At 69.2% G+C, this 57185-nt stretch carries 51 protein-coding genes (2 of these 51 cut by a window edge); 26 read left to right on the top strand and 25 right to left on the bottom strand.

Going from position 1 to position 57185, the window contains the following annotated elements; translation table 11 throughout:
- Positions 1–358 carry the 5' portion of a hypothetical protein gene (locus tag ACFV2O_RS11880; protein WP_379251795.1) on the bottom strand. It extends 38 nt beyond the left edge of the window, so only the first 358 of its 396 coding nucleotides appear in the window; it begins with the start codon at positions 356–358; its stop codon lies off the left edge, out of view.
- A 58-nt stretch (positions 359–416) separates the two neighbouring features.
- Between ACFV2O_RS11880 and ACFV2O_RS11885 the strand changes: the two genes are divergently transcribed.
- Together ACFV2O_RS11885 and ACFV2O_RS11890 are read left to right on the top strand one after the other, a co-directional pair.
- Positions 417–863: a MarR family transcriptional regulator gene (locus tag ACFV2O_RS11885; RefSeq protein ID WP_355077420.1), complete on the top strand. Its 447-nt coding sequence runs from the start codon at positions 417–419 to the stop codon at positions 861–863.
- A gap of 164 nt (positions 864–1027) precedes the next feature.
- Entirely contained in the window at positions 1028–1366 is a 339-nt protein-coding gene (locus ACFV2O_RS11890) for an STAS domain-containing protein (protein WP_355077676.1), read from the top strand.
- Between the two features lie 48 nt (positions 1367–1414).
- Here the strand turns inward: ACFV2O_RS11890 and ACFV2O_RS11895 are convergent, their stop codons facing one another.
- Positions 1415–2452 carry an LLM class F420-dependent oxidoreductase gene (locus ACFV2O_RS11895; RefSeq protein WP_379251796.1) on the bottom strand — a complete coding sequence of 346 codons (1038 nt, stop codon included), beginning with the start codon at positions 2450–2452 and terminating at the stop codon, positions 1415–1417.
- Positions 2453–2600: 148 nt separating this feature from the next.
- On the opposite strand from ACFV2O_RS11895, the gene ACFV2O_RS11900 reads away from it, so the two are divergent.
- Entirely contained in the window at positions 2601–3260 is a 660-nt protein-coding gene (locus ACFV2O_RS11900) for a cyclodeaminase/cyclohydrolase family protein (protein WP_355077416.1), read from the top strand.
- Between the two features lie 30 nt (positions 3261–3290).
- Here the strand turns inward: ACFV2O_RS11900 and ACFV2O_RS11905 are convergent, their stop codons facing one another.
- Positions 3291–4193: an NADP-dependent oxidoreductase gene (locus ACFV2O_RS11905; RefSeq protein WP_379251797.1), complete on the bottom strand. Its 903-nt coding sequence runs from the start codon at positions 4191–4193 to the stop codon at positions 3291–3293.
- Between the two features lie 66 nt (positions 4194–4259).
- Here ACFV2O_RS11905 and ACFV2O_RS11910 point away from each other — a divergent pair, with 66 nt between their 5' ends.
- From ACFV2O_RS11910 to ACFV2O_RS11925, 4 genes are all read left to right on the top strand, one after another.
- The gene (locus ACFV2O_RS11910; protein WP_379251798.1) at positions 4260–4694 is read left to right on the top strand and encodes a winged helix-turn-helix transcriptional regulator; all 435 of its coding nucleotides are present in this window, start codon (positions 4260–4262) and stop codon (positions 4692–4694) included.
- A gap of 186 nt (positions 4695–4880) precedes the next feature.
- The gene (locus ACFV2O_RS11915) at positions 4881–5633 is read left to right on the top strand and encodes a L,D-transpeptidase (RefSeq protein ID WP_355077411.1); all 753 of its coding nucleotides are present in this window, start codon (positions 4881–4883) and stop codon (positions 5631–5633) included.
- Between the two features lie 54 nt (positions 5634–5687).
- Positions 5688–6335 (top strand): nucleotidyltransferase domain-containing protein, encoded by a 648-nt coding sequence (locus ACFV2O_RS11920; RefSeq protein ID WP_379251799.1) that lies wholly within the window; start codon positions 5688–5690, stop codon positions 6333–6335.
- A 266-nt stretch (positions 6336–6601) separates the two neighbouring features.
- Positions 6602–7336 (top strand): hypothetical protein, encoded by a 735-nt coding sequence (locus tag ACFV2O_RS11925; RefSeq protein ID WP_379251800.1) that lies wholly within the window; start codon positions 6602–6604, stop codon positions 7334–7336.
- Positions 7337–7468: 132 nt separating this feature from the next.
- Here the strand turns inward: ACFV2O_RS11925 and ACFV2O_RS11930 are convergent, their stop codons facing one another.
- A complete protein-coding gene (locus ACFV2O_RS11930) occupies positions 7469–8314 on the bottom strand; it encodes a bifunctional 5,10-methylenetetrahydrofolate dehydrogenase/5,10-methenyltetrahydrofolate cyclohydrolase (RefSeq protein WP_379251801.1) in 846 nt (281 codons plus the stop codon).
- A 460-nt stretch (positions 8315–8774) separates the two neighbouring features.
- Here ACFV2O_RS11930 and ACFV2O_RS11935 point away from each other — a divergent pair, with 460 nt between their 5' ends.
- Both ACFV2O_RS11935 and ACFV2O_RS11940 read left to right on the top strand, forming a co-directional pair.
- Positions 8775–9644, top strand: coding sequence for a YdcF family protein (locus tag ACFV2O_RS11935; protein ID WP_379251802.1), 870 nt, complete (start codon positions 8775–8777; stop codon positions 9642–9644).
- 96 nt (positions 9645–9740) lie between these two features.
- Entirely contained in the window at positions 9741–10544 is an 804-nt protein-coding gene (locus ACFV2O_RS11940; RefSeq protein ID WP_379251803.1) for a putative protein N(5)-glutamine methyltransferase, read from the top strand.
- Between the two features lie 37 nt (positions 10545–10581).
- On the opposite strand, the gene ACFV2O_RS11945 is transcribed toward ACFV2O_RS11940, so the two are convergent.
- On the bottom strand, positions 10582–11412 hold the full coding sequence (locus ACFV2O_RS11945) for an SDR family NAD(P)-dependent oxidoreductase (RefSeq protein ID WP_379251804.1): 831 nt from the start codon (positions 11410–11412) through the stop codon (positions 10582–10584).
- A 33-nt stretch (positions 11413–11445) separates the two neighbouring features.
- Positions 11446–13017: a succinic semialdehyde dehydrogenase gene (locus ACFV2O_RS11950; protein WP_379251805.1), complete on the bottom strand. Its 1572-nt coding sequence runs from the start codon at positions 13015–13017 to the stop codon at positions 11446–11448.
- Positions 13018–13161: 144 nt separating this feature from the next.
- Here ACFV2O_RS11950 and ACFV2O_RS11955 point away from each other — a divergent pair, with 144 nt between their 5' ends.
- Entirely contained in the window at positions 13162–13845 is a 684-nt protein-coding gene (locus ACFV2O_RS11955) for a TetR/AcrR family transcriptional regulator (RefSeq protein ID WP_379251806.1), read from the top strand.
- Between the two features lie 13 nt (positions 13846–13858).
- Here ACFV2O_RS11955 and ACFV2O_RS11960 read toward each other — a convergent pair whose 3' ends face one another.
- Genes ACFV2O_RS11960 through ACFV2O_RS11975 form a run of 4 tightly spaced genes read right to left on the bottom strand, consistent with a single transcriptional unit; the run spans position 13859 to position 18223 of the window.
- On the bottom strand, positions 13859–14767 hold the full coding sequence (locus tag ACFV2O_RS11960; protein WP_364431037.1) for a short-chain dehydrogenase/reductase: 909 nt from the start codon (positions 14765–14767) through the stop codon (positions 13859–13861).
- A 5-nt stretch (positions 14768–14772) separates the two neighbouring features.
- Positions 14773–16245, bottom strand: a complete 1473-nt coding sequence (locus tag ACFV2O_RS11965; RefSeq protein ID WP_379251807.1) for a flavin-containing monooxygenase — start codon at positions 16243–16245, stop codon at positions 14773–14775.
- A 38-nt stretch (positions 16246–16283) separates the two neighbouring features.
- A complete protein-coding gene (locus ACFV2O_RS11970; RefSeq protein WP_379251808.1) occupies positions 16284–17351 on the bottom strand; it encodes a PDR/VanB family oxidoreductase in 1068 nt (355 codons plus the stop codon).
- Positions 17348–18223, bottom strand: a complete 876-nt coding sequence (locus ACFV2O_RS11975; RefSeq protein ID WP_379251809.1) for a metal-dependent hydrolase — start codon at positions 18221–18223, stop codon at positions 17348–17350. Before ACFV2O_RS11975 ends, ACFV2O_RS11970 begins: the two co-directional genes overlap by 4 nt.
- A 106-nt stretch (positions 18224–18329) precedes the next feature.
- On the opposite strand from ACFV2O_RS11975, the gene ACFV2O_RS11980 reads away from it, so the two are divergent.
- Entirely contained in the window at positions 18330–18992 is a 663-nt protein-coding gene (locus ACFV2O_RS11980; RefSeq protein ID WP_364431047.1) for a TetR/AcrR family transcriptional regulator, read from the top strand.
- Positions 18993–19080: 88 nt separating this feature from the next.
- On the opposite strand, the gene ACFV2O_RS11985 is transcribed toward ACFV2O_RS11980, so the two are convergent.
- Positions 19081–19782, bottom strand: coding sequence for a helix-turn-helix transcriptional regulator (locus ACFV2O_RS11985; protein ID WP_379251810.1), 702 nt, complete (start codon positions 19780–19782; stop codon positions 19081–19083).
- Positions 19783–19957: 175 nt separating this feature from the next.
- Here ACFV2O_RS11985 and folE point away from each other — a divergent pair, with 175 nt between their 5' ends.
- The 8 genes from folE (at position 19958) to ACFV2O_RS12025 (ending at position 29407) form a co-directional block, all read left to right on the top strand.
- Positions 19958–20554: a GTP cyclohydrolase I FolE gene (gene folE, locus ACFV2O_RS11990; protein WP_379251811.1), complete on the top strand. Its 597-nt coding sequence runs from the start codon at positions 19958–19960 to the stop codon at positions 20552–20554.
- 549 nt (positions 20555–21103) lie between these two features.
- Positions 21104–22156, top strand: a complete 1053-nt coding sequence (locus tag ACFV2O_RS11995) for a 3-oxoacyl-ACP synthase III family protein (protein WP_379251919.1) — start codon at positions 21104–21106, stop codon at positions 22154–22156.
- A gap of 8 nt (positions 22157–22164) precedes the next feature.
- The gene (locus ACFV2O_RS12000; RefSeq protein WP_379251812.1) at positions 22165–23079 is read left to right on the top strand and encodes a hypothetical protein; all 915 of its coding nucleotides are present in this window, start codon (positions 22165–22167) and stop codon (positions 23077–23079) included.
- Positions 23076–24749, top strand: a complete 1674-nt coding sequence (locus tag ACFV2O_RS12005; RefSeq protein ID WP_379251813.1) for a fatty acid CoA ligase family protein — start codon at positions 23076–23078, stop codon at positions 24747–24749. The genes ACFV2O_RS12000 and ACFV2O_RS12005 overlap by 4 nt, the downstream gene beginning before the upstream one ends.
- A 2-nt stretch (positions 24750–24751) precedes the next feature.
- Entirely contained in the window at positions 24752–25033 is a 282-nt protein-coding gene (locus ACFV2O_RS12010) for a hypothetical protein (RefSeq protein ID WP_355070962.1), read from the top strand.
- On the top strand, positions 25030–26076 hold the full coding sequence (locus ACFV2O_RS12015; RefSeq protein ID WP_356961925.1) for an NAD-dependent epimerase/dehydratase family protein: 1047 nt from the start codon (positions 25030–25032) through the stop codon (positions 26074–26076). Before ACFV2O_RS12010 ends, ACFV2O_RS12015 begins: the two co-directional genes overlap by 4 nt.
- A gap of 26 nt (positions 26077–26102) precedes the next feature.
- Positions 26103–27302 (top strand): peptide synthetase, encoded by a 1200-nt coding sequence (locus ACFV2O_RS12020; RefSeq protein ID WP_379251814.1) that lies wholly within the window; start codon positions 26103–26105, stop codon positions 27300–27302.
- Positions 27299–29407 carry an MMPL family transporter gene (locus ACFV2O_RS12025; protein ID WP_379251815.1) on the top strand — a complete coding sequence of 703 codons (2109 nt, stop codon included), beginning with the start codon at positions 27299–27301 and terminating at the stop codon, positions 29405–29407. Before ACFV2O_RS12020 ends, ACFV2O_RS12025 begins: the two co-directional genes overlap by 4 nt.
- Before the next feature lie 15 nt (positions 29408–29422).
- Here the strand turns inward: ACFV2O_RS12025 and ACFV2O_RS12030 are convergent, their stop codons facing one another.
- The 3 genes from ACFV2O_RS12030 to ACFV2O_RS12040 are packed head-to-tail and all read right to left on the bottom strand — an operon-like array spanning position 29423 to position 37958.
- Entirely contained in the window at positions 29423–30106 is a 684-nt protein-coding gene (locus ACFV2O_RS12030) for a hypothetical protein (protein ID WP_355070955.1), read from the bottom strand.
- A gap of 9 nt (positions 30107–30115) precedes the next feature.
- A complete protein-coding gene (locus ACFV2O_RS12035) occupies positions 30116–31513 on the bottom strand; it encodes a condensation domain-containing protein (RefSeq protein ID WP_379251816.1) in 1398 nt (465 codons plus the stop codon).
- Between the two features lie 28 nt (positions 31514–31541).
- Positions 31542–37958 (bottom strand): type I polyketide synthase, encoded by a 6417-nt coding sequence (locus ACFV2O_RS12040; protein WP_379251817.1) that lies wholly within the window; start codon positions 37956–37958, stop codon positions 31542–31544.
- A 265-nt stretch (positions 37959–38223) separates the two neighbouring features.
- On the opposite strand from ACFV2O_RS12040, the gene ACFV2O_RS12045 reads away from it, so the two are divergent.
- Positions 38224–40413 carry an MMPL family transporter gene (locus ACFV2O_RS12045; protein ID WP_379251818.1) on the top strand — a complete coding sequence of 730 codons (2190 nt, stop codon included), beginning with the start codon at positions 38224–38226 and terminating at the stop codon, positions 40411–40413.
- Between the two features lie 75 nt (positions 40414–40488).
- Here ACFV2O_RS12045 and ACFV2O_RS12050 read toward each other — a convergent pair whose 3' ends face one another.
- Positions 40489–41934 carry an MFS transporter gene (locus ACFV2O_RS12050; protein ID WP_379251819.1) on the bottom strand — a complete coding sequence of 482 codons (1446 nt, stop codon included), beginning with the start codon at positions 41932–41934 and terminating at the stop codon, positions 40489–40491.
- Entirely contained in the window at positions 41904–42914 is a 1011-nt protein-coding gene (locus ACFV2O_RS12055) for an alpha/beta hydrolase (RefSeq protein WP_379251820.1), read from the bottom strand. Before ACFV2O_RS12055 ends, ACFV2O_RS12050 begins: the two co-directional genes overlap by 31 nt.
- 236 nt (positions 42915–43150) lie before the next feature.
- Here ACFV2O_RS12055 and ACFV2O_RS12060 point away from each other — a divergent pair, with 236 nt between their 5' ends.
- Complete coding sequence (locus ACFV2O_RS12060; RefSeq protein ID WP_379251821.1) at positions 43151–44095, top strand: alpha/beta hydrolase; 945 nt, start codon at positions 43151–43153, stop codon at positions 44093–44095.
- Between the two features lie 30 nt (positions 44096–44125).
- Here the strand turns inward: ACFV2O_RS12060 and ACFV2O_RS12065 are convergent, their stop codons facing one another.
- The gene (locus tag ACFV2O_RS12065) at positions 44126–45229 is read right to left on the bottom strand and encodes a glutamate--cysteine ligase (RefSeq protein WP_379251920.1); all 1104 of its coding nucleotides are present in this window, start codon (positions 45227–45229) and stop codon (positions 44126–44128) included.
- A gap of 292 nt (positions 45230–45521) precedes the next feature.
- On the opposite strand from ACFV2O_RS12065, the gene ACFV2O_RS12070 reads away from it, so the two are divergent.
- From ACFV2O_RS12070 to ACFV2O_RS12080, 3 genes are all read left to right on the top strand, one after another.
- On the top strand, positions 45522–46148 hold the full coding sequence (locus ACFV2O_RS12070) for a hypothetical protein (protein WP_379251822.1): 627 nt from the start codon (positions 45522–45524) through the stop codon (positions 46146–46148).
- A 379-nt stretch (positions 46149–46527) separates the two neighbouring features.
- Positions 46528–46935, top strand: coding sequence for an Hsp20/alpha crystallin family protein (locus tag ACFV2O_RS12075; RefSeq protein WP_379251823.1), 408 nt, complete (start codon positions 46528–46530; stop codon positions 46933–46935).
- Positions 46936–47587: 652 nt separating this feature from the next.
- On the top strand, positions 47588–48082 hold the full coding sequence (locus ACFV2O_RS12080; protein ID WP_379251824.1) for a DUF1360 domain-containing protein: 495 nt from the start codon (positions 47588–47590) through the stop codon (positions 48080–48082).
- 124 nt (positions 48083–48206) lie between these two features.
- Here the strand turns inward: ACFV2O_RS12080 and ACFV2O_RS12085 are convergent, their stop codons facing one another.
- Together ACFV2O_RS12085 and ACFV2O_RS12090 are read right to left on the bottom strand one after the other, a co-directional pair.
- On the bottom strand, positions 48207–48578 hold the full coding sequence (locus tag ACFV2O_RS12085) for a cold-shock protein (RefSeq protein ID WP_379251825.1): 372 nt from the start codon (positions 48576–48578) through the stop codon (positions 48207–48209).
- Positions 48550–48765: a hypothetical protein gene (locus ACFV2O_RS12090; protein ID WP_379251826.1), complete on the bottom strand. Its 216-nt coding sequence runs from the start codon at positions 48763–48765 to the stop codon at positions 48550–48552. The genes ACFV2O_RS12085 and ACFV2O_RS12090 overlap by 29 nt, the downstream gene beginning before the upstream one ends.
- 463 nt (positions 48766–49228) lie before the next feature.
- Between ACFV2O_RS12090 and ACFV2O_RS12095 the strand changes: the two genes are divergently transcribed.
- The gene (locus ACFV2O_RS12095; RefSeq protein ID WP_379251827.1) at positions 49229–50647 is read left to right on the top strand and encodes a cytochrome ubiquinol oxidase subunit I; all 1419 of its coding nucleotides are present in this window, start codon (positions 49229–49231) and stop codon (positions 50645–50647) included.
- Positions 50648–50650: 3 nt separating this feature from the next.
- Positions 50651–51685, top strand: coding sequence for a cytochrome d ubiquinol oxidase subunit II (locus ACFV2O_RS12100; protein ID WP_379251828.1), 1035 nt, complete (start codon positions 50651–50653; stop codon positions 51683–51685).
- Between the two features lie 106 nt (positions 51686–51791).
- On the opposite strand, the gene ACFV2O_RS12105 is transcribed toward ACFV2O_RS12100, so the two are convergent.
- The 6 genes in view from ACFV2O_RS12105 to ACFV2O_RS12130 are tightly spaced (at most 46 nt apart) and all read right to left on the bottom strand, a layout consistent with a single transcriptional unit that may run on beyond the window.
- Positions 51792–52040 carry an Ada metal-binding domain-containing protein gene (locus tag ACFV2O_RS12105; protein WP_355070936.1) on the bottom strand — a complete coding sequence of 83 codons (249 nt, stop codon included), beginning with the start codon at positions 52038–52040 and terminating at the stop codon, positions 51792–51794.
- Between the two features lie 5 nt (positions 52041–52045).
- On the bottom strand, positions 52046–52843 hold the full coding sequence (locus ACFV2O_RS12110; RefSeq protein WP_379251829.1) for a 2OG-Fe(II) oxygenase: 798 nt from the start codon (positions 52841–52843) through the stop codon (positions 52046–52048).
- The gene (locus ACFV2O_RS12115; RefSeq protein WP_379251921.1) at positions 52840–53451 is read right to left on the bottom strand and encodes a methylated-DNA--[protein]-cysteine S-methyltransferase; all 612 of its coding nucleotides are present in this window, start codon (positions 53449–53451) and stop codon (positions 52840–52842) included. Before ACFV2O_RS12115 ends, ACFV2O_RS12110 begins: the two co-directional genes overlap by 4 nt.
- Positions 53451–53924 carry an RNA polymerase sigma factor gene (locus tag ACFV2O_RS12120; protein WP_379251922.1) on the bottom strand — a complete coding sequence of 158 codons (474 nt, stop codon included), beginning with the start codon at positions 53922–53924 and terminating at the stop codon, positions 53451–53453. The genes ACFV2O_RS12115 and ACFV2O_RS12120 overlap by 1 nt, the downstream gene beginning before the upstream one ends.
- A 46-nt stretch (positions 53925–53970) precedes the next feature.
- A complete protein-coding gene (recD, locus tag ACFV2O_RS12125) occupies positions 53971–55860 on the bottom strand; it encodes an exodeoxyribonuclease V subunit alpha (RefSeq protein WP_379251830.1) in 1890 nt (629 codons plus the stop codon).
- A protein-coding gene (locus ACFV2O_RS12130; RefSeq protein WP_379251831.1) for a UvrD-helicase domain-containing protein crosses the window boundary here: on the bottom strand, positions 55857–57185 show its 3' end. Its footprint extends 2061 nt past the window's final position; the window shows 1329 of its 3390 coding nt (coding positions 2062–3390); the start codon falls outside the window, past its right edge; its stop codon occupies positions 55857–55859. Before ACFV2O_RS12130 ends, recD begins: the two co-directional genes overlap by 4 nt.

The raw sequence follows: 57185 nt of genomic DNA on the forward strand, positions 1-57185 counted from the left end.
CCAAAAGCCCCGCGGTGGCGAGGTGAACGAGCGCGAGCGCGCTTCCGCCTGCCATCATGCCCGGAATTCCCTGCGCGGCGCCGATGGCGACGTCACCGAGCTGTACCGCGCCGGACACGATGAGCAGCGGTAGGAGTGCCCTCTTGCGGCGGCCGGCCAGGCTGAACAGCAGCGCGGCACCCAGCGGGATCACCCGGGCCGCGTACGCCTGGGCATACAGATCGATCCCGGGCGAGTCCGCGCCGATCGAGATCGCGGCGGTCGGATCGACCAGTGCCGCGACGCTGAAGGCCACGGCGGTGGCCGCGCCGATCGCATTGACAACGACCGCGGTTCGACTGAGCTTCTCGTCCTGCATTTTTCACTCCAAAAATCATTCAGACCGTGACTGATTTAGGTTCAGTATTATGCTCGCCATGAAGAACGTCAAGGCGGAAAAGCTGCCGGAGACCCTCAGCTTCCGGCTCGGACTGCTGGGCGCGTTCCTGACCGACCGCTTCAGCGCCGATGTGTCGGGTCTCGAGCTCAAGCCGAAGCACGCCGGGATGTTGAATGTGTTGGCGGCCAACGGACCGACATCGCAGATGGAGATGGCACAGCTACTGCGCGTCGCGCCGAGTCTGGTCGTCGCGCTGGCCGACCACCTCGAGTCCCTCGGGGCCATCGAACGGTTGCGAGACCCGAAGGATCGCCGCCGTCAGAATCTGAACCTGACCCCGCACGGCCGCGCGCTACTGCGCAAATGCCTCGACGCCGCGCGGGCGATCGACGCCGAGACCACCACGGATCTCACCGCCGCCGAGCGTGCCGACCTGCATCGCATCCTCGGCACGATCGCCGATCGGCTGGGGCTGCCCAGCTGATGGCGTGCGAGCGCTGCCACCGTAGCCGTCGCCTCGGCAGGCCGATCGGCGAAACGGGGTATGGTTAGCTCTATGAACACCCAAAGGTTGCGAATCCGCCGCGATTTGTGTGTTGTGAAGTTGTGACCAACACTTCCGGAGACGCGTACCCCCTCGCGGACACGATGACCACCACGGTCGCGGCCCACGACGGCGCCACGGTGCTGACGGTGGCCGGCGAGGTCGATCTCGCGACGGCGCCCGCACTGGAGAATGCGATCGATGCCATTCTCAGCGGCAAGCCCGCGGCCCTGATCATCGACCTCACCGCGGTCAGCTTCCTCGCCTCGGCGGGCATGGCGACGCTCGTCGCGGCCCACCAGCGCGCCGGCTCGACCACCGCGATCGCCGTCGTCGCCGAGGGCCCGGCGACCAGTCGGCAACTGAAGATGACCAGCCTGGATCAGGTCTTCGCGCTGCATTCGACGTTGGACGCCGCGCTGGCGGCGCTCCGGCAGAGATGACGCGTGCCGCTGCCGCCGTCGCACCCGTCGACGGCGGCAGCGCCTTGCTCAGACCAGTTCGCGCAGCTGTTCGATCAGCTTGACGCGCTCGGCGGCGGTGGCCGCCATCGGAACGACGTTCAGGACCGTCACGCCGGCTTCCTTGAAGGCCGCGACCCGCTCCTTGACGTATCCGGCCGAGCCGACCAGGGAGATGTCCCGGACCAGCTGGTCCGGGACCGCCTTCGTCGCGGCCTCCTTCTCCCCCGCCAGGTACAGCTCCTGGATGCGGTCGGCCTCGGCGCCGTAGCCGTACTTGGTGGCCAGGGTGTGGTAGAAGTTCTTGCCCTTGGCGCCCATGCCGCCGATGTAGAGCGCCAGATGCGGCTTCACGAACTGCAGCAGCGGTTCGACGTTGTCCCCGATGGCCAGGGCCGGACCCGCGTACACGTCCAGGTCGCCCAAGGCGGAGTCGCGCTTGGCCAGACCCGCGGTGAGCGAGTCCGCCCACACATCCTTCGCCTTCTCCGGCAGGAAGAAGATCGGCTGCCAGCCCTCGGCGATCTCGGCGGCCAGTTCCACGTTCTTCGGCCCGAGCGCGGCCAGCAGCACCGGAATGCGCTCACGCACCGGGTGGTTGATCAGCTTGAGCGGCTTGCCGAGACCGGTGCCCCGTTCGGCGGGCAGCGGGATCTGGTAGTACTTGCCCTGGTATTCCAGGCGCTCGCGCCGCCAGACCTTCCGGCAGATCTCGACCAGTTCCCTGGTCCGGCCGATCGGCGCGTCATAGGGCACGCCGTGGAAGCCCTCGATCACCTGCGGACCCGACGCGCCCAGCCCGAGCACGTACCGTCCGTCGGAGACGAAGTCCAGGCCCGCCGCGGTCATGGCGGTCAGGCTAGGGGTACGCGTGTAGAGCTGCAGGATGCCGGAGGCCAACTGCAGGCGCGTGGTCTTCGCGGCCAGGTAACCGAGCGCGCTCACCGCGTCGAACGAGTACGCCTCGGGCACGAACACGATGTCCAGGCCCGCCCGCTCGAGGTCGGCGACTTCGGCCGCCGCCTCTTTGAAGCCCCCCGAGTAGTTGATGCTCAATCCGATGCGCATGGCACTCAACATAACGGCGGGTACGCTCGGGCCGCGCACCGGCCACAGGGGAAGGCCCGGCAAGGCGTGGTCACGACCGTACGACCGGCGGCACGGGGTAGCGTCTACTCGTAGACCATCCTCGCCGTAAACGAAAGGCAACACCCTCGTGTCGCAGACCAGCTCGTCGTCCACGGAAACTGCGCCGTCCTTCGGCGGGGCCGCCCTGGCGCAGTACCTGAGCGATCTGGCCGCCAAGATTCCCGCACCGGGCGGCGGCGCGGTGGCCGCGCTGCACGCCGCGCAGGCCGCCGCGCTCGTCGCGATGGTCGCGCGATACACCACCCGCGCCAAGGACGCCGAGAACCGGCCGGTGGTCGATCGGATCATCGAGGCCGCCGACGCGGCCCGCGAGCGCGCTCTCGCGCTGGCCGACGCCGACGCCGCCGCGTTCACGGCTGTCGGCGCCGCCTACAAGCTGCCCAAGGACACCCCGGAGGATCTCGCCGCCCGCACCGCGGCGATCAACGACGCCCTGATCGAGGCCGCCCGCGTGCCCGCCGCCGTCGTCGACGAGGCGGACGAGGTGCTGTCGCTGGCGGCGGAGCTGTTCCCGATCGGGAATCCGAACGTCGTCACCGACATCGGCGCGGCCGCCGACGCCTGCCGCGCCGCCGCGACCTCCTCGCAGCTCAACATCGAGATCAACGTGGCGTCGCTGCCCGCCGCCGAGGGCGACCGGTTCGCCGCGGTCCTGGTGCGGATCGACGAGCTGACCGCGCGGGCGGACGCCCTGCACGCCGACGTCGTGCACGCCGTTCGCCGCTGACTCGCTCGCGCGGGCCACGGCCCGGCCCCGTCAGGCGGGCGGGTTCCAAGCGACCAGCACGATCTTGCCGCGCACCCGTCCGGACTCGCTGAGTTCGTGCGCCTTCGCGGCATCCGCGAGCGGTAGCACTTGGTCGATGGTCGCGCGCAGATGACCGCGCTCGACCATCGTGGTGATCTCGCGCAGCGATACCCCGGACGGTTCGACATAGAACCGCTCGTAACGCGGATCGGCTTCCGCATCCGAACCCTGCGTGTCGATCAATCTGCCGTCGGGCCGGAGCACCGGGACCGAGCGAGAACCGTACGCTCCACCGACCAGGTCGAGCACGACGTCGACGTCGCGCACCGCGGCGCCGAAATCGACCGCGGTGTAGTCGATCACCTCGTCGGCGCCGAGTCCGCGCAGGTATTCGTGGTTGACCGCGCGTGCGGTGCCGATCACGTAGGCGCCCCGGTGCCGGGCTATCTGCACCGCCAGATGCCCGACGCCTCCCGCGGCGGCGTGCACCAGCAGGCGTTGCCCCGCTCCGAGCGCGGCCAGCGCCTGCCACGCGGTCAGCGCCGCCGTCGGCAGTGCCGCGGCGTGCACCAGGTCGAGGTTCCTCGGCTTCGGCGCCAGGGCGTGCGCTTGCGCCACAACGTATTCCGCGTTCGCGCCGCCGAAAACCATGCCGTATACCGGATCACCGACCGCGAACCGGTCCGCACCGGGTCCGAGTTCGGCCACGACACCCGACACGTCGAGCCCCAGCGTCAGCGGTGGATCGCCGAGCCTCCCGACCAGTCCGGCGCGCACCTTCCAGTCGGCGGCGTTGACGCTGGTCGCGGCGACCCGCACCAGCACCTCCCCCGGACCTGGCCGCGGCCGATCCACCTCGACCACTTGGAGCACTTCCGGGCCACCGAACGCGTATTGCGTGATTGCGAGCATGCACCGATTCTGGCCACCCGTGGTACCTTTCGGAAAGAAGGCACCTTCTTGATACCGAGGTACCCAATGGATACTGCCCGTGACCGGCCCGGGGCCGGCAGCCTGGTCGACAACTACTTGCACCACTGCCCCGCACGAGAAGTGCTGACCGTGCTCGCCGACAAATGGGTGATGCTCGTGCTCGGCGTGCTGCGCGGCCACGGCGGGCCGATCCGCTTCAACGAGCTGCGCCGCCGCCTGGACGGCATCACCCAGAAGATGCTCACCCGCACGCTGCGCGCCCTGGAGCGCGAGGGGCTGGTGCACCGCGCGGTCTACCCCACGGTGCCGCCCCGCGTGGAGTACTCGCTCACCGAACTCGGCGCGAGCATCGGCGCGATCACGCATGCCATGGGCATCTGGGCCGTCGAGCACCAGGACCGGATCCTCTCCGCCCGAGCGGATTTCGACGCGCGAGCGGCGGCCGCGCCGGAACCGCTGCCCGTCGGCGGCGCGCGCTGACCCTAGCCGGAGCCCTGGTACCGGTACGTGTGCCCGTTTCGACGCGACCGCGCGGGGTAAGCGCTCAGTGGTGGGCGTGTCCCCGATCACAACTGGACCACAGACCAAGTTCTATCCGTGGCCGAGTTGATCATGGGGGCTTAGACTGTCTCTTGCCTACCACACCAGCTCGAAGGGGTGGACGCCATGAGGAGCGCCATTCGGTACCTGTTCCTCGCGACCGTGATCGTGGCACTTGCCGCGTTCGGGTCGGGCGCGGCGACAGCGACGATGATCGGAAAGCCGTCGACGCCCGCGGTGGCGGCGATCGGACCCTCGAACGGCCAGGTGGTGGGCGTGGCCCAGCCCGTGACCGTTCGTTTCGCCGCACCTGTCGCGAATCGCGCGCAGACGGAACAATCCATCGACATCAGAACGACCCGGCCACTGCCGGGCACATTCGCGTGGACCGACGATCGCGAAGTGACGTGGACGCCCACCGGGTTCCTGCCCGCCGGTTCGAACATCCTCGTCTCGGTCGGCGGCGTGCGCACGGAATTCACCACCAACGCAGGCGTTTTCGGTGAAGCGAACATGTCGGCGCACACGTTCACGCTCACCGTCGGCGGCACCGTCGTCCGGACGATGCCCGCCTCGATGGGCAAGCCCGGATACGAAACGCCTACCGGCACATGGCCGGTTCTGGAGAAATTCCGGTCCGTCGTGTTCGACTCCCGCACCATCGGCATTCCGCTGAGTTCGCCGGAGGGCTACATCATCAACGGCGAGTTCGCCGAACGGCTCACGTGGGGCGGTGTTTTCATCCACTCGGCTCCGTGGTCGGTGGACCAACAAGGTTACTCGAACGTCAGCCACGGCTGCATCAACCTCGCTCCCGACGACGCCGAATGGGTCTATCACACGATCGGCGTCGGCGACCCGGTCGTCACGCACTGGTGAACGGCGCCCTCCTCCGAGTAGCGTTCGGAAGACGTACCCGAGGGAGGGTCACCGTTGCGCGAGTTTCCGATCCCGCCGCCTCGTGACACGAAAGAAGCTGATTTCCAAGATCTTTGGGGCCCGTGGGCATTCGTCACGCCGGGCGACGTCGGCGAGATACTCGGCGACATCGACGCTTCCTGGTGGATCGCGGGAGGCTGGGCGATCGACGCCTGCACCGGCACCCGGCGGCGGCACAGCGACGTGGACGTGGCGATGTTCCGCGCTGATCTGCCCGCCCTGCGCACCGCCGCGCGCGGCCGCCTGCACATCTGGTCGGCGGGCCCGGACGGCATCCGCCCCGTCGACGAACGCTGCCCCGACGTAGCCGAGAGCGCCGATCAGGTGTGGCTGCGCGCGAACGCGCGATCCCCATGGCTGATCGATCTTCTGCTGAATCCGGGACAGGACGGGGCATGGGTCAACCGGCGCGATCGCTCCATGGTCGCACCGCTCGACGAGGTGACCTGGATCGCCGACGACGGCATCCGATACCTCAACCCGGAGCTGGTGCTGATCTTCAAGGCCAAGCAGGCCAGACCGAAGGACCGCGTCGATCTCGAGCGAACCTGGCCGAGGTTGACCACCGCCCAACGAGCAGCCGTGCGGACGTACGTGACCGACCACTACCCCGAGCACGAATGGCTGAACCTCCTGCGGTGATGCCGCTTCCCGAAACGCTTCTCCGGCAGCGGCGCTCGCGCTCTCGGCGCCGCGGAACGGCGTTGTGCGCCTCGGTCGCGGTCGGCGCGAATCAGCGAGCCGGGCGGGGACGGCGCGGCACACGTGCGCCGGATCGACGTACCGGGCGGTACCCTCCGAGGGGCGGGACGGCTCAATTGTGAACGCGGCAGGGCGTTCCCGGCTCGGGACGATGCGGTTAATCTGACGGGGACCTGATGAAGGGTGGGGCGATGGATCGACCGGAGATGAGCGCACGACCCGGATACGACCGGGGGCATCCCTACGGCGCCGAGCGGCCGGTACAGGCGCCGTCCGGCGAGGACTACCGCGGCGAGTGGGCCGCGTGGGTGGATCGGCCGCCGGTGCCGCCGTCCGAGCCCGCGCAGCCGCCGGAACCCGAGCCGGAGCTGTACGAGGATCAATTCGCGGGGCTGATCGACCGCTCGCCCGCGCCGCGTTCACGGCGATGGGCGGTGCCACTGCTCGGCATACTCGGTATCGCCGCGCTGGCCCTCGTGGCCTATGTGCTGGTCGGGACCGGCGGCCCCGATCGGCAGGCCGCCGCACCGGTTCCGACCGCGCAGGCCACCACGCCCGCCGCACCGACCGCGCAGTGCCCCGCCGAGCGGGTGGGCAACCGGATCCAGGGCAACGGCGTCGGCGGATTCGACTCCGGTCCCGCGGTGATCTTCGCTTTCCAGCACGCCTACTACGTGGACCGGTCCGGCGAGCAGGTCCGCGCCACCACCACCGCGGACGCCGCCGTACAAGCAGCCGACGCGATCCAGCGCGGCATCGACAGCATTCCGACGGGCACCACCCACTGTGTCGCGATCAGTCCCGGCGCCTTCGCGGGCCAGTACATCGTGGTGATCACCGAGCACCGCCCAGGACAGCAACCGGTGACCTACAATCCGCAGATCGTCACCACCACCAAGGACGGCGAGCGCACTCTCATCAGCGCCATCGCCCGCGGTTAGGCGTACCTCCGCCTTCGCTCCGGCCATGCGCGGGCTGCGTACCTCCGCCTTCGCTCCGGCCATGCGCGGGCTGAGGACGGACTACGTCCGACCGCACCCATCAGGCAGCTCTCCGCAGGCGCGAGCGCCAGGTCAGTCGGATTCGGCGGCGGTGACCACGTGGCGCATGAGGAGGGCTGTGGTGACCGGCCCCACGCCGCCGGGGACGGGACTGAGCCCGGCGGCCTTGCCGCGTACCGAGTCCGCGTCGACATCGCCGACGATCTTGCCGTCGGGGGCCTCGTTGGTGCCGACGTCGATGACCACCGCGCCCTCCCGGACGTGCTTGCCGGAGATCAGACCGATGCGGCCCGCCGCGGCGACGACGATGTCGGCGGCGGCGGTGACGGCGGCGAGGTCGGCGGTGCGGGAATGGCACACCGTGACGGTCGCGTCCTTCGCCAGCAGCAGCTGAGCGAGCGGCTTCCCGACGACGTTCGACCGGCCGACGACCGCGACGTGGCGGCCTGCCAGCGGGATCTGGTGATGGTCGAGCAGTTCGACCACGGCCTCGGAGGTGGCGGGGACGAAGCCGTCCAGCCCGGCCGCCAGCAGGCCGAGCGACAACGGGCTGACGCCGTCGACGTCCTTGGACGCGACGATCGCGGAACTCACGTCGTGGAGGGTGACCCCCTTCGGGAGGGGGGTCTGCAGCATGATCGCGTCGGTCGCCGGATCCGCACCGCGCGCGGCGAGCTCGGCACGGATCTCCGCCGCACCGGCCGCTGCACCCAGATCGACTGTGTCGCAAACGATTCCGAGTCGTTCGGCCGCTTTGCGAAGTGAGTTCACATACCAGGCGCTCGCGGGGTCGTCGTTCGCCACGACCAGCGCAAGACGCGGGGCGGCGCCGCCTTCGGTGCGCGCGGCGGCGCGGGCCTTGGTGTCGGCGTTGATGGCGGCGGCGAGTTCCTTGCCGGACAGCGAAACGGTATCCACGTTGACACAGCCTAACGGGCGCGGCCGGACGAATCCCTCCCGCGCCCACGTCGAGTTGAGCTAATGCAAGGCAATCGAACGCCGAACCGCGGGCGGACGCTCGGCGAACCGAACTAAGACCGTTCGACACGCCGGAAGGCACTCGTCCACCATCGGGCCGCCAGGGCTGAGCGGAGCGACACGGAGAGCATTGTCCATGGCAGCCCGCCTTGCGCCGAACTGAACGTTTCTTTGGTAAGAGCGAAGATCGAAACGCGCCGACTCGGCATCGAAAATCGCCGACAGTGGATTTCGCGACCTGTCGTTCCGCCGAGCACACATAGCCGTGACGGCGGCGCATGACCCGTTCGCCAATTGCCGGATCGCCGGGGACTTCGGCCGTATGGTAATTCCTGCTTGCCCCAGCTAACTGCTAGCACGTGCCAACCCGTTCCGCAGCGGAAAGGTGACGACTGTAGTGATGATCTCGAGGCATTGGAAATCTCTCGTCGCGGCGTCGTTCGCCGCGTTCTCGCTCACCGGGCTCGCCGGTGTCCCCGCGCACGCCGCGCCGGAAACGGACGCCCTCTACAACTCCGCCCAACGGCACTTCGCCAACGGCGACGACAACGCGGGCCGCGCCGACCTGCGCAATCTGATCGGCGCCGACCCCGCCGACGCCGAAGCGCTGGCCCTGCAGGCGATCTGGTCGGACTACGCCGGTGACCTGCCCGCGCTGGTGGACGCCATGGCCCGGCTGCACGCGGTCGATCCGGGCTTGGCGCAGGGCACCGACAACGTGCTCGGCGCCATCCGCGCCGCCGTGGGCACCCTGCCGAACCCGCTGCCCGCGCTGGCGGGGCCGCAGACCGGCATCGTCGTGCTCGGCTACGGCCTGCTCCCGGACGGGGCGCTGCGTCCCGAACTGGTGAACCGGCTCACCGCGGCCTGGTTGCAGTCGATCGCCGCGCCGTTGTCGCCGATCGTCGTCACCGGCGGCAATCCGCAGAACGGCATCACCGAGGCCGAGGCCATGCGCGACTGGCTGGTCGCCCACGGCGTGCCGCCCACGCGCGTCCACGTGGAGAGCCGCGCGGGCTCCACCGTGCAGAACGCCCTGTTCAGCACGAGGCTGCTGCGGGATGTGGGCGCGACGAGCGCGATCGTGGTCACCTCGCCCAATCACATCCGCCGTGCTGTGGCGGATTTCATCGTCGCGGGCACCAGGGTCGTCGGCGCGACGACCTCGCTCGAACAGCTGGTCTCGCAGCTGCCGCCGCCGGGCCGAGCGGGCCAGCGCGGCATCTACCTCGACGCCACCCGCACCTTCCAGCTCGACACGGCACGCTGACTCCGGGCCGATCGGGACCCGCGTCCGAAACGCCGGTCCCGATCGCCCGGGGAAATCCGTTGGCGGCGTCACGCGTGCGCGCGGCAGGATGGCCCGGTGACGTCAGCGGGAAGTACCGACGTGGTGGCTCGGCTCCGGGCGGCGGGCTGCGTGTTCGCCGAGGACGAGGCGCGGTTGCTCACGGCCGCCGCCGCGGAGACCGGTGTCCCCCTCGAATCGCTGGTCGCCCGGCGCGTCACCGGCAGTCCGCTCGAGCACCTGCTCGGCTGGGCGGAGTTCCACGGACTGCGGGTCGCGGTGTCGCCCGGCGTCTTCGTGCCGCGGCAGCGCACCGCGTTCCTCGTCGATCTTGCGGTCGAGTTGATCCGCGACCGCACCGGCCATCCGGTGGTGGTCGATCTGTGCTGTGGCTCGGGCGCCCTCGGCCTCGCTGCGGCGCGGGCCGCCGCCGACGCGGGCCGCGCCATCACGTTGGCGGCCGCCGACATCGATCCGGTCGCGGTCGCGTGCGCCCGCCGCAACCTCACCCCGCTCGGCGCCCCGGTCTACGAAGGGGACCTCTTCGAGCCCTTGCCGGAGGAATTGCGCGGCTGCGTCGACGTCCTGCTCTGCAACACCCCCTACGTCCCCTCGGAAATGATCGCGCGGATGCCGCCGGAGGCACGCGATCACGAGCCGCGCACCGCCCTCGACGGCGGCCCGGACGGATTGGATGTCTTCCGCCGGGTCGCGGCCGATGCTGCCGAGTGGCTGGCCCCGGGCGGACATCTGCTCGTGGAGTCCAGCGAGGACCAAGCGCCGATCGCGCTCGGCGTGCTGGCCGAGCACGGCCTCGCCTGCCGCGTCGCGGAGTCGGACGAGCACTACGCGACCGTGGTCATCGGCACCCGCCCCCGGTGACGAGGGCGCACCGCCCGGCTCCGACCCGGATGCCGCGCTACTTCTTGCGGCCGGTGAACTGGTCCATCGAGTGGTAGACGCCGACCGTGTCGAGGAACAGGTCGCGCAGCTTGATCGGCAGCAGGCCGGAGAGCGCCTTGTTCAAGCGTGATGTCCATGGCAGTACGAGCAGCGGGGTGCCGTTCTTCATCTCCCGCCACGAGGTGTCGACCACCTTCTGCTGGTCCAGGATCGGCGTGAACAGGAATCCCTTGGCGCCCTCGAACATTCCGGTGTTGATGTAGGTCGGGCAGACCGTGGTGATCTTCACGTGGTCGTGGCCGGCCTGTTCCAGCTCGATGCGCACGGAGTCCGACCAGCCCAGCGCCGCCCACTTGGACGCGGCGTAGACGCTCATGCGCGGGTTGGACACCAGGCCCGCCGAGGAAGCGATGGTCAGCACTCGCGCCTCGGTGGATCCGGCGACCATCGCGGGCAGGAATTCGAGCGTGACGTACATCGGTCCGAGCGAGTTGATCGCCATCGTCTTGTCGATGTCGGCGCGGTTGTCGGTTTCCCAGAAGTAGCTGTTGCCGCGCACGATGCCCGCGTTGTTGACCAGGATGTCGATGCCGCCGACCTGCTCGCGCACGCTCGCCGCCGCCTCGGCGATCGACTCGGCCGAGGCCACGTCGACCACGTGATGGTGCACGGCGCTGCCGCGGCCGGTCAGCTCGGCGGCGGTCTCCTTCAGCGCGGCCTCGTTGATGTCCCACAGCACCACCGCCGCGGCGCCTTCGCGCACCGCACGCTCGGCGAACAGCTTGCCCAGGCCCATCGCGGCCCCCGTGACCAGGACCCTCTTGCCCGCCACCGTGTCCAGTTTCATCCGTACCGCTTCCTGATCCGTGAGTCCTGCGAGTTACTTCTGCCGAAGCGATTTCATGACGCCGAAGTACAGCGTCATGGTCTTGGCCCAGAGCGCTTCGGACATCCCGGGCAGCGGCGCGATGGGCAGCACCCGCTGCACCGCGATGGTCTGGGTGTCGATGTACTTGAGCAGGCCTTCGGGACCGTGCCTGCGCCCCGTGCCGGAGATGCCGAGCCCACCCGACGGCGCGTCGGCGCTGCCCCACGCGGCGATGAAGCCCTCGTTGACGTTCACCGAGCCCGCGTTGATCCGCGCCGCCACCGCACGGCCGCGGGCGGCGTCCTTGGTCCACACGCTGGCGTTGAGGCCGTAGGCGGTGTCATTGGCCTGCGCAACGGCATCGTCGTCGCTGCTCACACGGTAGATCGAGACCACGGGGCCGAAGGTCTCCTCGCGATGCACCGTCATGCCCGGCCGCACGCCCGCCAGCACCGTGGGCTCGTAGAAGTACGGGCCGAGGTCCGGGCGCGCGCGACCGCCCGCCAGCACCGTGGCGCCCTTGGCCACCGCGTCGTTCACATGCGCCAGCACCGTGTCCAGCTGACGCTGGAAGGTCAGCGAACCCATGTCGCTGTCGTAGTTCAGCCCGCCGCCGAGTTCGATGGCCTCGACGTGCCCGACGAATTCGGCGACGAAGCGGTCATAGACGCTGTCGTGTACGTAGATCCGTTCCATCGACTCGCACAGCTGCCCGGCCGAGGCGAAGCAGGCGCGGATGGCGATCTTGGCGGCACGGGAGACGTCCGCGTCGGCGAGCACCAGCAGCGGGTTCTTGCCACCCAGTTCGAGGGAGTAGCCGATCAGCCGCTCGCCCGCCTGCTGGGCGATGGTGCGCCCGGTGGCGCTGGAGCCGGTGTAGTCGACGTAGTCGGCGCGGGCGATCACGTCGCCGCCGATCACCGAACCGCGGCCGAGCACCGCCTGCCAGAGCCCACGCGGCAGTCCGGCGCGCACGGCGGCATCGATGGCCCACAGCGCGGTCAGTGCGGTCTGGTTGTCCGGACGCGCCACCACCGCGTTGCCCGCGACGAGGGCGGGCAGCGCGTCGGAGACGGCCAGTGCCAGCGGGTAGTTCCAGGGCGAGATCACCGCCACCACACCCTTGGGCCGGTGCAGCACGTCGACCTGGGTGAGCACGGGAAGCACTCCGCGCGGCTTGCGGGTGGCCAGCAGCCGGCCGGCCACCGAGGCGTAGTACCTGGCGTTCACGGCCACGTCGCCGACCTCGTCGAAGGCGTGCGCCCGTGCCTTGCCGGTCTCGGTCTGCACGATGTCCAGGATGGTGTCCTGCTCGGCCAGCACGATGTCGTGGAACCGGCGCAGCACCGCGACCCTTTCCCGCACCGGACGCCGCGCCCACTGTCGCTGCGCTTCGCGGGCGGTGGCGAACGCGGTCTCGATATCGACGGTGGAGGACTGCGGCAGGTCGACGATCTTCGCGCCGGTCGCGGGCGCGAACACTTCGACCGCGGGGGCGCCGCCCGCGACGGCGTGCGCGAGCAACGGCCGCACCAGCGCGGAGGGCAGCGCGTCGGCGGTGACCGGGTGGGAGGCGGTGGTCATGTTCGGCCCTCTCGAGGACGGTGGGCCGCGTGCGCGCCCTATTAAATGAACAGTGGTGTTAGATTAATGTCTATGTCACTGCTCGTGTCAAGCTGTTCGTCGTGGCGCACAGGTATCCCGGGGGCCGCTTTGTGAGGTGGCACCATGCCCGCTGAGTCGACGGCCGCACGGCGCGGCAGACCGCCGCAGACTCCGGAACAGGCCGAAGAGGTGCGCGCCCGGATCGTGCTGGCGACGGCGGAAGTGTTCACCCGCACCGGTTCCCGCGGGCTGAGCGTCGCGCAGATCATCGAGCAGGCCGGGTTGGCACGGCCGACCTTCTACCGCTACTTCGCCAACGCGAACGAACCCCTGCTCGCGGTGCTCGACAGTTCCAACGACGGGTTGGTCGGCGGCATCCGCACGGCGTTGACGGGCACCGACGAGCCGGTCGAGCTGGGCATCCGATTGATCGACGCCTACCTGGACTGGGCGCGCGGGCACGGCCCCATGCTGCGGCCGCTGTTCGCCGAGCTGCACGATCCGGGCTCGCCGGTGTCGGTATATCGGGAACGCGCGCTCGACGACATCCGCGCGCTGGTACGCGAGACGTTCGCCGGGCTGGGCCGTCCGGTGCCGAGCCCGCTGGACCTGGACGCCGCGCTGCACCTGTGCGAGTACGTCGTCTACCGGATCTCCGCCGGTACCGCACCCGGCGCCGAGCCGGACGCGGACACCGTCGCGGCGGCACGCCTGACCATGATCCGGGTGCTGCTCACGACGCTCGGCACGCGGGCCGATGTGGAATACGCGCTGACGCTGCCCACGATCTTCCCCGCCGAGCCTTAGCCCGGCCCGCGCGTCAGCGCGGAACCGGGGTGACGGGGCGGCTGTCGAGGACGCGCTGTTCGACCCGGTGGATCAGGTCGTGCACGCGCGGGTCCCGGGCCAGCCTGCTGTCCAGCACCACGTTGATCGCGCCGCGGAACAACGCGTAGGGCTCCCACTGTGGCGGCGCGATGGTGCGCGCGGCGCGACGGGCGATGCCGTCGGCGATGGATTCCGCCGCGTCGCGCACGGTGATGCGCAGGTTGAGCGGCCACGGCAGCAATGCGCCCAGATCGGCGCCCAGATCGTCTTCGTCGAGGGTGCCGTGGGTCATCGCCGTGTCGACGATGCCGAAGTACGCCACGCCCGCGGTCGCGCCGACCGCGGCCAGCTCCACCCGCAGCGCCCGCCCGAACTGCTCGACGGCGGCCTTGCTGACCATGTAGGGCGAACCGGCCATGCCCGGCGCGAACGCCGCGGCGGAGGAGACCACCACCACGTGCCCTTTCGCGGCGACGATGTCGTCCAGCGCCGGATGCACAGTGTTGAACACGCCGGTCACGTTGATGCCGATGACCCGATCGAAGTCGCCGGGATTCATCGTCCGGATGGTCGCGGGCTCGGGCACCACGCCCGCGTTGGCCACCACGACATCGATCCGTCCGAACCGCTCGCGCACCCGGGAGATGGCTTCGCGCATCCCGATTCGATCGGAGACGTCCGCGCGCACGACCAGCGCCCGCTCCCCCATCGAGCGCCCGACGGCCGCGGCGGTGGCCTCGTCGATGTCGATCAGCGCCACCGAAGCGCCCGAGGCGTAGAGCTTTTCGGCCAGCGCCCGGCCGATGCCGGTGCCCGCGCCGGTGATCACCACCACCCGGTCGCGGACATCCAGGTGCTCGGCGGGCGGGGAGAGAAGCTGACGCAGCAGGTCGACGACCACGGCGCTCACCCCGCCCGCAGCCGGTAGGACTCGTGATCGAAACGACTTGTGCGCCTGCGATACTCGAAGCTCCAGTTCGGGTACAGGCCCGCGTTGCCGCCGTCGGGGGTCTGGTAGTAGCTGCGGCAACCGCCGGTCAGCCAAGCGGTGTCGCGACTGCGCTCGGTCACCTCGTCGAGGAAGGCACGCTGCACCTCCTCGCGCACATCGATCCGCTGGATGTGCTGCGCACGCATGGTGGTCACGGCATCGACGATATAGCGCACCTGCGCCTCGATCATATAGATGGCGGACTGATTGCCCGCCGCCCCGAACGGACCCAGCGTGCAGAAGAAGTTCGGGAACCCGGCCATGGTCGTGCCGAGGTAACTGCTCGGCCGCTCCCGGTACCGCTCACCGATGGAGCGCCCGCCGATTCCGTGCACCCGATCGAAAACGGCGGGGGGAACACCGAATCCGGTACCCCAGATGATCGTGTCCACAGGGCGCTCCGCGCCGTCGGCGGTGACGATCGACCCGGCGCGGATCTCTCGGATGCCCTCGGTCACCACCTCGACGTTCGGTTGGGTCAGCGCCGGATAGTAGGCGTCGGAGAAGATCGCACGTTTGCATCCGATCACATAGTCAGGGGTGAGTTTGCGCCGCAGCTCGGGATCGCGCACCTGACGCAGCAGCTGGAGTCTGCCGAGCGCCTCGTACGGATGGCGGAATCGCTTGTCCACGAAGCCGACCAGACCGAACCCTTCGATGCCGGTGTAGTACAGGCCGCGCAGCGCGCGGCCGAGCGCGGGCACCCGGCGCAGCAGCGCGCGTTCGGCGGGCAGCGTGCGGCGATCCAACCGCGACACGATCCACGGCGCCGAACGCTGGAACACGGTCAACTCGCCCACCAGCGGCTGGATCTCGGGGATGAATTGGACGGCCGACGCGCCCGTGCCGATCACCGCGACGCGCTCGCCGGTGAGATCGTGCTCGTGATCCCAGTGCAGCGAATGGAATTGCGCCCCTTCGAAGGTCTCCGCGCCCGGCAGCCGCGGGATCCGCGCCTCGCTGAACGGCCCGACGGCGGAGACCAGTACGTCCGCGGTCAGATCGCCGCGATCGGTGCGCAGCCGCCACCGCGTGCCGGCTTCGTCCCAGCGCGCCTCGAGCAGTTCGACGCCGAACCGCATGTGGCGCACCACGTCGTGGCGCGTCGCGACCGAGCGGAGGTAGGCGAGGATCTCCGGCTGCGTCCCGTAGGTGCGCGACCAATTCGGATTGGGCGCGAAGGAGTACGAATACAGATGCGAGGGCACGTCGCAGGCACAGCCCGGATAGGTGTTCGCGCGCCAGGTGCCACCGAGATCGTCGGCGCGCTCGAGCAGCACGAAATCCTCGATACCCGCCTCGCGCAGCGCGACCGCCAGACCGATTCCGGCTATCCCGGCTCCGATCACCGCGATCGGGACGTGCTCCGGATGCGCAGCCACTGCCATGTCCTCCTCCCACCCGCGGGCGACGTTGCCCGCCGAGCTCACAGATCCAGTTCGAGTTCGCCGCCGCGCGCGCGAGAGACGCAGGTCAGCATCGCCTCCGCGCGCTCGGAGTCGAGCAGCGACCGGTCCCGGTGCTCCACCGCGCCCGCGAGCACCCGGGTCTTGCAGGTGCCACAGAAACCCTGCCCGCAGGAGTAGGCCACGCCGGGCAGCACGCGGCGGATCGCGCTGAGCGCGGACTCATCCGCGGCGACCTCCACGTCGAACCCGCTGCGACGCAACCTGATCCGGAACGGCTCCCCGTCCCGCACGGGCAGCGGCGAGAACCGCTCGGTGTGCAGCGAGGCCGAGGGATCGTGCAGCGCGAGCACCCCGCGCGCGGCCTCGGCCAGCGGCGGCGGCCCGCAGACGTAGACCGCGGCGCCGGGCGGCGTCTGCTCGAAGATCATCCGCGCGTCGGGTACGCCGAACTCGTCGTCCGGCCGCACCACCACGTCACCGCCGGTGTAGCGAGCCAAGTCGTACAGGAACGGCATGCGCGTCCTGGAGCGGCCCAGGTACATCAACCGCCACGGCACCCCGGCACGCTCGGCCGCGGCGACCATGGGCAGGATCGGCGTGATCCCGATGCCGCCCGCGACGAATAGATAACACGGCGCGGCGACGAAGGGGAACGCGTTGCGCGGCCCGCGCACGCCCAGGCGGTCACCCACCCGCAGATCCCGATGGATCTCCGCGGAGCCGCCCTCGCCGTCGGCGATGTAACGGACCGCGATGCGGTAGAACCCGCGGTCGGCGGGGTCGTTGGTGAGCGAATACTGCCGCTGGCGACCGGAGGGCAGGAAGACGTCCAGATGCGCGCCGGGCGTCCACGCGGGCAGCGGGCCGCCCTCGGGGTGGCGCAGCCACAAGCTCACCACACCGTCGGCCTCCTGGCCGATCCGGTCGACGACCACCTCGAATTCGTAGCCGGTGCGGCGGACCGGATCCGGGCGCGAGAGCAGTCGCGCGGCGTCGCCTTCCACGAACAGCCGCTTGTAGGCGTCGGCCGCCGAGCCGATCAGGCGCAGTGCGGGCCCCGGCTGGAACCGCTCGACGGCGGTCACCCGCGCGCCGCCCGTGCCGCGGGCGACTGCGCGAGGTAACGCAGGGCGTTGTCCATCGGGCCGAGCTGCGACGGGTGGAAGCCCGGCCGCAGGTAACGCGGAATCTCGGTGAAGAAGGTCGTGAAGCTCGGCACCACACCGCGCACCGAAGCGCTGACCATTTGGAGTGGCCAGAATCGGCCTTTGTGCTTCGACGGGTCCTTGTGGAACAGGTAGCCCCCGGAGATGACGAACAAGACGAGCAAGCCCGCGCTGGCCAGCAGCGCCTGCCGCGCCTTGCGCGCGTATCCGCCGTCGACGTGCATGTACGCGTCGTAGACGACGCTGCGATGCTCGACCTCCTCCGCGCCGTGCCAGCGGATCAGATCCAGCATCGCCGGGTGCATGCCCTTGGCCTCGAGCTTGTCGTTGGTGAGCAGCCACTCCCCGATGACCGCGGTGTAGTGCTCCATGCCCGCGAACAACGCCAGCCGCTCGCACAACCACTCCCGCTTGGCCCGGCCGGACAGTCCGTGGTCGCCGAGTATCCGGTCGACCAGCCAGGTGACCCGGTCGACCATCGGGCCGACCTCCAGGCCGAGCCGCTCCAACTGTTCACGCGCCTTCTCGTGCGAACTGGCATGCATGGATTCCTGGCCGATGAAGCCGCGGACTTCCTCGCGTAACCGCTCGTCGTCGATCAGCGGCAGTGCCTCGGCCAGCGCCTGCGCCATCGCGCGCTCGCCTTCGGGCAGCACCAGGTGCATCACGTTGATGATGTGGGTTGCCATCGCCTCGCCGGGGATGTAATGCATCGGCACCGTGGCGAAGTCGAACTCCACGGCCCGCGCGTTGATGGCGTGTGTCTGGTCGGTATATACGGCAGAACCCATCTCGCACCCCTCGTGATCGATCGGTGGTCTTCGCAATGTATTGGTGACATCACATGCTGTCAACATCACATGATGTCAATTCGGCCGCTATGAGAGGATGACGGCCATGGACGAAGCCGACGGGTCGATTCCTGGCATGCGCCGCTGGCGTGGGCAATCGCCCGCCGATCGCGTCGCCGCGCGCCGGGAACAGCTGATCGAGGCGTGCACGGAATTGATGGCCACCGTGGGCGCGGCCGAGACGTCCATGCGAGGTGTCTGCCGGCAGGCCGGGCTCACCGAGCGCTACTTCTACGAGAGCTTTCCGAACCTGGACGCGCTGCTGACCACCGTGCTGGACACCGTGGTGCTCGGCGCGCGGGACCGGTTGCTGGACGAGCTGCCCAACGCACCCGTCGAACGCGACGCGATGTTCCGCCACATGGTCGCCGTCTTCACCGACTATCTGCTGGAGGACCGTCGCCGCGGGCGGATCATGTTCGTCGAGTCGCAGGCCACGCCCGTGCTCTTGCCGCGCGCCTATGAACTCATCGGCCTTTTCACCGCGCCGATCGCGTTGGTCATCAGCGCGGGCGACTACACCGAGCCGATGCCCGACGAGCACGATCACGAACTCAACGCCAGCGCCATCTTCGGTGCGCTCGCCTATCTCTATCGCCCGTGGCTCGACGGCGAGATCCCGGTCTCCCGAGAGCGTTTCGACGCGCACACGTCCGACGTGCTCGAACGGATCGCCACAGCGCGCTCCTCGCTGAGCACCGAAGCCTAGCTCCGGACGCCGAGCGCCCGATCGGACCATGCGGCTCGATGGGCGCCACGTGAACGTGGCCGACCGGCCGCTCCGGGCCGGTGATCGATCACACGCGGCCGCCGGTCGAACGCAGCTCGACGCAGCATTCGCCCGCTGCCGGCGCGAGCATCGCCGTCACAGTGTCGGCTTCCAGGCCGTTCAGAAAGCCACGCAGGTAAGCGTGGTTGATTCCGCACACGAGATCCGGAGCCTTGGCCGCGAGCGGGTGGAACGGGCAGTTCCGCAGGCGCAGACATCCCGCGCCCTCCCGGCCGGGTTCGAACCCTTGATCGGTGAGCGTCGACTGCAGCAGCGTCAGCGCACGTTCGGCGCCGAGGCGTCCCGGCCGAAGTTGTTGCCGTAGCTCCTGTCCGTGTTCGGCGCCGCGATCGCGGGCTATCCGCATCGCGGCCTCCCGCGAGGTCTCGTCGGCCGACTCGGCGAGGACGGCGTCGGCGAGTATCTCCGCGAGCACCTGGTGGCGGCGATCGGGAATGCTGACCTGGACCTCGGTGTCGGCGGGCTCGTAGACCTTCGGCGTGCGCCCGACCCGCCGGACGCCGCCGACCTGCTCGTAGCGGGCCCGCAGCAACCCGGCCTCGACGAGCTTGTCCAGGTGGAACGCGGCCAGCTTGCGGGATATCCCCACCTGCTCGGCGGCCTCGTCCCGGGTCACCGGGCGACGGGCGCGCCGGATGAACCGATACATCCCGCGCCGCAGTTCGTCGTCGAGGGCGGCCACTGCACCGATCGCCACATCGCTGGTCACAGAATCACGATAGCACTTACCACACTAGTTGAAATACGTGTGATGCGATATATGCCCAGCTCTTGACCACCTCGGATAATTTAGCCAATAATAATTGGCGTAATCAGTCCGACCGCATTCGGACCAGCCACGGCGGTGCGCCACGAGCCGCCCTCGACATGGGGAGCCAGCGTTCATGTCCCATTCCGCGTTACGAGTCGTCCACGACTCCGGCGCCACCGTCGACCTGACCGCCGCCGAGCGCGCGGCCGGCGAGTTCCTCTCCGCGCTCGGCGTCGGCCTCGACGACGAACACCTGAGGGCCACCCCGGGCCGCATGGCTCGCGCCTACGCCGAACTGTTCACTCCCCGCCCGTTCGACCTGACCACTTTCCCCAACGACGAGGGCTACGACGAGCTCGTACTGGCCCGCCGCATCCCGTTGCGGTCGGTATGCGAGCACCACCTGCTGCCGTTCGTCGGGGTCGCCCACGTCGGTTATCTACCGGGCGACCGCATCCTCGGACTGTCCAAGCTCGCCCGCATAGTCGAGCACTTCTCCTGCCGCCCCCAGGTGCAGGAACGACTGACCAAACAGATAGCCGATTGGCTGGCGACGAATCTGAGCCCCAAAGGGGTCGGGGTCGTCATCGAAGCCGAACACACCTGCATGACCCTGCGTGGCGTGCAGGCGGTCGGCACGACCACGGTCACTTCCACCATGCTCGGCACACTGCGTGACGACGCCCGCTCTCGCCAGGAGTTCTTCTCCCTCACCGGGATCGCGCCCTGACCATCTCCACCGTCGAGCTACAACACCCCCCGAGCAGCGACCGCCCACACTGCGGCGTCGCTCGGATCGTTCGGTGCGTCCAGTAGCGAGCAAACCTTCTGCGCCACAGCGATGTTCGGCGCGTATCGAAGCACTGGCCGCATCGCTCCGATCCCGCGCGGGACGCACGGTTCGCAGTGAAGTCACTCACATCCGACGAGAGAGACGCCTCCCCGAGTACTCGCACATTGCCGCCATTCGGCAATAGCCGATCGGTTGCCATTCCGAAAGCGACGCATTCGCCCACCCGGGGCGCCACGTACTGCCCGCGACGCGAAACACCGTGACAAGCCGAAACGGCAGCTCACATCGCAATACTGCGAACGCCATAGCCAGCCGATCACCGGTTGGTGATACCTCACGAAACAGATACCGTCGGCAGTGATTTCCGTCTCAGACGGAAGGCCCGAAGGTGATATAGCCATTCGTTGTTACTGTCGGGTAGTGTTCACTGCACCGACGATCAGAGTCGATCCGGAACCGTATTTCCCCACGATTTCAGGAGCGCTCGTGTCTCCCCATTCTCGTTTCGAATCCATCGGCGCCTATCTGCCTTCCAGAGTCGTCACCACAGAAGAGCTTCTTTCCGGGCTGAAAGAACCGCCTTCGTTCGATCTTGAGAAAATAACCGGCGTCCGTGAGCGCCGGTTCCGCGATACCAGGCCGGAAAGTCACGAGGACTCGTTCACACTGGCCATGAAAGCTGTCGAAGACTGTCTGTCGAGGTCACAGTATGCGCCCGAGGAGATCGACGTCATCATCTCCGCCTCGATCACGCGGAGCAAGCACGCGACCAGGGTGTACATGGAGCCGTCGTTCGCCGGTTCGATAAGCCGCCTTATCGGTGCCAAGAACGCGATCACATTCGATATCACCAATGCCTGCGCGGGAATGCTGACCGGCACGTACATCCTGGATCGGATGATCCGGTCCGGCGCCGTTCGTAATGGCCTCGTGGTCAGTGGTGAAGCGATTACCCCGATCGCCGAGACCGCAGTTGCCGAGATTTCCCAGAAATACGATCCGCAATTCGCTTCGCTGTCCGTCGGCGACTCCGGCTGCGCGATCGTGCTGGATCGCGCGGTCGATGAAAACGACATGATCCACTACATCGAAATGATGACCGCCGCGGAATACGCGCAGTTGTGTCTGGGCATGCCGAGCGGCAAGACGCAAGGCATCGCGATGTACACCGACAACCGCAGGATGCACAACGAGGATCGCTTCCTGCTCGGCACCAATACCCAGCGGAAATTCCTCGAGGCGCAGGGCAAGACCTTCGCCGACGAGAAGTTCGACTACGTCATCCACCATCAGTTCGGCGCCACCGCCATCCCGTGGATGAACGCGATCGCCGAGCGCGAGTTCGGCAGTCCGATGCCGCCGGACCTGCGGGTCATCGAGAAGTACGGAAATACTTCCACCACTTCGCATTTCATCGTGCTGCACGATCAGCTCAGCGAGCAGAGCATCCCCGCGGGCTCGAAGTTGCTGCTGGTGCCCGCGGCTTCCGGCATCGTCACCGGGTTCCTGTCCACCACCATCTCGTCACTGAAGGTCTGAGGCCGGTCATGAGTGTGCGTATCAAGTCCAGCGCGATCAGCCGCGGCGGCGACACCAACAGCATCGTGGAGCACAACGGGCGCGCGGCCAAGCGGTGCCTCGAGCGTGCCGGCATCCGTCCCGACCAGGTCGGCCTGCTGATCAACGCGGGTATCTTCCGGGATTCCAACACCGTCGAGCCCGCGGTGTCGGCGCTGATCCAGAAAGCGGCCGGAATCGGCCTGGAGTACGCCAAGGACGACCCGAGGACGTTCTCGTTCGATCTGATGAACGGCGCGATCGGCGTGCTCAACGCGGTGCAGGTGGCCACGTCGGTCCTGGAGACCGGCAGCGCCGAGCACGTGCTCGTCGTCTCCGGCGACACCCATCCGTCCCTGCTGCGTTCCGTCGGCGACGACCGGTTCCCGTACGCCACCTGCGGCGCGGCGCTGCTGCTCGAACACACCGACGAGCCGACCGGCTTCGGCAGGGTGCACACCGTCGCGGGCGAGGGCACGCCCGCGATCGAGGCCTACGTCGACGTGACGACCATGGGCAACACCGGCCGCGGCGCCATGACGGTGGAACGCGAGCCCGGCTTCGAGGACCGCCTGCTGGAGGTGGCCGTCGACGCCGCGCGCCGGGCACTCGCCGAGTCCGACCACGCCTCGCTCGACGAGATCGCGCTGATCGCCTCGACGCCGAGCCCGGAGTTCCCGAAGAAGCTGGCCGCCGCGCTCGGCATCGACGAAAGCTCGGTCCGCACGCCGGATCTGCGCGACGGCGACCCGCACACGGCCGCGCTCACCGCGGCCTACGACCAAGCGATAGCGGACGACACCCTCGCCGCTCATCGCCAACTGCTGTTCGTCGCGGCGGGCGCGGGTCCCTCCGCGGCGGCGGCGCTCTACCGGCTGCCCGTCTTCGCCGGGGCGCCTGCGTGACAACGGGAACCTACTGGCAGGCCATCGATCGGTTCCGTGCGGTCGTCCGCACCGACCCCACCCGGGTGGCCGTCCGCTACGCGGACGGGGTCGGCCCCGATGGCCTGCCGGCCTACCGGCACCTGACCTATCGCGAGCTGGACGCGTGGTCGGACACGATCGCCCAGCGGCTCGCCGCGTCGGGTGTCGGCACCGGGACGCGCACCATCGTGCTGGTGCTGCCGAGCCCGGAGCTGTACGCGATCATGTTCGGGCTGCTCAAGATCGGCGCGGTGGCCGTGGTGATCGACCCGGGCATGGGCGTGCGAAAGATGTTGCGCTGCTTGCGCGCCGTGGATGCCGAGGCGTTCATCGGCATCCCGCAGGCGCATGCGCTGCGCGTGTTGTTCCGGCGCGGCTTCCGCACCGTCCACACGGTGGTGACGGTCGGCAGCCGCTGGTTCTGGCGCGGCGAGTCGCTGCGGGACTGGGGCCGCACGCCCACCGGCTCGATGCCCGTGGGCCGCCCGGCCACCGCAGACGATTTGCTGCTCATCGCTTTCACCACCGGCAGCACCGGCCCGGCCAAAGCCGTGCAGCTGACACACGGCAACCTGGCCGCGATGGTGGAGCAGGTGCATGTAGCACGCGGGGAGGTGGCGCCGGAAGCCTCCTTGATCACCCTTCCGCTGGTCGGCGTGCTGGATCTGCTGCTCGGCTCGCGTTGCGTGCTGCCGCCGCTCATCCCGAGCAAGGTGGGCGCGACCGATCCGGCGCATGTGGCCGACGCGATCGAGAAGTTCGGGGTGAGTACCATGTTCGCCTCCCCCGCCGTACTCATCCCGCTACTGGAATACCTGCGTGCCCACCCGACTCCGCTCGCGTCGCTGGAGAGCATCTACTCCGGTGGCGCGCCGGTGCCGGACTGGTGCATCGCCGGACTGCGCGCGGTGCTGGGCGAGGACGCGAAGGTGGTGGCGGGATACGGGTCCACCGAGGCGCTGCCGATGTCCACCATCGAGTCCAGGGAACTGCTGGACGGCTTGGTCGAACGGGCGCACCGCGGCGCGGGAACCTGTATCGGCAGGCCCTCCTACCAGGTGCAGGCGCGCGTCGTCGCCATCACCGACGACCCCATACCCACGTGGGCGCGGGCCGAAGAACTCGCGGGCGGCCTGGCGGACACTCGTGGCATCGGCGAACTGGTGGTGAGCGGGCCGAACGTCAGCACCAGGTATTACTGGCCGGAACAGGCGAACGCGTTGGGCAAGATCGTCGACGGCGATCGGGTCTGGCATCGCACCGGCGATCTCGCGTGGATCGACGAACAAGAGCGGATCTGGTTCTGCGGCCGCAAGAGTCAGCGCGTGGTCACGGCGCATGGACCGATGTTCACCGTCCAGGTGGAGCAGATCTTCAACACCGTCGCGGGTGTGTCCCGCACGGCGCTGGTCGGCATCGGTCGGCGCGGCGCGCAGCGTCCGGTGCTCTGCGTCGAAGTGAAGCCGGGCGCCGACCCGGCCGTCGTCGAGCCGGCGCTGCGCGCCCACGGGGCGCAGTTCGACCTCACCAGGACGATCGCCGACTTCCTGGTCCATCCGTCGTTCCCGGTGGACATCCGGCACAACGCCAAGATCGGACGCGAAGAGCTCACAGGGTGGGCGGCCGAGCGCCTCGGAACGGATACCTGATCATGAAAACGACCGCACTGCGGGCTGTTCCCGTCCTGGGATGGCTGTATCTGGCGGGCGGCGCGCTCGCCGCGACCACCGGCCATGCCCCCGACAGCCGAATCCTGCGCACCGTCTGGTGGATCGACGCGTTCCTCAGCGTCGTCGTGCACGCGGCCCAGATCCCGGTGGCCTTGCGCGCCGCCGAGGGATCCGGCAGCGGTCGCCTCCGTACGGCGATATTGACGCAGATCTTCGGCCTGACCTGGTGGCGGACCCAGCCCGGCAAGGAGAAAAGGCAATGAGCAAAGTTCTGGTGACCGGCGCGTCCGGTTTTCTGGGCGGAGCGCTGGTGCGCAGGCTGGTGCGCGACGGCGAGCACCATGTATCCATCCTGGTGCGCCGCACCAGCGATCTGTCCGACCTGAGCGCCGACCTCGACAAGATCCAGCTCGTCTACGGCGACCTGACCGATCCGGCGTCGCTCGAGCGAGCAACCCGCGGCGTCGACATCGTGTTCCACAGCGCGGCACGGGTGGACGAGCGCGGCACCCGGGAGCAGTTCTGGAACGAGAACGTCCGGGCCACCGAGCGGTTGCTGGAGGCGGCCCGGCGCGGCGGGGCCGCCCGGTTCGTGTTCATCTCCAGCCCGAGTGCGCTGATGGACTACTACGGCGGCGACCAGATCGACGTCGACGAGTCGGTGCCGTATCCGCGGCGCTACCTGAACCTGTACTCGGAGACCAAAGCCGCGGCCGAGCGGGCGGTGCTGGCCGCCGACACCGAGGGATTCCGCACCTGCGCGCTGCGCCCGCGCGCGATCTGGGGTGCGGGCGACCGGTCCGGTCCCATCGTGCGGATGCTCGGGCGGGCCGGCGCGGGAACGTTGCCGGATTTGTCGTTCGGCCGCACCGTGTACGCCTCGCTGTGCCACGTCGACAACATCGTCGAGGCCTGTGTTCGAGCAGCCGCCTCGGACACGGTGGGCGGCAAAGCGTATTTCATCGCCGACGCCGAGAAGACCGACGTCTGGGGTTTTCTCGGCCAGGTGGCCGCCCAGCTCGGATACCAGCCGCCGACCAGGAAACCCAACCCCAAGGTGATCGACGCGGCGGTGCGCGTCATCGAGACGATCTGGCGCATCCCCGCCGTCGCGACACGCTGGTCGCCTCCGCTCTCGCGCTACGCCGTCGCTCTGCTCACCCGCAGCGCCACCTACGACACCAGCGCCGCCGCGCGCGATTTCGGCTACCGGCCGGTCGTGGACCGCGACAGCGGGCTGACCGCCTTCCTCACCTGGCTGGAAGGCCAGGGCGGAGCGGTCGAACTCACCCGCGATCTGCGCTGAGCACTTCCCCGTTACCGGAGACCAGCATGAGCAACGCCCCTGTCTTCCGCAGGAAGATCACCCCCACCGAACGCCTCTATTTCTCCACGCGACAGGTCACTCCGCCGTTCGTGATGCACATCGCCGTCCACGGCGAGGGCAGCCTTGATCCGGCCGCCGTGCAGGCCGCCGTCGACGTGGCCTCGGCGGCTGCTCCCGGCACCCGCCTCGTCCGCGACGGCCGCGACTGGGTGGACAGCGGTCTGGCCGCCACCGTGCGCGTAGTGCCGGGATGGTCGCTGAACTACGACGCACTGGAGCACGACGCGGTGCTCAACAGCCCGATCGGTCCCACGCCGGATCGCACCACCGAGGTGCTGCTGCTCACGGGTGCGCAGACCACCGTGCTGTTCCGCGCCTTCCACGGCGTGATGGACGGCATGGGCATGCGCATGTGGGTGGACGACGTATTCCGCGCCCTGCGGGGACAGCGTCCGCTCGGCGCTCCCGACCCGGTCGCGGACGCCGAACTGGTCGCGCGGGTCGGCGCTGCGGGCAGACCGACTTTGGTGCTGCCCACATTCCAGGCGCCGTCCGGACGCGGCCGCCAGGATCCGGCGGCCCCGCGCTGGCTGCTGCGCCACCGCACGATCGAGGCGACCGGCAGGGGCATCGTCGCGCGCGTGGCGGCGATCCTGGCCGAAGAGTCGGAGACGAAGTCGCGCTTCATGATTCCGGTCGATCTGCGCAGGCACGATCCCGGCTTGCGGTCCACCGCGAACCTGGCGCTGCCCCTGTTTCTCGACGTGGCGCCAGGCGAAGACTGGGAGGCGGTCAGGGAGCGGATGCGGGTCGGTCTGCGGGAGAAACGCGAACTGAACGAATTGGACAACGGCAAGCTGTCGAAGTTGCCGGACGCCGTCATTCGCACGGTGCTGCGCGGGAGCAACTGGCTGGGAGCACGGCTGAACCGGAACATCCTGTCGGCCACCGTCTCCCACATGGGCGCCTGCGATCTCGACGAGATCGCCGTGCCCGGCTGGACACCGACCACCATGCGGTTGCTGCCGCAGCACAGCGGCGCGATGCCGCTGCTGTTCGCCATGGTCGAATCGCGCGGGAAGCTGGAGCTGACCGTCTCCTGCCGCAACGGCGCGGGCATCGAGCCCCGGCTGGAGGCGCTGCTGGACAAGATCACCGCGCGGCTCGAGGCCGAGCTCGCGCCGCACGATCTGGCCGCGGCATGACCGCCATCGCCCGGGGCGTCCTCGCCCGGCCACGGATGGTGCTCGTCGTCGTGACCGGGGTGATGCTGCTGTCCGGCCTCCTGGGCATCGGAGCGTCGGACAAGGTCACCGCTGCCGGGTTCATCGATCCCGGCAGCGAGTCCGCGCACGTGGATCAACTCGTGAGCGAGCACTTCGGACCGCAGAATCCCGACGTGGTCGTGCGCTACACCGCTCCGGAGGGACAGACGCTCGACGACATCGGCCCCTTGGTGCAGGAGGCGCTGGCGCGGATCGATCCGGCGGTGCTGCAACGGCCGATCGAAACCTATTGGAACGCTGGGTTCGCGCGAAAGCAGTTCCTGCGCGCGGCGGACGGACGGCACGCGCTCGCCGTGGTCTATCTCGCCGGTGACGCCAACCAGCGTGTCGCCGTGTACCCCGACATCGAACCGCTGCTTCGCGTTCCGGGTGTTCCGGCCGATCTGTCCGGCTACAGCGCGGTCTCCACGGAGATCAACGCGCAGTCCCAGCACGATCTGGTCCGGGCGGAAGCGCTCTCGCTTCCGCTGACGCTGCTCATCCTGGTGCTGGTGTTCGGCGGCCTGGTCGCCGCGTCCTTCCCGGTCGTGGTCGGCGGCCTGACCGTGCTCGGCGCGCTGGGCGCCATCCGCGTGCTCGCCGAACTCACCGAGGTGAGCACATTCGCGGTGAACATCGCCTCCCTGCTCGGCCTCGGGATGGCCATCGACTACGGGCTGTTCCTGGTCACCCGATTCCGCGAGGAGGTCGCCGAGGGGCACGACGTGCGCGCCGCGATCACCCGCACTTACTCGACCGCGGGACGCACCATCGCGTTCTCGGCACTGCTGCTGGTTTGCGCGTTCGCGGGTACGTTCGTCTTCCCGCAGGCGGTGCTGCGCTCGCTCGGCATCGGCGCGATCACCGCGGTCGCCCTGGCCGCCGGACTCTCGCTCACCGTGCTGCCCGCCCTGCTCGCCCTGTTCGGCGCGCGCATCGGCACCGCGCGCGCGATCGATCGCACCGACCGGTTCTGGGGCGGCCTGGTCGACCGCGTGCTGCGGCGGCCGGGGCTGGTGACCGTGGTCGTCGGCGCCGTCCTGCTGGTCTTCGCGGCGCCGTTGGCCGGGCTGCGGCTGGGCGACATCGACCACCACGCGTTGCCCCCGGACAACGCCATGCGCGTCACCATCGAAGAACTCACCGCGCAGTTTCCCGCGGCGGGCAGCGGAGCCACCGCCGTGCTGCACGGCACGAACGGGCCGCCGCAGGCGGCCGCGGTCGATGCCGTCGCGGCGGCACTGGGCAAGGTCGACGGTGTGCGGCAGGTCGTCCAGGTGGGTCGCGCCGAGGATTTCGTCGTCTTCCACGCGTTCCTGCGCGATACCGATCGCACCGAAGCGGCGAGCGCCTCGGTGCGCGGCATCCGTGCCCTGACGCCGCCGGACGGCACCGTGCTGTGGGTCGGCGGCGACACCGCGGCCACCGTGGACAGCGTGCGGTCCATCGTCGCCGGGATGCCGTGGATGATCCTCGTAATGGTCGGCGCGACGCTGGTGCTGCTGTTCACCGCGTTCCGCTCGATCCTCTTGCCGCTCAAGGCCGTCGCCCTCGCCTTCCTGAGCCTCGCCGCGACCTTCGGCGTGCTCACCTGGATCTTTTGCGGCGGGCATCTGTCCGGTCCGCTCGGCGTGAGCACAGGCCCGATCACCGCGGGCATGCTGGTGCTGATCCTCGCGGTCGTCTTCGGGCTGTCCACCGACTACGAGGTGTTCCTGCTGTCGCGCATGGTCGAAGCGCACGACGCGGGCGCCGACACCGCGGCGTCGGTGCGCGTAGGCACGGTCAAGACCGCGCGCGTGATCACCGCGGCGGCGACCTTGCTGGTCATCGTCACCGGGGCGTTCACCCTCTCCCCGCTGACCCCGATGCGCTTCCTCGGTCTGGGCATGATCATCGCACTCGTCGTGGACGCCACGCTCGTGCGCATGCTCTTGGTGCCCGCTCTGGTCCAGCTGATGGGCCCGGCCAACTGGTGGTCACCGCGCCGCCGCATCATCCCGGCCACCGTCGGCCGCATCCGGGAACGCACGTCGGCAGCCTGACGGAATCCAGCGGTGCTAAGCGACCAGTTCCAGCAGGCCCCGTGGATCCCACGGCATCGGCCCGGTCGGGAAACTCATCCGGACCAGTCGATGCGGGGCGACCGCGTCGAAGTGGGCCACCGCGGGTGGCAGGAACCCGCCGATCACCTTTTCCACCATCGTGTTCAACCCGGTGAGCCGCGGCCGCAGCCGTACCTGCCAGCTGGTGATGCGACCGGCGGGTACGTCGACGACGGTGCGCTGCTCCACTTTCGCACCGAGCGGGACGTGCACCGAGAAGGCGAGCCACAGGTCGACGCACTCTTCGGCGCCCTCGGCGAAGTCCAGGCCGCGCAGCAGCGTCAGGCCGCCGGCGAGCGGCATCACGTTGGCCGGAAAAGGCGCGATCCCGCCGCCGAACTGAAGATGGGTGGTGCCGACGAAGTTGGCCTCTTCGCGGCTGACGACCGTGGTGCCCGAGCGTGTCTCGGCGCGATAGCGCTCGGCCGACAACCGATCTCCGGAGCGCTGGAATCGCTGCTCGATGGTCATCGCGAAATTCGCGGGTCCGAGACCGACCTCGAGCATCGAGCGGTAACCGTCGCCGTCGTGCGATACCACGCTGATCAGATCGAGCTTCGGCGGCCGATCGGTCACGCTGACGGTGTAGACGGACTTCTCTCCGTCGGGTATCCCCGGGTCACGAAAAGCGGTGCGCACAAGTCCTCCTCACACTGTGTCCTCGGCCGCCGCCGCGAACACCGCTTCGAGGGTGGCCACGTAGCGCTCGACGGAACCGTGCGCCACCGGCGTGTCCGGGTAGATGACGCTCAGCGTGGTCTCCGACGCGAGCCGGTTGATCCAGATCAACACCTGTTCGGACGCGGCGCGATTGGCGTACAACCCGCACGACGCCAGGTCGAAGACCTCGTTGCCGAGCAGTTCCCGGGCGTCGACGTAGGAGATCATCGGCGTGGACCAGCCCGGTTCCAGGTCGAGATCGGAGTCCGCGGGCAGCAGTTCCACCACGCGCTGGAACGAGGTGGGAGCCAGGCGCAGGCCGTTCTCGTAGGCGTGCTGCGCGATGGCCGCGGCCCGGGCGAAGGTGGTGGTCGGCGCGATCGGAAAGGCCACCGGCAGCAACGTCACATACCAGCCGACCGACGCGCGTTCGGCGGCGGAACCGCGGGTGCTGACCGGTGTCATGCCGAAGTAATAGTCGCTGTCGACGAGCTCGCGCTCGGCCAGCGCCGCCGCGGCGAAGATGCCGCCGACGAATTCCGCGCCGTTGTCACGGCAGACCCGCTCGAACCGTAGCGCGGTGTGCTCGTCGAACAGCGTGACCGTGCGGTGCGCGCTGCGGTTGTACACATCGGTCCGCCTGCCCAGATCCAATGGGAAGGAGGGCAGTTCGCCGTCGTTCCCGCGAATGAGCTCCAGCCACTTCTGTACGCCGGGCGAGGCGAGCGTCATCCGGCCGGTGTACTCCCGTTCGGCGGTGCAGTAGTCGAGATAGCTGGCCGCGGGATGCAGCATGCCGACGTCCTCCCACACCTCGCGCAGATACAGCAGCGCGAGGTCGAACCCGGACAGGTACTGGCCGAATCCGTCGGTGTGCAGATGATCGACCGCCAGGTAGACCGTCGTCGAATCCTCGCGTTCGATCGCCCCGAAGGTGAAGCAGTCCCAGTCGAAGGGCCCCGGCGTCGTCTTCTGGACGTGATCGCGGATCGCCCTTGCCTCGTCCACGTGGCCGTAGTCGACCGGCACGAAATCGACGTCCTCCGCGGGCACCAGGTGACGCTCGATCGCACCGGCGGCGTCGACCCGGAACCAGGTTCGGAAGGTGTCGTGGCGCAACAGGAACGCGTTGACCGCCCGCGTCATCGCGGCCAGGTCGAGGCCGCCGGTCGGGATCTCCGCGGTCACCAGGCACAGGCCCGAGTACCGGAAATCCGCGTCGGCGTGCCGATCGGCGAGCCGCAGATACTGCTCCTGCTGGTGCGAGGGCGGAGCCGGGTGCACCGGCGCCCGGCGGGCGCGCGCCACCGACTCCGGCGACGCCGCCCAGCCGACCAGCCGGCCCGGCCCCGGCTCCCATTCATCGATCAGCCCGAAACGGACCACGGGGACACCTCGTTTCGACGGCGGTCGGTCACGGTCTGGCCCCGGCCGTCATCAGCGCCGGAACGCGCTCGGCCGCAGCGTCATTCGAAGCGGTCGGCGCGACCGGATCCGTGACCGGCTGCGCCTGACCGGAATCGGCGGCCAGGATCAGTTCCGCCACCTTCGGTCCGGCCTGCTCCAGGCTGAACGAACGGCCCATCTGCAGTGACATCAGGTCGATACCGAGGGTCTTGGTGACCCGCGCGCCGAGTTCCACCGCCATCAGCGAATCCAGCCCGAGTTCTGGCACCGGAACGGTCATGTCGATGGACTCGACCGGCACGCCCATGACGACGGCGAGTTCCTCGGCCATCTTGCGGGCGACGAAGGCCCCGCGCTTGCCCTCTTCGATCGCGGCCACCTCCGCGCGCAGCCGAGCCAGCTCGGAGGTGTCCTTGGCGGAGGCCTGCGCGAGCGCGGTGGTGCGGCCCGTGCGGGTCAGCTGCGGGAAGGTGCCGGTCAGCTTGGCCCAGTCGGTCGGGATGATCGCCGCGCGGGCCACGCCCAAGCGCAGTGTCTGCTCGAGATAGGCGGTGGCGTCGGCCATGTCGATCGGATCGAAGCCGACCAGATCGAGGTACTTGAGGGCCGTCTCGTCGGCGGCCATGCCGCCCGTCGCGCCCGACAGGTGACCCCAGCCGACGCACAGCGCCCGCTCGCCGGCCCGGGACCATTCCTCGGCCAGCGACTCCACCGCCACATTGGCCGCGCAGTAGTTGTACTGCCCGTAGATGCCGTACATCGAGCCGCCCGAGGAGCACAGCACGAACATGTCCAACCCGATCCCGGCGTCGGCCACGGCTCGATGCAGTACCCGGGCACCGTGCACCTTCGGGCGATACACCTTGTCCAATTCCTCGAATCGCATCGCGTCCAGGCGATTGTCGGCCACCGCGCCCGCCGCGTGGAACACTCCGCGCAGCGGGTGCTCGGCGCTGTGGGACCGCGCGACGATCGCGGCGACCGCCTCCGGGTCGGTGACGTCGGCCCGCTCCTCGATCACCTCGACGCCTACGGTGCGCCACGCCTCGAGCTGGCGGCGTGCCTCCTCAGTCCTCGCGCCGCCGCGGCCGAGCAGTACCAGCCGCCGCGCCCCGCGCAACACCAGCCAGCGCCCGATGGCCATCCCGAACCCGCCGAATCCGCCGGTGACCAAATACGTCGCCGAGCTGTGGATCTCGAGATCCGGTAGGTAAGGCCGCACCGCCGGGGCGGGTGAATCCAGGCGCAGCGCGATCCGGGACAGACCGGTCGAGCGGATGGTCTCCTCGAACGCCCTGGCCACCTCGTCGGTCTCGAACAGCCGGTAGGGCAACGGTTTGTAGGTGCCCGCCAGCACCTTCTCGTAGACCCGCTGCAACAAACGAGCCAGCCGCTGCGCGTCGACGGCGACCAGGCGGTCCAGATCCATCGAGAAGTACGCCAGGTTCTTGTCGAAGTTGGACATCTCCAGCAGGCCGCCGGTGTAGATGTCGGCCTTGCCGACCTCGACGATGCGCCCGAATTCCGCGACGGCGTTGAAGTTCTGGCGCAGGATCTCACCCGGCGCGCTGCTGAGCACCACCTCGACGCCCTTACCGCCGGTCAGCTCGAGCACGTCGTCGACGAAGTTGAGCGAGCGCGAGTCGATCGCGTGATCGGCGCCGAGGGCGAGCACGTGGGCGCGGCGCTCGTCGGTACCGGCGGTGCCGATGATGCGTGCCCCACGATCCTTGGCCACCTGGATCGCGGCCGTGCCGACGCCGCCCGCGGCGCCGTGGATCAGCACCGTCTCCCCCGGTTCCAGCCGGGCCAGATCCAGCAGCGCGTACTCGGCCGTGCCGAAGGCGATGGTGCTGGTGCAGTAGGCGGGATCGGCGTCGGCGGGCAGCGGGATGGTCAGTTGCCGGTCGACGACGACGTAGCGCCGCATCATGCCCTTGGCAGCGACCGCGACCAGATCGCCCACAGCGAGGTCGGTGATCTCCTCGCCGACCCGCACCACCTCGCCGACGCCCTCCATTCCGGGCACGGTGCCGAAATAGGTTGGCGCCAACTCGCGCTCACCGAGCAGACCGATGACCTTGAGCGGATCCTTGTAGTTCAGACCGATGATCTTCATCCGCACCTCGACCTGTCCCGGTCCGGGTCGGGGCCGCGGGCACTGCCGCCATGCCAACGCCGACAGCAGGCGGGTCCGGGGCAAGTCCAGCGCGAAGTTGGCTTCCGGGTCGGTCATGGGTTCGGCGGTGTCGAGGGCGTCCAGGCGCGCCTGCAGCGGCTTGGTCACCAGCGGCGCCCAGCGCGTGCCCGCGCGCAGCACCACCTCGTCGAGGTTGTCGTTCCAGAACGCGCCGGGCACGGCCAGTTCTCCGAGCAGTTCGCCGATCTCGGTGCCGGGTTCCACGTCGATCAGCCGCCAGCGCAGCGCCGATTGCTCGTTGAGCAGCACCCGGCGCGCACCGGCCAGCGCGGCATGATTCGAGTTCGGCGGAATCGGGCTGTCCGGCAGCGCGAACGCGCCCTCGGTCACCAGCGTGGCATGGCACCAGCCGTCACCGAAGACGCTCTGCGGCCCCTGTTCGGTGGCATCCGGGTGGACGAACTCGTCGAGAGCGACCGCGATCCGCTCCAGTGTCCACAGATCGGCGACATCGTCCTCGACGGCACCCGCGACCACGCAGACGTGCAGCCGGTCGGCGCCTTCCGCCTTGGCGGCGGCCAGGGTGGCGGCCAGGGTGGCGGCCAGATCGGCGGCGAGTTCGCGGCTCGCCACCCCGGCCACGTAGAGCCGGGAGCCCGGGATCGCGGCGGCCAGCTGCCCCGCCCGGCGGCAGTCGCCGCCCAGCGCGACGATCACCGTGGACACCGAATCCCGCGGCAGCGCGGCGGGATCGAGGGCATCGCGCGGTTCGAGCGTCTCGGCGTAGTAGAAGTCGACCATCCGGTGCAGCGGATCCTGGCCCGGCGCGAGCGCACCGATCTGCAGGCCGCTCAACCGCATCACGAGGCTGCCTTCGTCGTCGAGCAGATCCACCTCGGCGCGCAGCCGGGCCCGGGGATCGCGCCGCGCGACCACGGTGATCCGCTCGGGCAGCGGCGCGACCAGCCGCACCGCCGCGACACCGACCGGCACCAGCGTGCCCTCGTCGATCCTGGCGTCCGCGAACAGCAGGGCCGCCGACTGCATCGCGGCATCGACCACCGCGGGGTGGGCGAGATGTCCGGAATCCGCGGCGATGGCGCCGTCGACGGTGGCCACCACCGCGTCCGCGCCGACGCGCACGGAGGTGACACGACGGAAGGCCGGACCGTACTGCAGTCCCGCCGCGGCCAGACCGCTGTAGAACATCCGCGGGTCGATGTCGAGACCGACGTCCAGGGTGGGCACCGTGACCTTCGTCGGCTTGTGGCTGCCGGTCAGCGTGCGGCCGAACGCGTGCACCGTCCAGGCCGTCCCGGTCGCCGAGCGCGATCGGATCATGAACCGGCCGCTCGCCTCCTCGACGGTGAGCGCCACCAGCGGCACGTCCGGCGCGCCCATGATCAGCGGGGCCACAAACCGAACCTGTTCCAGCGCGACGCGTTCCACGCCCAGACGGGCGGCCGTCGCGCTCAGGGCGGCGTCCAGGTACGCCGCGCCCGGCATGATCTTGACGCCGTTCACCACATGATCGGCCAGCCACGGCAGCAACTCGGTGCCGACCTGTAGCAGCCAGTCCGGCCTGCCCTCGACGTCGGGATCACCGAGCATGGCGTAGGCGCCGGGGGTGCCCAACCGGGCCTGCTCGAACAGCGGCAGCGCCGCGTGCAGCCGGGTCCGTTGCCACGGATAGCGCGGCAGCGGCACGTGCGGGGTGGCGCGCTCCGCCGGGAACAGCTCGTCCAGGTCGAGCACGCCCGCGTCGTAGAGGCCGATGAGGGTGCGGCGGATGCTCACCGAATCCGGCTGCTTGCGATCCAGCGTCGGTACCGTCGTGCCGTTGACGTCCGCGCCGAGCAGCGCTTCGCGGATGTTGCCCGAGAGCACCGGGTGCGGGCCGACCTCCAGGAAGACCCGGCTGTCCGCGCCGATCAGCTTCCCGACCGCGTCCGCGAACCGGACGGGCTGCCGCACATTCGCGCACCAGTACTCCGCGTCCCAGTCGGGGCCGACAACTTGTTCGCCGGTGACCGAGGAGTACAGCGGCACGGTCGGCGCCACCGGCGTCAGCCCGGCCAGCGAGGCGCGCAGCTCGTCCAGGATCGGGTCCATCAACCGGCTGTGGTACGGCACCTCGACGCGAAGTCTGCGCGCGAAAATGCCGTCTTCGGTGAGCTTTTCGGCGATCTCGTCGAGGCGGTCGACGTCACCGGACAAGGTCAGCGAACTCACACTGTTGATCGCGGCGACATCCACCCGCTGGTCGTCGCCGACGAGTTCGCGAGCCTGCTCGGGCGACATCCCGACCGCGAGCATGCCACCCGATCCGGCGGTCGTCGCCTGCAACCGGGCCCGGTGGTAGGCCACCAGCACCGCGTCACGCAGCGACAGCATGCCGCTCACGTAGGCCGCCGACACCTCGCCCACGCTGTGCCCAACCGCAGCCGCGGGCCGGATGCCGTACTCGGCCAGCTCCCGCACCAGCGCCACCTGCACGAGGAAGTTGGCCGGCTGCGCCACCTCGGTGCTGGTGACCCTGGACTCCTGCTCGGGCCGCAGCAGCTCCTCGATGATCGACCAGCCCGCGATCGAACGGAACTCGGCGTCGACCGCCTCCGCCGTGTCGGCGAAGACACCTCGGCTGCGGAGCGATTCGCGTGCCATCCCCCACCACTGCGGACCCATGCCGGAGAACACGAACACCGGTTCGGCCGTGCGCGCCACGATCGTCCGCGCGGCGTCGCGGCCCTCGCCCGCGGCGAACGAGCGCAGATCGCGGACGAGGTCGGCGGTGTCGCCGAGGAGCATGCCCGTGCGGTACTGATGGTGCGCCATGCGCGTCCAGGCGGCCTCGGCCAGTTGTTCCGGGTCGGCGCCCGCGGCGATCAGATCGCCGAATCGACCGGCCAGCGCACGCGCCGCGCCGGTGCTGCGCGCCGAGATCGGCAGGACGCCGAAGTGCCGCGGGGGCGAGACAGGTTCAGCGGCGTTCGGCCGGAACTCCTGCAGGATGGTGTGGGCGTTGGTGCCGCCGTAGCCGAAACCGTTGACCGCGACCGTCATCGGCTCGGCGTCGGCGGGCAGCGGCTCCGCCTCGAGTTGGACGTGCAATCCCAACTCGTCGAACGGGATGTCCGGATTGGGTTGGTCCAGCCAGCCCTGCGGCGGGATGGTGCGATGCCGGATCGCCAGCGCCGCCTTGATCACGCTCGCGATACCGGCCGCGGCCTCGGTGTGCCCGAGTGTCGACTTCACGGAGCCGACGCCCAGTGAGCGTGTGCGCCCCGCGGGCGCGCCGAACACTCGGCCGAGCGCGCGCAACTCGACCGGATCGCCGACCAGCGTGCCGGTGCCGTGCGCCTCGACGTAGGTGATCGTCTCCGGCGCGAGGCCAGCGCGGCCGCACACCGAACGCGCCAGTGCCTCTTGGGCTTCGGCGCTGGGCACGGTGATCGCGGTGGTGCGGCCGTCCTGATTCGAACCGGTCGCCTTCACCACCGCGTAGATCCGGTCGCCGTCGCGGACCGCGGCGTCGAGCTTCTTCAGCGCCACCATGCCCGCGCCCTCGCCCCGCCCGTAGCCGTCGGCCGAGGCGTCGAAGGACTTGCAGCGGCCGTCCGCGGCCAGGAAACCGCCCTTGCACATCAGCACGAAGGTCTCCGGTTGCAGCATCACGTTGACGCCGCCCGCGAGCGCCACTTCGCAGTCGCCGTTCTCCAGCGCCTGACAGGCGAGATGAAACGCGACCAGCGACGACGAGCACGCGGTATCGACCGTGAGCGCGGGTCCGACCAGGTTGAGCGCGTAGGCGATCCGGTTGGACAGCATGGTGTAGGACGCGCTGGCCGGGGTGTGCATGTCGGTGTGGAACAGAGCCGGGCCGACCACGCCGATCACCGACTGGTCCACCACAAATCCGCCGACGTAGACGCCGATCGAGCCGCCCGCCGCGCGTCGCGCGATCCCGGCGTCGTCGAGCGCCTCCCAGGTCACCTCGAGCATCAGCCGCTGTTGCGGATCGAGCACGGTCGCCTCGCGAGGGGAGATGCCGAAGAAGTCCGGGTCGAATTCCCACGGGTCGATCGTCATGAACGCCGCGCGCTTGGTGTAGCTGCGCCCCGGCGTACGCGGTTCCGGATCGTAGTAGCGGCGGTAATCCCAGCGATCGGCCGGCATTTCGACCACGCCGTCCCGTTTGTCCAGGACGAATTCCCAAAATGTTTCGGGCGAGTCGATGCCCCCTGCAAACCTGCAGCCGATGCCGACAATTGCAATATCCGACATGCACATCCTCCGGGTCGGATCCAGTTCGATCGCCATTCTTTTTCCGGCGATTCACGAATCAGCCTGTGCACACTTGGCGTCCGGCCCAGCGTAACGGCCGCCACACCGGCCGTCGTGGGCTCAGGGAGACTTCACAATCCGCTTGCGAACCGAGTTGTGGCATCTCGAAATTCCGGATCGACTGCCGGTGAAATGCCTTGGCATTGCTAGGTTTCAACCGTTCCCGGCCTCGCCGAAATACGATGTCACCGGTTAGGAGGCGGCATTGTTCGCCGAGTTCACGCACTGGACCGATACGCTCGTCCGGCGGCGGTTCACCGTCATCGGGTTCGTCGTCGCCGCACTGCTCGCGCTCGGTGCGTACGGCCTCGGGTTGGACGAGCACCTCAGCGTCAGCGGGTGGAACGATCCGACTTCGGAATCCGCGCGGGCGGTCCGGCTCAAAGACGAGGCGTTCGGCCACGACCACATCGCCGATGTGCTCTTGCTGTATCGCGCCCCGGAAGGCAAGACGATCGACGACCCCGCCTTCGCCGCGACGGTCGTGGGTCACTTGAACAGCCTGCCGCAACGCTTTCCGGACCGGATCGGCAAGATCAACGCCACCTACTGGCCCACCGACACCGGGCTGCACCTACCGGACATCTTCGGCTCCGAAGCCCGCGACTACGCCTTCGCCTCCGTCGCCATTCGCGGCAGCGACGACACGGAGATCATGCGCAACTACCGAAAAGTCGCCGACCAGTTCCGGATACCTGGCATAGACATGGAGGTGGCGGGCGGGCAACCCGTCGCGGCCGCCCTCAACGACACCATGGCCCACGATCAGCGTCGCATGGAGCTGTTCGCCGTTCCCGCCGTGGCGGTGCTGCTGTTCTTCCTGTTCGGCGGCGTCGTGGCGGCCGCGCTGCCGCTCATTGTCGGCGGACTGACCGTGCTGGGGGCGTGGGGGGTCATTCGAGCCATGACCACCGTCGTCGAGGTGAACTCCTTCGTCTCGCCGGTGGTCTCGATGGTCGGCCTCGGCTTGGCCATCGACTACGGTCTGTTCATCGTGAGCCGGTTCCGCGAAGAACTGGCCGACGGCCGCGAGGTGCCCGAGGCCGTGCGGCGCACGGTCGCGACCGCCGGACGCACCGTGGTGTTCTCCGCGACCATCGTGGTCGTCGCCGCGGGCGCCATTCTGCTGTTCCCGCAAGGCTTTCTGCGCTCGTTCGCGCTCGGTGCGATGGTGACGGTGGCGCTGGCGGCGCTGATCTCGATCACGTTGCTGCCCGCCATGCTGGCCGTGCTGGGCCCCCGCGTGGACTGGTTGGGTTTCAACCGGTTCCACGCGCGCCGCGCCGGCGATCGAGAGGCGGACAATCCGTGGGGCCGCGTCGCTGGATGGGTGATGAAACGACCTCTGGCCGTGGCGGTTCCCGTGGTGGCCGTCCTGGTGCTGCTCATCGTCCCCGTGCGCGACGTGGCCTTCGGTGGCATCTCCGAGCGCTTCCTGCCGCCCCGTCATCCGGCCCGCACGGCGCAAGAGCACTTCGATCAAGTCTTTCCGCTGCGGCAGATCAATCCGGTCGATCTGGTACTGATCACCCACAACACCGCCGATATCGAGGCGGTGGTCGCGCAGGCCGGACGAGCCCCCGGACTCATCGCGCCGTTCCCGCGCGCGGTGCAGGGACCGGCGCATCCGAGCGTCTTCACCACTTCGACCGTACTGCGGGACGCGCACGACGCGAACGCGACCATCGACTATCTGCGTTCCATGCCGGTGCCGAAGGGAACGACGGTGCTGGTCGGCGGGCAGCCCGCGGTTCAGCGCGACAGCGTCGACGCGCTGCTGCGCCGGATGCCGCTGATGATCGCGCTCGTCTTCCTGGTCACCACCGTGCTGATGGTGCTGGCCTTCGGCTCCCTGGTGCTGCCGCTCAAGGCCGCGCTGCTGAATCTGCTCGGGCTCGGCTCCACGCTCGGCATCCTGACCTGGATCTTCGTTCAGGGCCACGGCGCGCGGCTGCTGGAGTTCACCCCGCAGCCGATCATGGCGCTGGTACTGGTGCTGATCGTCGCCGTGATCTACGGGCTGTCCACGGACTACGAGGTATTCCTGCTCGCCCGCATCGTGGAGGCGCGGGCCGCGGGCGCGACGACCACCGAGGCGGTGCGCGCGGGCATCGCCCGCACCGGCTGGATCGTCACCGCCGCCGCCCTGATCCTGTTGGTGGTGACGGGAGCCTTCGCGCTGTCGGATCTGGTCATGATGCAGTACATCGCCTACGGCATGGTCGCGGCGCTGTTCATCGACGCGACGATCCTGCGGATGCTGCTGGTGCCCGCGACCATGCGCCTGCTCGGCGACGCCTGCTGGTGGGCTCCGTCCTGGCTGCGGCGCGGCGGCCCGCACCGAACGTCTCCGGAGCCACGCACCGAATCCGTCCACGGCGCCGAAGACCCGTAGTTCTCGAACGGCCGGGGCACCCCCAGCGTGGAGCGCGGCCGACACCAGGGGGCGAGCCTCGCCGAGTTGTCGCGGTCAGCCCGCGACCGACCAACTGAACGGACTCGTGGCGGCACGCGCGCGGTTCGGCAGCGCCAGCGCCAGTGCGGCCAGGCCGAGAGCCGCGACGGCGACGGCCGAGAGCATGATCATGCTGCCAGGCAGCGTGTGCGCGCGGAAGAACAGCGCGCTGAGCACCGCCAGTCCGACCGAATTGCCGATCTGCTCGATGGCGGGCAGCACGCCCGACGCCTCGCCCATGGCCTGCTCGTCCAATTCCGCCAGCATCAGCGGTTGCAGCGGCACGCCGAAGACCCCGACGCCGAGGCCCGCGAGAAACGTCGGCCCCAGCACCAGCGGAAGGTTCACGACGCCATCCCCTACGTACAGGTATCCCACTCCCACCGCGACGCAGCCGCCGAAAACGGCGATACCGCCGGCCAGCGCTCGAGTCCCCCAGCGGCGCATCAGGATCGGTGACAGCAGCGCACCCGCGCCCGCACCGAGGGCGAACGGCGTCATGGCGATCCCGGTACGCAGCGCGGAGAACCGCAGCACGTCCTGCAACAGGATCGAGACGGTGAACACGAACGCGGTGAACAGGCCGAAGAAGATCGCCACCAGTGCCGATCCGATCGCGAATCCCCGGTCGGCGAAAAGGTCCAGCCGCACCAGCGCGCGGCCGCCTCGGCGGCGCGTCGCGCGCTCGTGTGCCACGAACACCGCGCCGAGCACCACCGCGGCCGCGATGTACACCCCGTGCACGGCCCGCCAGCCCGCCTGTTGACTGTCCGACAGCGCGAACAGCAGCCCGAACAGCGCCGCGGTGGCCACCACGGCCCCGCGCAGATCCAATGGCTCCCGATCCCTCGCCGGGCCCGATCGCAGGTAGCCCGCGGCCAGCGCGATCGCCACCACACCCAACGGCAGATTCATCAGGAAGATCGCGTGCCAGCCGAGCCCGAACGGGTCAAGGGTGATCAGCGCGCCGCCCAGGATCGGGCCGAGCATTCCCGCGAAACCCGCTGTCGCGCCGTACGCGGCGAAGGCGTACTGATGATGCTCACGGCGGAAACTCGCGGTGATGATGGCGATGGTCTGCGCCGCCATCCCCGCGCCCGCCACGCCTTGGACGATCCGGGCGAGCACCAGTTCCATCGCGGTGGTGGACATCCCGCACCACACCGAGGCCACCGTGAAGGCCACCGCCGACCACAGGAACATCCGGCGGCGGCCGGCGATCGCACCGACGCGAGCGGCGGTGAGCAGCACGCAGGCGAACGCCAGCGAGTACCCGGCCACCACCCACAACTGCTCGGACCGCGACGCCCGCAGCTCCGCGGTGACGACCGGGAGGGCGGTGTTGACGATCGTCACATCGATCATCTGCATGAAGACCGAGATCAGGCACGCTCCGAACGATCCGAGCGCCACCGCGGCCTCTTTGCGGGTCATCGGATCGCCGCTTCGATCATCGGCCACGAATTGCGCAGATCCTGATGCCAGTAACCCCAGGAGTGGGTGCCGTTGGGCCGAAAGTCGAAGGTCGCATCGACACCCAGCTGACGCAACCGGTCCTGCAACTGGTGCGTGCACAGGTTCGCCACCGCCTCCAACGGTGCCCCGAATACCAGCTGGTAGAGCAGGTGCGCGAGGTCGCCGTGCGCGCCCTCGAAGTTGTCCTTCGGGCCGGGCAGCCCGGTACCGGTGGCAACGTAGATGGCGGTGCCGCGCAGCCGGTCCGCGTGCAGGTACGGATCGTTGGCGCGCCATGCGGGATCGGTCGGCGGCCCCCACATGTTGACGACGGTGCCACGCTGTTGCGTGACCACCGCCTGAACCACCGCCTGCCCCGCGGGGTCGCTGGTGCGCACGCAGCCGCTGTAGGAACCGATCGCCTTGTACAAACCCGGTGCGGCCATGGCCAACTGGAACACCGAGGTGCCTGCCATCGAGATGCCCGCGATGGCGTTCGTCCCGGTGCCGTGGAAGGTGGCGTCGATGAGCGGCGGCAGCTCTTCGGTGAGGAAGGTCGACCAGCGCTGCCTGCCGAGGACCGGGTCGTCGCTGCGCCAGTCGGTGAAGTAGCTTCCCGCACCGCCGAACGGGATCACGACGTTCACCTGCTTGTCGCGAAAGAAGTCGACGAGATCGGTGCCGTCGAGCCAATTCCCCTCCGAACCACCGTTGGCGCCGTTGAGGAGATAGAAGGTCGGCGCCGGTGTGTCCGGATCTGCCGCGCGCAGCACCCGAATTCGCGTAGCGCTGTTCATCGCCGCCGAGTACACCTCGAGTTCGGATTGCCGGTCGGATTCGAGCCGGGTTTCCACTATTCGCGAGCCGTCCGCTGCGACGGGTCGCGATGGATCGGCGCGGACCACCGGCTGTGCGCCGATCATCACGCAAGTGAAAATGAGCACCGCGGCGAGTACCGCGCCTGTTCGATGCGAATATCCGGGCATGTCGACTCCTGGCCCCGGGTAGGAGGGCTCGAATTCGCAGTCAATAACATCGGGCGGCCCACCCGCCGGATTTTCGAGTGATCCTGTGTTTCCTACCAATTCGATTCGTCGACTATTTGCCGTATTTCCCAAACCGGGCGCGCGACCATTGCGATCCCGGTGCGGCGGAACCTAGCGTCGAGCGCATGGCGTTCCCTCGACTGTGCCGCGACTCACGCGGAACAGTCCGGCGCGCAATGCTCTTCGCACTGCTGATGCTGATCTGCTCCGGAAGCCCGGCGGTCGCCGAGCCACCCGCGATGCGACCCGCACACGGGCGAGCCGTCGAGCTGACCGTCTTCTCCCCCGCGATGGGCGCATCGGTATCGGTCATCGTGCTGCCACGCCCGGACCCGTCCCGTCCGGCTCCGGTGCTGTATCTGCTCAACGGCATCGACGGCGGCACCGCGGGCGACGGCTGGACCGACCGGACCGACGTCGACCGATTCTTCGCCGACCGGCAGGTGACCGTGGTGGTGCCGGTCGGCGGCGCGGGCAGCTACTTCACCGACTGGCGCGCCGACGACCCGGTTCTCGGCCGTCCGCGCTGGACCACGTTCCTCACCCGCGAGCTTCCCCCGATCATCGACGCCACCTTCGGCGGCACCGGCGCCAACGCCATCGCCGGAGTCTCGATGACGGGCACCTCGGTGTTCCAGTTGGCCATGGCCGCACCGGGTTTGTACAAGGCGATCGGTTCCTACAGCGGCTGCGTGCGCACCAGCGACCCCGCCGGACAGGCCATGGTGGCCACGATCGTCACCGCGGAAGGCGGCACGGTGGCGAACATGTGGGGACCGCCGGGCGATCCGGCCTGGGCGACCAACGATCCTTACGTGCACGCGGATCGGCTGCGCGGCACGACGATCTACGTGGCCGCCGGAAACGGGCAGGCGGGCCCGCTGGACCAACCGCACAGCACGGGAATCGACGGCAACCCCGCGAAGATGGCGGACCAGTTGGCCATCGGCGGCATGCTCGAAGCCATCTCCGACCGCTGCACCAGGTCACTGCGCGACCGCTTCGCAGAACTCGGCGTCCCCGCCACCTTCGATCTGCGGCCCAGCGGCACCCATTCCTGGGGCTACTGGCAGCACGACCTGCACAACAGCTGGCCCTTGTTCGAATCCGTTCTGCGCTAGCGGCTCTGGGGCGATCCGCGATCAGCGCCGTCAGGCGCACCCTTCCAGGGTTGCGTGTGCCAGTTCATCGACCACGTCGCCGATCTCATGACGCTTACGCAGCGCTTCGAGCTGGCGTCGGGCGCCGTTGCCACGCTTGCCGAGGTCGGCGATCGCTTCGGTGACGAAGGTTTGGTCACCGAAGTCCCGCAGCGCGGGCTCGATGTGCGCGACGAGTTCGTCCAGCAAATCTCGGTGTGGAACCACACGCCCTTCGACGGGATCGAGTCCGTCGCCGTCCAAACCCGACTGCGCGGCGTTCCAGTAGGCGGCGCGAAGTACTTCGGCAGGGACGGGCGGGGCGGGTTCACCCTGTTCGATCGCCCGCACCCCCATGGTGACGGTGGCCCTGATCAAGGCGGCGAGCAGCGCGGCTTCCTCCACGGTGGCGGGAACGTCGCTGACCCGCACTTCGACGGTAGGGAACGATTCCGAGGGCCGGATGTCCCAGTACACCATCTTGTTGTCGAGAATGCTGCCGCTGGCGAGCATTGTCGCGACGATCGCGTCGTAGTCCTCGACGGAGGCGAAGTACGGTGGCGGTCCCGCGCTGGGCCAGCGCCGCCACAGAATGCTGCGCCAACTCGCGTATCCCGTCTCGCTGCCACGGTAGATCGCCGAATTGGCGGTCAACGCGAGGAATATCGGCAACCACGGACGCACGTGATTGCCGACCAGTATCGCGGTCTCGCGATCGGGCACACCGACGTGCACATGGCATCCGGACAGCCCTTGTTCATGGGCGATCATGCCGAAGCTGTCGGCGATCCGCCGATATCGAGGCGTATCGGTGACCGGGAACCCTTCGGGCACGGTCGGGGGCACCGCGACAGCGAGGAGCCGAGCGTCATTGGCGGCCGCGCATTCGGCGACGGTCCTACGCAGCGTGCGCAATTCCGTGAGCAGGTCGCCGATATCGGAATGCACCCCGCTACTGGTTTCCACCTGACAGCTGGTCAGCTCCAACTGCAGATCGATGTCCGCCTTCTTCGCCGCTTCGGCAACTCGGATGTTGGCCGGTGCGGGGGCGCCGGTTTCGGGGTCGGTCAGCAGGAATTCCTCTTCGACACCGACAGTCGGTACATGGTTGTCCATGGTCGTGATCACGCCCTTCGATACTTCGGCCGGTATTCCTCGGTGGTAGCGGCCCGTCTCGCGCCGATGTGATCCGCCCAGGCCACTTGCCTACCTGTGTGTCGGCGGAGCGAGCAAATGTGTTCGGGCCGTACCCCCTTCGCACATGCCCAAACGATCGGGCACCGGCTGGTCAGCCGCCGTAACCGGTGCGGTGGCTCTCTCGATTGAGATCGCGCCGACGGGGTAGATGCCACGTACCTGCGGTGTATCCACCCGTCTTCCGGTCACCGCGCACGACGGAGGTAGCGACATGGCCGAACATCACGACACGGCACCCGGCAGCGTGCCGGCAAACGTTCTGTCGCGCAGGGACTTCGCCGACAGGGTGTTACGTGCCGCGGCAACTCCGGAACGAATCGCCGACGTCGTCGCGCGGATCGTGGGTGAGCGCATCGAGATCGGGCCGGTGCCGGTAGCTTTGAACGGACTCGTGCGCGCCACCGCGATCGCCGAAGCCGGACCCGTACACGCCGTGCGATGCGACTGCGGACCCTGGGATATGACGATCGCGGTGCCGATCCTGCTGCGCCTGCGCGTCCGCCTGCCCGGTCGAACGCTGCGATACATCGGCGCGGCCCGCGTACTGATCCGGCTCGCGTTGATTCCCCGCGAACCCTGCGGATTGTTCCTCCGGACCGACGAGGTCCACGCCGATGACCTCACCATCAGGATGCGCGCTCGCGACCTCACATCCCGACTCGCCGGAGGGATCGGCCGGGTCGAATCCACGGTGGCCGAGCACATCCTGCGCTACATCGACGAACTGTTCGCCGGCCCCGCGTTCGGCGGCATACGCGACATCGATATCGCCGACATCATCGACCGCGCCTGGGACGCGGGTCTCGTACTCCGCTTCCCGGACCGAGCCGCGAGCTGATCCGCATCAGGGCGGTACATCGACTCGGACCGGCGGGGCGAGGGCGACACATTCCTCGCCGGCCGCCGGCCCCAGGTCCGCAAGGCAGGGCCGTCGCAGCGCGGCATCACATCGTGCGTTGCGCCAGCCACGCGTTCGGCCGACATGGGGTGGACGGTGGCGGCTTCGGCTCCGGGTCCCATACGCCGGACACGCCGACGGGGATGGCGCAGAGCCGCGCCTGCGGATGTGCGGCAACGGGCGGGAACTGGCAATCTGCCGGGTTTCCCGACTGGGTACTTGCGCGGCACTCAAGTTAGTGCTATAAGAAATCTGTGTCCAATGGCACAACTTATCTGATTCGTTCTATGCAGAATAGAGTGAGTTGGAGGTGACGACCATGCTGATGCGCACTGACCCGTTCCGCGATTTGGAACGTTGGACGCAGCAGGTGTTCGGCACAGCGGCCCACCCGGCGGTCCTGCCCATGGACGCCTGGCGTGCGGGCGACCAGTTCGTCGTCGAGATCGACGCGCCCGGCATCGATCGGGATTCTCTCGACCTGAATGTCGAGCGCGACGTCGTGACCGTTCGCGCGCGCAGGCCGGAACTCGACGCCGATCGCGAGATGGTGGCCACCGAGCGGCCTCGCGGCGAGTTCAGCCGCCAACTGCTCCTCGACGTCGACCAGGTCCGCGCCGACTACGCCGATGGCGTGCTCCGTCTGACGATCCCGCTGGCAGACCGGCCCGAGCCGCGCAAGATCGAGGTCGCTCGCGGCAACGGGCACAAGGCGATCGACGCCTGAACCCGGGACGGGAGACGTCGTCATGCCCGATTCGGCTGTACGTCCGCGGTCACTCGACGAGTGCGACGCCTGGCTGCTGGATCCCGACCTCGAACGATTGTTCGCCGAGGTGGACGCGATCCTGTGCGAGGCAGGGGCCCGGTTACGCGGGCGGGCGCACCCGTCCATTCCGGCACCGGGACCGCGGCGCGCCTCGAGCCCCCGTCCCGGCCGGGACACGCTCGGGACGCACGGGTGGCACCCCGAAGCGGGGCCTGCCACCGAACGCGGTCCTCCGCACAACCGCCACCGCACAGTGACGGAATTCCGAAGAAGGAGGTGATGCCCGCATCCCACTGAGAAACCGGTTCCGCGGCGAGGCGGTCGCCCCCTGTACCAGGCGCTTGCGAGCACCAGCGAGCATCTGCTCCACGCGCACCGCCACACCATGTGGCACGCAGGGATGACAGCTCGCCGCAGGAACAACCTCTCGTAGTCACGTCGCTCTTCTCCTGATCGGGGGAGGGACCGCAGACCCCTCCCCCGACTCCGACCGGCGGTTTGCCGGGACGCGGCCAGGGTAGGCCGGAAGAGATTCATCAGGGTGCCAAGAGGAGGCTGTGATGCGACGCGCGCTTCTGATCGTTCACGATGTGCCCGCGGGATTCCCGCGGTGACCGACAACTCTCGTCACGTGGGTGGCTATGCCGCGACGATGGTTGCGTACGCGACTGTAGTGGCGGCGGTCGCACTGCTCGGGAACGCGACAGGTCGCAAGCTTCCGCGCGATATGACCATCCGTGATCTGGTGGTCACCGCGTTCGCCACGCACAAGCTGTCCCGCTTGGGGACGAAGGCCGCGGTGACGGCTCCGGTGCGCGCAGCGTTCACGCGACCGGTCGCAGCTGACGGTGGGCCCGGAGAGGTGGCCGAGGAGCCGAAGGCGACCGACGGCATCGGGCGCAGCATCGGTGAGTTGCTCAGCTGCCCGTTCTGTTTCGACGTATGGGCGATCACCGGTTTGACCATCGGACACGTTTTCGCGCCGCGGATGACGCGCGTGCTGACCGACGCCGCGGCCGCCTTGGCAGGCGCCGATTTCCTGCACCTCGCATATGCCACCGCTCAGCAGATCGCCGAGGGCGAACACCCGGCGCTGGTGGGCTGACGAAGCGGTGTCGCACCGATCCGGTTACACGGGCCGCCATCCTGCGATACCTGGTTGGGAGCGACCCGCCCGCACCGTCGAAATCTTCGGTGCGGGCGGGCCCGTTGCAGCACAAGGTTTGTGGCTATCGCCCCGGCCGCAGCCGCAATCGGCATCGGCGGCTGGATCGATGCGGTCGCGGCAGGTCGTGCGGCGCGGGGGTGGTATGGGTGCGGGTGTAGGTCAGCACCTGGGTGGCTTCGGGTCCGCGGTCGGTGTCGGCGGCCGTGAACACGACCGGTTGCCCAGCGGTGAGTGTCTTGTAGCCGGGGGCGCAGATGGCGGTGTATCGGACGAACACCGCCTCACCGCCATTGTCCGGGGTCAAGAACCCGAAACCTTTTTCCTTGTTGAACCAGGCCACACATCCGTGCTGCCAGCGCGGCAGTTCCGCGGCGCCGGTGTGCGGGTCGGGATGGACGTTGCTGTCAGTAGGCGAGGCAATCGTAGTCGTCATCGGCGGTAGGTGTGATCCAGGCTTGATCGATGCGGTCGCTGATATCGGCGGTGTCGAACGCGGCACGGATGCGCTCGGTCAGCGGGTGCAAGCCGCCGGTGTCCAGTCCGATATCACGGTCGTCGGCACGCACGGGGGTCTGCTGGTCGGCCAGGTCACCGTCACCGTAGAGCGGGATCGTGGTCATTCGTCACTCCTCCGAGGTGAATTCCGGTTTCGGGAGGTGGGCTCGGAGCCCGCCGAGCCCACCCGCGAGGAAGAGTCGAGAACGAGAGATCGACAATCGTCGTTTCCTTGGGATACAGCAATCACCTCGCTTTCACGATCTCGTGCACCTCTGGAAGGGGGTGATAGCGCAACGTTCCTGCCCGGGTGGATCGCACGCCGGGACCAGCATGGCCGTCACCTCCACTCAGTCTTATCTCTCAATGACAGATTGGATTATCTCTGTCAGCCAACACAGATTTCTTATACCACTCCTATGATATCCGCGCAAGTCCCAACCCCCTGCCTCTTCCCCTCTCGTTCGTCGCCCGGTGCTCGACGCCTTCACCGGCTTGATACAGCGCGAAGGGGATACCCCGGCTGAGAGCCGAGCGCGCGTGGCGCAGGCATGCGGCTATCGAGACCGAGGGAAAGGGGCCCGCATCGTGTCGAGCACGCTCGTCGCGCTCTACCAGGCGTCGGGCGAAGGGCCGCCCGGCCTGCTGCCCGCACGCCAGCAGATGGCGTTCTCACTGGGCTGGCACATCGTGCTGGCCTGTTTCGGCGTCGCCTTTCCCGCCATGATCTACGTCGTGCATCGCCGTGGCATCGTTCACGACGACCCCGTGGCACTGGGCTTGGCGAAGCGGTGGGCGACGGTGTCGGCGATCTTGTTCGCCATCGGCGCGGTCTCCGGAACGGTGCTCAGTTTCGAAATGGGGCTCTTGTGGCCGGGGCTGATGGGCCGCTTCGGCGACGTGCTGGGCTTGCCGTTCGCCTTCGAAGGGCTTTCGTTCTTCATCGAAGCGATCTTCCTGGGCATCTACCTCTACGGATGGGGTCGCATGCCGCCGCGCCACCACCTTGCCATGCTCGTGCCGATGGGGGCCGCCGGGGTGGTCGGCACCTTCTGTGTGGTCAGCGTCAACGCGTGGATGAACAACCCGACCGGATTCCGGCTCGCCGACGGTGAGGTGACCGAGGTGAATCCGTGGCGTGCGATGTTCAACGGCGGGGTGTACCTGCAGTTCGCGCACATGTGGGTCGGAGCCTTCATGGTCGTCGGATTCCTCGTGTCCGGCGTCTACGCCGCCGGTCTGCTGCGTGGACGTCGCGACCCTCATCACCGGCTCGGGTTCACGGTCCCGTTCGTCTTCGCGACCGTCGCCGCGCTCGCCCAACCACTCCTCGGGCACGTGCTGGGGATGCGGGTGCACGATACGCAACCGTCGAAGCTGGCCGCGTTCGAACTGGCCGCCACCACCGAAGGGCCCGCCCCGCTGCGATTGGGCGGCGTTCTCGTCGATGGAGAGGTGCGGGGAGCGCTCGAGATCCCCCGGCTGGGTTCCGTCATCGCCCGCAACTCGCTGACCGCCCCGGTACCCGGATTGGACTCGGTGCCGGTGGCGGATCGGCCGCCGGTCAACGTCACCCACCTCGCCTTTCAGACCATGGTCGCCATCGGCACCCTGCTCGCGCTCATGGTGATCGTGTTCTGGCTGCTGCGCTGGCGGCGCCACGACCCGTTGGCCGAACGTTGGTTCCTGGGAGCGGCGGTGGCCGCCGGACCGTTGGCGATCCTGGCGCTGGAATGCGGCTGGATCGCGACCGAAGTGGGCCGTCAGCCGTGGACGGTCTGGCGGGTCCTTCGCACCACCGACGCCGCCAGCACGAGCACCGGCTTGTGGTGGACCTATGTCAGCGTGTTGCTGGTGTATGCCGGGATGACGGTGGGCGCGATCGTCGTCCTGCGTTCCATGGCGCGGCGCTGGCGCACCGGCACCGCGACCATCACCGCCCCCTACGGACCGGGCGCGTCGCCGGTCGACCAGGCGCAGCGCGCCCGCAGCGTCGGAAAGCCGTGACCGATGGATCTCTCGGACGTCGTCGCGACCGCGATGTTCACCGGGGTGGTGCTCTACGCGCTGTTCGGCGGCGCGGATTTCGGCTCCGGATTCTGGGACCTGACCGCGGGCGGACCCCGGCGCGGCAGCCGCTTGCGAGTGCTCATCGACCACAGCATCGGACCGGTCTGGGAAGCCAACCACGTGTGGCTGATCTACATTCTGGTGTTCCTCTGGACCGCCTACCCTGCGGTGTTCGCCGCCGTCATGACCACCCTGTTCATCCCGATGAGCCTGGCGCTGCTCGGAATAGTGCTGCGCGGGGCGAATTTCGCGTTCCGCAAGTACTCCGCGACGCTGCGCCAGGCGCGCTTGTTCGGCGCCTTGTTCGCGGGCGCGTCGCTCATCACGCCGTTCTTCTTCGGCACCGCGGTCGGCGCGATCGCCTCCGGCCGGGTGCCCGCTGACGGGTACGGCGACCGGTTGCGGTCGTGGTTGAATCCGACCTCGATTCTCGGCGGTGTTCTGGCGGTCGGGACGTCCGCATTCCTGGCCGGCGTCTTCCTCACCGCCGACGCCGCGCGCTCGGGCGACGACGCCCTCGCCGGATACCTGCGCCTGCGCACACTGATCGTCGGCGGCGTGACCGGGGCGGTCGCGATCGCGGCGATCGCGCCGATCCGTCACGACGCACCTACCCTCGGCGCCGGACTCCTCGGGCGCGCCCTTCCGCTCATCGCGGTCTCGGCGGCCGCGGGGGTGCTCACCCTGACCTTGGTGTACCGCCGCCGATTCGGGTGGGCGCGCGTTCCCGCGACGGTCGCGGTCGCCGCGATCGTCATCGGGTGGGCCGTCGCGCAGACGCCATGGATCCTCGTCGATCAGATGCTCATCGCGGATGCCGCCGGTGCACGAGCAACCCTGGTGGGACTGCTCGCCGTCGTCGCCGCCGCCGCGGTCACCGTGCTACCCGCCCTGGGCTATCTGTTCTGGCTCACCCAGACCGACGCGTGGGTCCGCGACGAGCCCGCGCGTACCGGCTCACCGGAACAGGCGTAGCTACTCCGCCCCAGCGGCACCAGATCCTGGGGTTGCCAGCGGCAGGACCCGCACAGCAGCCGGCCCCTGTTCGAATCGGCGCTGCGGGCTCTGGCGCGATCCGCGATCAGCGCGTTTTCTTCCACGCGGCGTACCGCCCGGGCACGCAGACCGCACAAGGCCGGTAGCCAGCGGAGATCGCGTCGGATTCGGTCGCGAAGAAGACGCGATGCGTGCGGTAGGCGCCCCTGGCGAGCGCACGGAGCGCCGAAGGGCAGTCCAGACGGCCGTAGATGCGGCTGCGACGGTGGCCGCCGTATCGCCCGGGGACGATGCTCCGATACGGTCGGCCGTCGCCGTCGAGCAAGGTGTACACGATGGCTATTCCGCGTCGTGCAGCACGAGACCGAGAGTGTGCCGCACACCGCTGCGCACGCGGCTGACACCGTGGCGGATCGGGGCGCGGGACCAGCCGCGACTGGATGGCGTCGGCCGATCGCGGGTGGTGAAAACCAATGCGTGCCCCTGTTCGAGCACCGACACGATCGCTTTCGACTGAGCGCGCGGGCGTTGCTCCACGAGCAGGAATTCCCCGCCGGTGTAGTCGATCCCGGATCGGTCCAATCCGATGACGACCTGCAGCGGGAAGACCAGCTCGCCGTACAGGTCGCGATGCAAGGCGTTCCAGTCACCGGCGTGGTAGCGCAGCAGGATCGGGGTCGGCTTTTTCTGCCCTGCGGCATGGCAGGCGTCGAGCCAATCGCCGAACTCCTCCGGCCACGGCGCTGGGTCGCCGAGACGGTCGGCCCAGGATCGGGCGAGCGGCAACAGTTTTCGATAGAAGGCCGTCCGCAGGCGCATGATCGGCTCGGGCACCGGATGCGCGAAGTATCGGTAGGTGCCTTCGCCGAATCGATAGCGCGCCATGTCGACGGTGGATCGGAACCGGGTCAGGTCGTCCCACATGGCGGTGAATTCGGCGCACTCCTGCGGAGTGAGGATCGGCCCGGTCGCCGCGCAGCCGTGCGCGTCGACTTCCGCGAGCAGCGTCCGCCAAGACTGGGCGTCGACGCGATCCGCCAGGGCGGCGGCTTCGGCCCGCCCCGGGACGGGAGCGGGCCCGGCACGATGCTCCGCGCGGTGACCGTCCCCAACGGTTCCGGTGCTCGGCTCGCTCATGCCGCCGCCTCCAGATCCAACAGCGCGTGCTTGGCGACGACGCCGCCGACGTACTGTCCGATGGACCCGTCCCCGCGTACCACCCGGTGGCACGGGATCACCACCGGCAGCGGGTTGCGCGCGCAGGCGGAGCCGACGGCGCGCACCGCGCGCGGGTTCCCGACGGCCGCCGCCACCGCGCCGTAACTCGCGCGCTGTCCGTAGCCGATGGCGGGCAGGTGCTCGATCACCTGGCGGCGGAACCCGGCGGCCAGCCGCAGATCCAGCGGCAGGTCGAAATGCGTCCGGTGGCCCGCGAAGTATTCCTCGATCTGCCGGGCCGCCACGTCCAAGCGGGCGGGCGCGGCGAGGATCCGCGGACTGATCCGCGCGGCCAGTGTGGCTAGTACCGCGTCGTGGTCTTCGGTCGGGTAGGCGACGCGGACCAGTCCAGCGGGCGTCGCGGCCAGCAGCAACGTCCCCACCGGGGTCTCCAGCGAGCGGTAGGCGACATCGAGCAGGCCCGCGGCGTCGGCCTCGGCGGTCAGTCGCGCGTGCAGCGTGGCGAGCAGGTCGGCGTCCGGGGTCAGCGCGCGCGACAACCCGTCACCGTGATCGAGGGTGGCCATCATGATTCGTCCTTCGGGTAGAGCTTGCGCAGGGTCTTCAGGCCGTCCGCGGCGGCGCGGCGGGCGGCATCCGGAGAATTGCCGAGCAATTCGGCGATCTCCGCGTGGGGAAGCCCGGCCAGATAGTGGTAGGCGACCGCTTGGCGCTGCTTGGTCGGCAGCGCCCGCAGGGCGGCCCACAGGTCGGGGTCGTAGTCGGCGGGTCCGGGGGCGGTAACGGGACGTTCCGGCAACGTCTCTGCCGGGACGGGAGCGCGCGTCAGCGCCCGGCCGACGTCGATCGCGCGGCGATGCGCGATGGTGACCAGCCATGCCTCGATGTTCGTGTCCGGGGAAAGGCCGGGAAACGCCCGCAACGCGGAGAGAAACGTTTCCGACCAGGCGTCGGCCGCGTCGGACGGGCCGAGCACCGCCCGGCAGACGCGCAACACCATCGGGCCGTATTCGGCCACTATTTCCTCGAACGGGGGCAGGCTCACACCAGGTAGACGCCGCGGGCGCCGCGAATGTGAGATCCCGTCATCGGGGCCCTTCCCGGCGCGACAGCCCGCTGGCGCGCAGCACCCGCCGCGCGATGCCAGCGCGGATGGACTCCTCGGTGCCGATGATCCGGACGTGGCGGCGTGCCCTGGTGATCGCGGTGTACAGCAATTCCCTGGTCAGCAAGGTGGATTCGGGCTCGGGCAGGACGACGGAGACGGTGTCGTACTGACTGCCCTGGCTGCGGTGGATGGTCATGGCGAAGACCGTGACGACCGCGGGGAACTGCGTGGGATGCACCAGGTACGGTTCGCTGCCGCGTTGCAGCGCCGCGCGCAACGAGCCGTCGGGCATCCGCACGACGACGCCGGTGTCGCCGTTGTAGATCCGCGCCTCGTGATCGTTCGCGGTGACCAGCAGCGGTTGTCCGGGATACCACGGCGCCTGCTGCGACTCGGGGCCCGCCCCCGCGGCGGCGGCCCACTCCGCGCCCATCCGGTCCCAGCGCTCCACGCCGAACGGCCCCTGCCGGTGCGCGCACAGCAGGCGATGCGTTTCCAGCGCCTGCAGCGCGCCCGTCGCGTCGCCGTCCAGGGCGGCGGCGGTGACCGTCGTCGCGGCCCGCACCACGTCGGCGCGGACCGCGGTCAGCTCGTCGGGCGCGCTGAGCGACAATTCGTCGCCGCCCGCGCGCAACAGCTCGAGCGCGGCGTCCGCGTCCCCCGCCCGCACCGCGACGGCCAGGTCGGCGATCCGTCCGCCGAACCTGCGGCCCCGGGTCAGCCGGACGATGCCGCCGCGCAGGCGGGTGCGCTCCAGCGCGGTCAGGGCTTCGGCGTGCTCGCCGGTCGCCTCCGGACCGAGGATCTCGTCGAGCACGGGATTCGGGGTGGCCGCGACGGGTCCGGCGACCAGGTCGGCGAGCACCGCGCCCGCGTCGACCGAGGCGAGCTGGTCGGGGTCGCCCACCAGGACCAGGCGGGTGTCCGGGCGCAGCGCGGCCAGCAGCCTGCTCATCATGGTCAAGGAGACCATCGAGGTCTCGTCGACCACGATCACGTCGTAGGGCAGCCGGTTGAATTCGTGGTACTTGAACCGGGTACTGCGGCCGCGCTGCCAGCCGAGCAGCCGGTGCAAGGTGGCGGCGGTGAGTTCGGGCAATCCGAGCGAAATCGCTTGCTCGCGAACGGCTTCCTGGAGGCGAGCCGCCGCCTTCCCGGTGGGAGCGGCCAGCGCGATGCGCAGCGCGGGCAACTTCGGCTCGGTCTCGCGGTGCGCGGACAGCAAGGCGATGATCCGCGCGATGGTGTGGGTCTTGCCGGTGCCGGGCCCGCCCGCGACCACGGTGGTCCAATGTGTCGCGGCGAGCGCGGCGGCCAGGCGCTGGCGATCCGGCGCCGTGCCCGCCGACGCGTCGAACAACCGGTCCAGTTCGCGGCGCACGATGCCGGGAGCGACCACCGGATGGTGTGCGGAGCGCTCGGTGAGCACCCGCCGGATCGTCTGCTCCTGCCGGTAGTACCGATCGAGATAGAGCAGCGGACCGGAATCGCCCTGCCCCTGGGATTCGACGAGTCGCAGCGGCCGCAACGGACCCGCCGGTCCACCGCGCACCAGCGGACTCACCCGCAGCGCGGCGACCACGGCCGGGATGTCCGGCCACGGTAGCGTCGCCGGATCGATGCCCGCGTCCCAGTTCTCGTCGGCGTCGACGCCGATCTCCCGCATCCGGTGCAGTTCCAGGCACACCGAGCCGGAGCGCACCGCCCGCACCGCCAGCGCCGCGGCGAACAGCACCGGCTCCGACGATTCCCGGCCCAGCCGGCCCAACCGCAGCGCCACGTGCACGTCGGCGGCCGAGAGCACACCGGCCTCGTTGAACGTGCGCAGCAGACCGGTTCCGCGCTGCGCCACCTGGATCGAGGTCACCGCCCCGCCTCCCCTGCCAGCAGCGCCGACAGCGCCACGACCAGATCGGCGGGCGGATGCCAGTCGAAGACGCCACAGCCCGCAGGCGTCTCCGGTCCGATCATGCCGCGCACGAACAGGTATCGGACTCCGCCGAGATGCCGGGCCGGGTCGTAGCCGGGCAACCGCCAGCGCAGATAGCGATGCAGCGCGACCGAGTACAGCAGCGCTTGCAGCGGATAGTGGGAACGCAGCATCTCCGCGGCCATGCGGTCGCGGGTGTAGTGCGCGACGGTGAGATCACCCGTGCCGAGCCGGTTGGTCTTGTAGTCGACGACGACGAATCGAGGGTGCGCGTCGCCCGCGACGCGGAGCACGGCGTCGATGCTGCCGGTCAGGTAACCCCGCAGCGGTATGTCTTCGAGCGCCGCCAGCTGTTCGGCGTAGGGGAACAAGTCGTCGTCGACCGAAAGGTGCTCACGCAGCAACTCGGCGACGCGCCGCAGGGTCGCCGCGGTGGCGCCGACGCGGTCCCCGCCCGCCAGTGGCAATTCGAATTCGAGTTCGCTGAGACGGTCGCCGGGGGCGATGCCGGCCAGGCAGCCACCCTCGAGCGGAGTACGCAGCACCGCCAGCAGCGCCGTCGCAAGCACTTCGGTATCCACTTCGGCCATCAGTTCGCCCACCGCCTCGCGGCACCGATCGCGCACCTCGGCCGCCAGATCCGGATGACCGGTGTCGATCCGCTCCAGGACGCCGTGCACCAAGGTGCCGAACTCCGCGCCGTAGGGCAGCGCGTTCATCAGCGACGCCGCGCCCGACGGTTCCGGCTCCGCCGCGCCGATGAGGGAGGCGCCCGCGGGCTCGTCGCCCGGCCCCGGCGCGCCCTCCGGTTCGCTGTCGGGTTCGGGCGCCGCCGGGCCGTGCGCGGAGGCGGTCAGCGCCGAGTACGAGGTGCGCCGCCACTGCTGGTCCAGCGCCCGGTCGAAGCGGGCCGCGGCCAGTGCGCCCGGCGCGGGCCCGGTGCGCGCTCGCCGGATCGCGACGCCGTCGGTCCCGGCCACCGCCGTCACCGAGATCGCCGCGCCCGCGTCCTGCGCCCACGTCGTAAGCATTTGCGCGGCAACGGTGTCCGCGGGTACCGCGGCTCGGGCGGCGACGGCCGCGCCACGATCGGCGCGGCCGAAGACCATGCGGTGCAACGGCGACGCCGCGGTGGTGATCGCGGGCGCCCACCAGGCGACGATCTGGCACATGGCGCGGGTGAGCGCGACGTACAGCAGCCGGAGTTCCTCGCCCGCCTCCTCGGCTTCGCTGCGCGCCTTGCGTTCGGCGTATCCGGGAGC

Origin of the sequence: Nocardia sp. NPDC059691 (assembly GCF_042733915.1) — a bacterium.
Taxonomy (GTDB): domain Bacteria; phylum Actinomycetota; class Actinomycetes; order Mycobacteriales; family Mycobacteriaceae; genus Nocardia; species Nocardia sichangensis.

What these genes read in the sequence shown, in the direction of transcription:
- ACFV2O_RS11885 (WP_355077420.1), top strand. Translation starts at nt 417, where the DNA reads ATGAAGAACGTCAAGGCGGAAAAGCTGCCGGAGACCCTCAGCTTCCGG.
- ACFV2O_RS11890 (WP_355077676.1), top strand. Translation starts at nt 1,028, where the DNA reads ATGACCACCACGGTCGCGGCCCACGACGGCGCCACGGTGCTGACGGTG.
- ACFV2O_RS11895 (WP_379251796.1), bottom strand. Translation starts at nt 2,452, where the DNA reads ATGCGCATCGGATTGAGCATCAACTACTCGGGGGGCTTCAAAGAGGCG.
- ACFV2O_RS11905 (WP_379251797.1), bottom strand. Translation starts at nt 4,193, where the DNA reads ATGCTCGCAATCACGCAATACGCGTTCGGTGGCCCGGAAGTGCTCCAA.
- ACFV2O_RS11910 (WP_379251798.1), top strand. Translation starts at nt 4,260, where the DNA reads ATGGATACTGCCCGTGACCGGCCCGGGGCCGGCAGCCTGGTCGACAAC.
- ACFV2O_RS11915 (WP_355077411.1), top strand. Translation starts at nt 4,881, where the DNA reads ATGAGGAGCGCCATTCGGTACCTGTTCCTCGCGACCGTGATCGTGGCA.
- ACFV2O_RS11925 (WP_379251800.1), top strand. Translation starts at nt 6,602, where the DNA reads ATGAGCGCACGACCCGGATACGACCGGGGGCATCCCTACGGCGCCGAG.
- ACFV2O_RS11935 (WP_379251802.1), top strand. Translation starts at nt 8,775, where the DNA reads ATGATCTCGAGGCATTGGAAATCTCTCGTCGCGGCGTCGTTCGCCGCG.
- ACFV2O_RS11945 (WP_379251804.1), bottom strand. Translation starts at nt 11,412, where the DNA reads ATGAAACTGGACACGGTGGCGGGCAAGAGGGTCCTGGTCACGGGGGCC.
- ACFV2O_RS11950 (WP_379251805.1), bottom strand. Translation starts at nt 13,017, where the DNA reads ATGACCACCGCCTCCCACCCGGTCACCGCCGACGCGCTGCCCTCCGCG.
- ACFV2O_RS11955 (WP_379251806.1), top strand. Translation starts at nt 13,162, where the DNA reads ATGCCCGCTGAGTCGACGGCCGCACGGCGCGGCAGACCGCCGCAGACT.
- ACFV2O_RS11965 (WP_379251807.1), bottom strand. Translation starts at nt 16,245, where the DNA reads ATGGCAGTGGCTGCGCATCCGGAGCACGTCCCGATCGCGGTGATCGGA.
- ACFV2O_RS11975 (WP_379251809.1), bottom strand. Translation starts at nt 18,223, where the DNA reads ATGGGTTCTGCCGTATATACCGACCAGACACACGCCATCAACGCGCGG.
- ACFV2O_RS11980 (WP_364431047.1), top strand. Translation starts at nt 18,330, where the DNA reads ATGGACGAAGCCGACGGGTCGATTCCTGGCATGCGCCGCTGGCGTGGG.
- folE (WP_379251811.1), top strand. Translation starts at nt 19,958, where the DNA reads ATGTCCCATTCCGCGTTACGAGTCGTCCACGACTCCGGCGCCACCGTC.
- ACFV2O_RS12000 (WP_379251812.1), top strand. Translation starts at nt 22,165, where the DNA reads ATGAGTGTGCGTATCAAGTCCAGCGCGATCAGCCGCGGCGGCGACACC.
- ACFV2O_RS12010 (WP_355070962.1), top strand. Translation starts at nt 24,752, where the DNA reads ATGAAAACGACCGCACTGCGGGCTGTTCCCGTCCTGGGATGGCTGTAT.
- ACFV2O_RS12015 (WP_356961925.1), top strand. Translation starts at nt 25,030, where the DNA reads ATGAGCAAAGTTCTGGTGACCGGCGCGTCCGGTTTTCTGGGCGGAGCG.
- ACFV2O_RS12020 (WP_379251814.1), top strand. Translation starts at nt 26,103, where the DNA reads ATGAGCAACGCCCCTGTCTTCCGCAGGAAGATCACCCCCACCGAACGC.
- ACFV2O_RS12025 (WP_379251815.1), top strand. Translation starts at nt 27,299, where the DNA reads ATGACCGCCATCGCCCGGGGCGTCCTCGCCCGGCCACGGATGGTGCTC.
- ACFV2O_RS12040 (WP_379251817.1), bottom strand. Translation starts at nt 37,958, where the DNA reads ATGTCGGATATTGCAATTGTCGGCATCGGCTGCAGGTTTGCAGGGGGC.
- ACFV2O_RS12055 (WP_379251820.1), bottom strand. Translation starts at nt 42,914, where the DNA reads ATGCCCGGATATTCGCATCGAACAGGCGCGGTACTCGCCGCGGTGCTC.
- ACFV2O_RS12060 (WP_379251821.1), top strand. Translation starts at nt 43,151, where the DNA reads ATGCTCTTCGCACTGCTGATGCTGATCTGCTCCGGAAGCCCGGCGGTC.
- ACFV2O_RS12065 (WP_379251920.1), bottom strand. Translation starts at nt 45,229, where the DNA reads ATGGACAACCATGTACCGACTGTCGGTGTCGAAGAGGAATTCCTGCTG.
- ACFV2O_RS12070 (WP_379251822.1), top strand. Translation starts at nt 45,522, where the DNA reads ATGGCCGAACATCACGACACGGCACCCGGCAGCGTGCCGGCAAACGTT.
- ACFV2O_RS12075 (WP_379251823.1), top strand. Translation starts at nt 46,528, where the DNA reads ATGCTGATGCGCACTGACCCGTTCCGCGATTTGGAACGTTGGACGCAG.
- ACFV2O_RS12085 (WP_379251825.1), bottom strand. Translation starts at nt 48,578, where the DNA reads ATGACGACTACGATTGCCTCGCCTACTGACAGCAACGTCCATCCCGAC.
- ACFV2O_RS12090 (WP_379251826.1), bottom strand. Translation starts at nt 48,765, where the DNA reads ATGACCACGATCCCGCTCTACGGTGACGGTGACCTGGCCGACCAGCAG.
- ACFV2O_RS12100 (WP_379251828.1), top strand. Translation starts at nt 50,651, where the DNA reads ATGGATCTCTCGGACGTCGTCGCGACCGCGATGTTCACCGGGGTGGTG.
- ACFV2O_RS12110 (WP_379251829.1), bottom strand. Translation starts at nt 52,843, where the DNA reads ATGAGCGAGCCGAGCACCGGAACCGTTGGGGACGGTCACCGCGCGGAG.
- ACFV2O_RS12115 (WP_379251921.1), bottom strand. Translation starts at nt 53,451, where the DNA reads ATGGCCACCCTCGATCACGGTGACGGGTTGTCGCGCGCGCTGACCCCG.